The 57671-nt window shown below is 61.2% G+C and carries 45 protein-coding genes and 2 pseudogenes (2 of these 47 only partly in view); 28 read left to right on the top strand and 19 right to left on the bottom strand.

The window, feature by feature from the left end:
- Positions 1–520, bottom strand: partial view of a bifunctional pyr operon transcriptional regulator/uracil phosphoribosyltransferase PyrR gene (locus REH59_RS14810; RefSeq protein WP_014861982.1) — the 5' portion only. The gene continues 53 nt to the left of window position 1, outside the view; 520 of the gene's 573 nt are visible here — the first part of the coding sequence; it begins with the start codon at positions 518–520; its stop codon lies off the left edge, out of view.
- Between the two features lie 321 nt (positions 521–841).
- Here REH59_RS14810 and REH59_RS14805 point away from each other — a divergent pair, with 321 nt between their 5' ends.
- From REH59_RS14805 to REH59_RS14795, 3 genes are all read left to right on the top strand, one after another.
- Positions 842–2035, top strand: coding sequence for a cation:proton antiporter (locus tag REH59_RS14805; protein WP_014861981.1), 1194 nt, complete (start codon positions 842–844; stop codon positions 2033–2035).
- Between the two features lie 232 nt (positions 2036–2267).
- Complete coding sequence (locus REH59_RS14800) at positions 2268–2705, top strand: YeeE/YedE family protein (RefSeq protein ID WP_014861979.1); 438 nt, start codon at positions 2268–2270, stop codon at positions 2703–2705.
- Position 2706: 1 nt separating this feature from the next.
- Positions 2707–3135 (top strand): DUF6691 family protein, encoded by a 429-nt coding sequence (locus REH59_RS14795; RefSeq protein WP_004577360.1) that lies wholly within the window; start codon positions 2707–2709, stop codon positions 3133–3135.
- 1794 nt (positions 3136–4929) lie between these two features.
- Here the strand turns inward: REH59_RS14795 and REH59_RS14790 are convergent.
- The gene (locus tag REH59_RS14790; protein WP_014861978.1) at positions 4930–6126 is read right to left on the bottom strand and encodes an IS256 family transposase; all 1197 of its coding nucleotides are present in this window, start codon (positions 6124–6126) and stop codon (positions 4930–4932) included.
- A gap of 126 nt (positions 6127–6252) precedes the next feature.
- Between REH59_RS14790 and REH59_RS14785 the strand changes: the two are divergent.
- Positions 6253–6501: pseudogene (locus REH59_RS14785) on the top strand (IS3 family transposase); the annotation flags it as partial.
- Positions 6502–6550: 49 nt separating this feature from the next.
- Here REH59_RS14785 and REH59_RS14780 read toward each other — a convergent pair.
- Positions 6551–7441 carry a LysR family transcriptional regulator gene (locus tag REH59_RS14780; protein WP_014861977.1) on the bottom strand — a complete coding sequence of 297 codons (891 nt, stop codon included), beginning with the start codon at positions 7439–7441 and terminating at the stop codon, positions 6551–6553.
- 146 nt (positions 7442–7587) lie between these two features.
- Between REH59_RS14780 and REH59_RS14775 the strand changes: the two genes are divergently transcribed.
- The 6 genes from REH59_RS14775 (at position 7588) to REH59_RS14750 (ending at position 15725) form a co-directional block, all read left to right on the top strand.
- Positions 7588–8208 carry a TetR/AcrR family transcriptional regulator gene (locus REH59_RS14775; RefSeq protein WP_014861976.1) on the top strand — a complete coding sequence of 207 codons (621 nt, stop codon included), beginning with the start codon at positions 7588–7590 and terminating at the stop codon, positions 8206–8208.
- A 125-nt stretch (positions 8209–8333) separates the two neighbouring features.
- Entirely contained in the window at positions 8334–9842 is a 1509-nt protein-coding gene (locus tag REH59_RS14770; RefSeq protein WP_121783475.1) for an efflux transporter outer membrane subunit, read from the top strand.
- Positions 9839–11047 (top strand): efflux RND transporter periplasmic adaptor subunit, encoded by a 1209-nt coding sequence (locus REH59_RS14765; protein WP_320450316.1) that lies wholly within the window; start codon positions 9839–9841, stop codon positions 11045–11047. Before REH59_RS14770 ends, REH59_RS14765 begins: the two co-directional genes overlap by 4 nt.
- A 595-nt stretch (positions 11048–11642) precedes the next feature.
- Positions 11643–12587: a GTP cyclohydrolase FolE2 gene (folE2, locus tag REH59_RS14760; protein WP_128573883.1), complete on the top strand. Its 945-nt coding sequence runs from the start codon at positions 11643–11645 to the stop codon at positions 12585–12587.
- A 310-nt stretch (positions 12588–12897) separates the two neighbouring features.
- Positions 12898–14988, top strand: coding sequence for a TonB-dependent siderophore receptor (locus REH59_RS14755; RefSeq protein ID WP_320450315.1), 2091 nt, complete (start codon positions 12898–12900; stop codon positions 14986–14988).
- A gap of 14 nt (positions 14989–15002) precedes the next feature.
- On the top strand, positions 15003–15725 hold the full coding sequence (locus REH59_RS14750; RefSeq protein ID WP_014861866.1) for a DUF4198 domain-containing protein: 723 nt from the start codon (positions 15003–15005) through the stop codon (positions 15723–15725).
- A gap of 202 nt (positions 15726–15927) precedes the next feature.
- Here REH59_RS14750 and REH59_RS14745 read toward each other — a convergent pair whose 3' ends face one another.
- Complete coding sequence (locus tag REH59_RS14745) at positions 15928–17244, bottom strand: cation:dicarboxylate symporter family transporter (protein WP_128573882.1); 1317 nt, start codon at positions 17242–17244, stop codon at positions 15928–15930.
- Positions 17245–17402: 158 nt separating this feature from the next.
- Positions 17403–17816: a VOC family protein gene (locus REH59_RS14740; RefSeq protein ID WP_014756856.1), complete on the bottom strand. Its 414-nt coding sequence runs from the start codon at positions 17814–17816 to the stop codon at positions 17403–17405.
- Between the two features lie 101 nt (positions 17817–17917).
- Between REH59_RS14740 and REH59_RS14735 the strand changes: the two genes are divergently transcribed.
- From REH59_RS14735 to REH59_RS14700, 8 genes and pseudogenes are all read left to right on the top strand, one after another.
- Positions 17918–18811, top strand: coding sequence for a LysR family transcriptional regulator (locus tag REH59_RS14735; protein ID WP_004374880.1), 894 nt, complete (start codon positions 17918–17920; stop codon positions 18809–18811).
- Between the two features lie 402 nt (positions 18812–19213).
- Entirely contained in the window at positions 19214–19603 is a 390-nt protein-coding gene (locus REH59_RS14730; RefSeq protein WP_014861864.1) for a DUF2946 family protein, read from the top strand.
- Positions 19604–19674: 71 nt separating this feature from the next.
- Positions 19675–21828 (top strand): TonB-dependent receptor, encoded by a 2154-nt coding sequence (locus REH59_RS14725; RefSeq protein WP_320450314.1) that lies wholly within the window; start codon positions 19675–19677, stop codon positions 21826–21828.
- Positions 21829–21888: 60 nt separating this feature from the next.
- Positions 21889–22008: pseudogene (locus REH59_RS14720) on the top strand (hypothetical protein); the annotation flags it as partial.
- Positions 22009–22202: 194 nt separating this feature from the next.
- Positions 22203–22610: a DUF2946 family protein gene (locus REH59_RS14715; RefSeq protein WP_004374888.1), complete on the top strand. Its 408-nt coding sequence runs from the start codon at positions 22203–22205 to the stop codon at positions 22608–22610.
- 81 nt (positions 22611–22691) lie between these two features.
- On the top strand, positions 22692–24743 hold the full coding sequence (locus REH59_RS14710) for a TonB-dependent receptor (protein ID WP_014861861.1): 2052 nt from the start codon (positions 22692–22694) through the stop codon (positions 24741–24743).
- A 477-nt stretch (positions 24744–25220) separates the two neighbouring features.
- A complete protein-coding gene (locus REH59_RS14705; protein WP_014861859.1) occupies positions 25221–26279 on the top strand; it encodes a GGDEF domain-containing protein in 1059 nt (352 codons plus the stop codon).
- A gap of 303 nt (positions 26280–26582) precedes the next feature.
- The gene (locus tag REH59_RS14700) at positions 26583–27707 is read left to right on the top strand and encodes a mechanosensitive ion channel family protein (RefSeq protein WP_014756865.1); all 1125 of its coding nucleotides are present in this window, start codon (positions 26583–26585) and stop codon (positions 27705–27707) included.
- Positions 27708–27785: 78 nt separating this feature from the next.
- Here REH59_RS14700 and REH59_RS14695 read toward each other — a convergent pair whose 3' ends face one another.
- Positions 27786–30833, bottom strand: a complete 3048-nt coding sequence (locus tag REH59_RS14695; RefSeq protein WP_320450313.1) for an aminotransferase class III-fold pyridoxal phosphate-dependent enzyme — start codon at positions 30831–30833, stop codon at positions 27786–27788.
- Between the two features lie 143 nt (positions 30834–30976).
- Here REH59_RS14695 and REH59_RS14690 point away from each other — a divergent pair, with 143 nt between their 5' ends.
- Positions 30977–31417: an Lrp/AsnC family transcriptional regulator gene (locus REH59_RS14690; protein ID WP_004374903.1), complete on the top strand. Its 441-nt coding sequence runs from the start codon at positions 30977–30979 to the stop codon at positions 31415–31417.
- Positions 31418–31457: 40 nt separating this feature from the next.
- On the opposite strand, the gene REH59_RS14685 is transcribed toward REH59_RS14690, so the two are convergent.
- Entirely contained in the window at positions 31458–32075 is a 618-nt protein-coding gene (locus REH59_RS14685; RefSeq protein WP_010954238.1) for a dTMP kinase, read from the bottom strand.
- A gap of 226 nt (positions 32076–32301) precedes the next feature.
- On the opposite strand from REH59_RS14685, the gene REH59_RS14680 reads away from it, so the two are divergent.
- Positions 32302–34845 carry an HWE histidine kinase domain-containing protein gene (locus tag REH59_RS14680; protein ID WP_014861855.1) on the top strand — a complete coding sequence of 848 codons (2544 nt, stop codon included), beginning with the start codon at positions 32302–32304 and terminating at the stop codon, positions 34843–34845.
- Positions 34846–34971: 126 nt separating this feature from the next.
- Here the strand turns inward: REH59_RS14680 and REH59_RS14675 are convergent, their stop codons facing one another.
- Positions 34972–36615 carry an acetolactate synthase large subunit gene (locus REH59_RS14675; RefSeq protein WP_004576806.1) on the bottom strand — a complete coding sequence of 548 codons (1644 nt, stop codon included), beginning with the start codon at positions 36613–36615 and terminating at the stop codon, positions 34972–34974.
- 185 nt (positions 36616–36800) lie between these two features.
- Here REH59_RS14675 and REH59_RS14670 point away from each other — a divergent pair, with 185 nt between their 5' ends.
- On the top strand, positions 36801–37682 hold the full coding sequence (locus REH59_RS14670) for a LysR family transcriptional regulator (RefSeq protein WP_004374921.1): 882 nt from the start codon (positions 36801–36803) through the stop codon (positions 37680–37682).
- Here the strand turns inward: REH59_RS14670 and REH59_RS14665 are convergent.
- Positions 37667–38326: an alpha/beta hydrolase gene (locus REH59_RS14665; protein WP_014860139.1), complete on the bottom strand. Its 660-nt coding sequence runs from the start codon at positions 38324–38326 to the stop codon at positions 37667–37669. The two genes, REH59_RS14670 and REH59_RS14665, sit on opposite strands and share 16 nt — an antisense overlap.
- A gap of 269 nt (positions 38327–38595) precedes the next feature.
- Between REH59_RS14665 and REH59_RS14660 the strand changes: the two genes are divergently transcribed.
- The 3 genes from REH59_RS14660 to REH59_RS14650 all read left to right on the top strand — a co-directional run bounded on the left by REH59_RS14660 (position 38596) and on the right by REH59_RS14650 (position 41786).
- Positions 38596–39780 carry an MFS transporter gene (locus REH59_RS14660; RefSeq protein ID WP_128573648.1) on the top strand — a complete coding sequence of 395 codons (1185 nt, stop codon included), beginning with the start codon at positions 38596–38598 and terminating at the stop codon, positions 39778–39780.
- Positions 39781–39842: 62 nt separating this feature from the next.
- Complete coding sequence (locus tag REH59_RS14655) at positions 39843–40694, top strand: LysR family transcriptional regulator (RefSeq protein ID WP_004374928.1); 852 nt, start codon at positions 39843–39845, stop codon at positions 40692–40694.
- Between the two features lie 96 nt (positions 40695–40790).
- Positions 40791–41786 (top strand): aldo/keto reductase, encoded by a 996-nt coding sequence (locus REH59_RS14650; RefSeq protein ID WP_265536651.1) that lies wholly within the window; start codon positions 40791–40793, stop codon positions 41784–41786.
- On the opposite strand, the gene REH59_RS14645 is transcribed toward REH59_RS14650, so the two are convergent.
- Positions 41779–43041 (bottom strand): HAMP domain-containing sensor histidine kinase, encoded by a 1263-nt coding sequence (locus REH59_RS14645; RefSeq protein WP_012052222.1) that lies wholly within the window; start codon positions 43039–43041, stop codon positions 41779–41781. The two genes, REH59_RS14650 and REH59_RS14645, sit on opposite strands and share 8 nt — an antisense overlap.
- A complete protein-coding gene (locus tag REH59_RS14640) occupies positions 43038–43739 on the bottom strand; it encodes a response regulator transcription factor (RefSeq protein ID WP_014860135.1) in 702 nt (233 codons plus the stop codon). The genes REH59_RS14645 and REH59_RS14640 overlap by 4 nt, the downstream gene beginning before the upstream one ends.
- 197 nt (positions 43740–43936) lie before the next feature.
- Between REH59_RS14640 and bamA the strand changes: the two genes are divergently transcribed.
- The 3 genes from bamA (at position 43937) to REH59_RS14625 (ending at position 47794) form a co-directional block, all read left to right on the top strand.
- Positions 43937–46300, top strand: coding sequence for an outer membrane protein assembly factor BamA (bamA, locus tag REH59_RS14635; RefSeq protein WP_098090454.1), 2364 nt, complete (start codon positions 43937–43939; stop codon positions 46298–46300).
- A gap of 130 nt (positions 46301–46430) precedes the next feature.
- Complete coding sequence (locus REH59_RS14630) at positions 46431–46814, top strand: hypothetical protein (RefSeq protein ID WP_014861722.1); 384 nt, start codon at positions 46431–46433, stop codon at positions 46812–46814.
- Positions 46815–46828: 14 nt separating this feature from the next.
- The gene (locus REH59_RS14625) at positions 46829–47794 is read left to right on the top strand and encodes an endonuclease (protein WP_004374941.1); all 966 of its coding nucleotides are present in this window, start codon (positions 46829–46831) and stop codon (positions 47792–47794) included.
- Positions 47795–47836: 42 nt separating this feature from the next.
- Here the strand turns inward: REH59_RS14625 and REH59_RS14620 are convergent, their stop codons facing one another.
- The 8 genes from REH59_RS14620 to REH59_RS14585 all read right to left on the bottom strand — a co-directional run bounded on the left by REH59_RS14620 (position 47837) and on the right by REH59_RS14585 (position 57006).
- Complete coding sequence (locus tag REH59_RS14620) at positions 47837–48799, bottom strand: 2-hydroxyacid dehydrogenase (protein ID WP_014861723.1); 963 nt, start codon at positions 48797–48799, stop codon at positions 47837–47839.
- A gap of 10 nt (positions 48800–48809) precedes the next feature.
- On the bottom strand, positions 48810–50102 hold the full coding sequence (locus tag REH59_RS14615) for an MFS transporter (protein ID WP_014861724.1): 1293 nt from the start codon (positions 50100–50102) through the stop codon (positions 48810–48812).
- A gap of 58 nt (positions 50103–50160) precedes the next feature.
- Positions 50161–51111 carry a sugar kinase gene (locus tag REH59_RS14610; protein ID WP_004574124.1) on the bottom strand — a complete coding sequence of 317 codons (951 nt, stop codon included), beginning with the start codon at positions 51109–51111 and terminating at the stop codon, positions 50161–50163.
- The gene (locus tag REH59_RS14605) at positions 51104–51883 is read right to left on the bottom strand and encodes a sugar phosphate isomerase/epimerase family protein (RefSeq protein ID WP_014861725.1); all 780 of its coding nucleotides are present in this window, start codon (positions 51881–51883) and stop codon (positions 51104–51106) included. The genes REH59_RS14610 and REH59_RS14605 overlap by 8 nt, the downstream gene beginning before the upstream one ends.
- A 64-nt stretch (positions 51884–51947) precedes the next feature.
- Positions 51948–52967 carry a transcriptional regulator PtxS gene (gene ptxS, locus REH59_RS14600; RefSeq protein ID WP_014861726.1) on the bottom strand — a complete coding sequence of 340 codons (1020 nt, stop codon included), beginning with the start codon at positions 52965–52967 and terminating at the stop codon, positions 51948–51950.
- Between the two features lie 244 nt (positions 52968–53211).
- A complete protein-coding gene (locus REH59_RS14595) occupies positions 53212–54459 on the bottom strand; it encodes a cytochrome c (protein WP_014861727.1) in 1248 nt (415 codons plus the stop codon).
- Between the two features lie 12 nt (positions 54460–54471).
- Positions 54472–56256 carry a GMC family oxidoreductase gene (locus REH59_RS14590; protein ID WP_004374955.1) on the bottom strand — a complete coding sequence of 595 codons (1785 nt, stop codon included), beginning with the start codon at positions 56254–56256 and terminating at the stop codon, positions 54472–54474.
- Positions 56257–56259: 3 nt separating this feature from the next.
- Positions 56260–57006 carry a gluconate 2-dehydrogenase subunit 3 family protein gene (locus REH59_RS14585; protein ID WP_004374959.1) on the bottom strand — a complete coding sequence of 249 codons (747 nt, stop codon included), beginning with the start codon at positions 57004–57006 and terminating at the stop codon, positions 56260–56262.
- Between the two features lie 278 nt (positions 57007–57284).
- Here REH59_RS14585 and REH59_RS14580 point away from each other — a divergent pair, with 278 nt between their 5' ends.
- Positions 57285–57671, top strand: partial view of a histidine phosphatase family protein gene (locus REH59_RS14580; RefSeq protein WP_014861729.1) — the 5' portion only. Its footprint extends 303 nt past the window's final position; only the first 387 of its 690 coding nucleotides appear in the window; its start codon is at positions 57285–57287; its stop codon lies off the right edge, out of view.

Below are 57671 nucleotides of genomic sequence, written 5' to 3'. Positions count from 1 at the left end.
CTTCGTAGGGGGGCACATGGCATTCGACGATATCCTGCGCCGCGACCTGCAGATGAATGCCGACGATATCGGCATGCACCGGTTGGTGGCAGACGTGGCGGTCGACGAGCACCGCGCTGATGATGTGGCGCGCACCCAGTTCGGCGAGGTAGGCGCAGGTGCGTAGCAGAGAGTGCCCTTCGTAGAGCACGTCATCGACCACCAGCAAGGTGGTTGCGGCAAGGTCGAGCTTGGCGAGTTCAGGGTTTTCGGTGAGTTGAGTATGGGCATGCAGGAGGCTCAGGTCGTCTGCATAACGCTTGACCTTGATCGGGTAGAGCGGCAAGGGCGCAGCACCGGTGAGTGCCTGCAGGTGCAGTTGCAAGCGCTGCGCCAGCGGCTCACCACGCCGCTGAATGCCTACCAGTGCCACTTCGGACGCAGGCAGGCAGGCCATGGCCTGGCGGGCCATCGAGCGCAGCACGCTGTCCAGATCGTCTTCGTCATACAGGCGGACCCTCGATGGAGCGGGGCGATTCATGGTGTTTCTCCTTTATTGGATATCCCTGGGCGGGAGCCTACCCGGGCACCTTGAGGTGGGCTTGATAAAAGCCAAGTGATAGCCAGCCGAGTCCGGGCCAGGAACCTGAGTTTCAGTGCATCGCGGATTACTGCATCTACCAGACGGGCGCAGGCACCAATAGCCTGCTGATGACACTGATGGGCCATGGCCGTTACCGGCACGCGAGATCTTTATTACCTGCATAGTTGACCTAAGATAACTTCTGCCGCCTTTCAGATCGTCGCGTTGCGCGGGTAGTGATAGCGTTGCTACATACGCTTTTGATCCCGAGGCGTGGCCATGTATCAGAACCTGGCTGTTCTGGCCGCCTTGCTGGTGCTGTACGCCAGCCTGGCCGGCGCGCTTGAGTCCAAACCTGTCAATGGGCCGCTGTTGTTTCTGCTGGCAGGCCTGGTGGCAGGCCCCTCCGGGCTCGGGTTGTTGAACCTTTCGCTGGACCGCAACGATCTTCGCTTGCTGGCCGAGCTTACCCTCTCAATCGTCCTGTTCAATGATGCCGCCAAGGCCAACCTGACCCAATTGCGGCAATCCCGTAGCCTGCCCTTGCGCTTGCTGACCCTGGGGCTGCCACTGACACTGATTGCGGGCTGGCTTGCTGCCTGGCTGATGTTCCCACGGATGCCCTGGCTGGAGATGGCGCTGTTGTCGACGATACTGGCCCCGACCGACGCCGCCCTCGGCAAGGCCGTCGTAAGCAACCCCGACGTTCCGGCCGATGTGCGCGAGAGCCTGAATGTCGAAAGCGGCTTGAATGACGGCATTTGCGTGCCGGTACTACTCTTGCTGTTGGCATTGTTGACGGAGGCTCACTCGACGATGCCTTTTGCCTTGGCGGGCTACTTCTTCCTGGAGGAGTTGGGTATCGGAGTTCTCACGGGGGCGGCGCTTGCGCTGTTGGTAGGCGGGTTGTTACGTCTGTCGCAACGCCATTGCCTGCAGATCGAGGCCTGGCAGCAACTGGTGATGCCCGCGCTGGCATTACTGAGCTTCGCCAGCGCTCAGGCACTGGGGGGCAGCGGTTTTATCGCCGCGTTCTGCGCAGGGCTGCTGACAGGTTACCTGTTCAAACGGGAAACCCAGCCGTTGATCGTCACCGGCGAGTCGTGCGGTGAAGCGCTGTCACTGCTGACCTGGGTGGTGTTTGGCGCCTATGTGGCGCCCAAGGCTTCGCAGATCATGGCACCCTCCGTCTGGTTCTACGCACTTTCGAGCCTGTCGCTGGTGCGAATGCTGCCTGTCTGGTTCAGCCTGGCGGGGAGCACACTCAGCGCCGAGAGCCGCTTGTTCATCGGCTGGTTCGGCCCCCGTGGGCTCGCGTCCATCGTGTTCGCGATACTGATACTGGATGCGCCGTTGCAAGAGGCTGGCACGATCATCGCGTGCACTATCGCTTGCGTTCTGCTCAGCGTGGTATTGCACGGCATGAGTGCATTGCCGGGGGCGCGGCGGCTGGGGCGCAGCGCACGAGAATGAGGGTGTGACAGGGGGGCGACCGGTTTCATCAAGGCCTGTACGCGCAGGAGGGCACCATGAGTCATCCAGCAAAGAAAATGGGCTTGGTGGCTGGCTGGGGCGGTCATGCTGATCTGGACCCGTGGCTGGCCATGGGCCCGAAGGGCCGTCGCGAAGGGGTGGATTCCAGCGGTGCAGGCACAGCGTTAAGATGGAACCGGTTCATTTCTGCAGTTGGATAGGGAGCACTGAAATGTTGGTTGATATGGCTGCCTTCACACCGTGGTCGGCTCTGGCAGGCGGAGCACTAATAGGCCTGGCCGCCGGGCTGTTCGTGGTGGCGAACGGACGCATTGCCGGTATCAGCGGTTTGCTCGGCTCGCTGTTGCAGCGCACGGGAGAAGGGCAAGGCGAGAAACTGTCGTTTCTGCTGGGCATCATCGCGGCGCCACTTTTGTGGCGAGCGTTCTCGGCAATGCCCCAGGTACATTTCAGTACGGCCCCCTGGTTGCTCATGGTCGCGGGGCTTCTGGTGGGCGTGGGTACCCGCTATGGCAGCGGCTGCACCAGTGGCCATGGTGTGTGCGGCCTTTCTCGCCTGTCCCCTCGCTCGGCGGTGGCCACGTTGTGCTTCATGGCGGCCGGCTTTGCCACCGTCTTCGTGGTTCGCCACCTTTACCCAGGAGCATGAAATGACCCGGATCAGCGCATTCATCGCGGGGTTGCTGTTCGGCATGGGGTTGTTGCTGTCGGGCATGGCAAACCCCACCAAGGTACTGGGGTTTCTCGACCTCGCGGGGCAGTGGGACCCGTCACTGGCACTCGTCATGGTGGGCGCCATCGGTGTTGCACTGCTGCCGATGGCTTGGGCGCGTCAGCACGCTGTGTCCTTGCTCGGCGGCGCGATGCAGTTGCCTGCCCGGCGCGACATTGACCGACGGCTAGTGGGTGGCAGCCTGATCTTCGGCATTGGCTGGGGGCTAGCCGGGGTGTGCCCAGGGCCGGCCCTGGTGCTGCTGGCCGGCGGGTTTTGGCAAGGCTGGCTGTTTGTGGCAGCGATGCTGGCCGGCATGGCGCTGTTCAATGGGCTGGAAGTGCTTAGTAAAAGCCGCCAGGCGTAAAGCAAGCTGCGGCCGTGCCGCCTAGACAACAGCGGGTGGGTTTCATTGGGTGAGGGCAGAGGAGACAACCCCGTTGGCCTTACCGACGACATGGAACCACCCGTTATCATTGCCATCCCGACGAAAGTCGCCCATTGAAGGCGGGTGAGGGCGCGGCCAGTTGCATAGTCGTCTGTAGCCCTCGGCCACGTTTAGGGGGCGGGGAAGGAGGCCAGGTAGGCTCGCACCGTCGGCTGTTCTTCGGTCAGCTGCTGGAAATTCAGCATCAGAAAGCACCGGTAACTTTCGAAGACAGGGTGATAACGATGACATGGGACAACCTGAATAAAGAATGGCGCTGAGGAATACACAATATCCCGGCCTGAGAGTTATCGGATATTGAGGGAAGCGTGAAGGGCACTTTCCAGACAGGCTATGCGTATAACTCAACTAAATATTCATTTAGTCGAGTTGGGTCGCGCGCTTACATAAAAGAAGGGTAGTTTGGTATTTATTGCTCGACAATGCAACCGACTGGCTTTATCTCAGGTTCTCTGGGTTATCGGGCTGCGGGCGCACGCTGATATCGGACAGCTTCGTGGCAAACTGAAGCGCTCAGGTAGCCTGGAATTGGGCTTTGAGGATACAGAATGGCTGGCGTGCACCCGCGCGCCAGGCAGATTTAACGGGTGTACTGACTGAGACAGAGCTGTACAGGGCGATGATTTTGACCGATTTTATCGTTTATTGAGTGAGTAAACCGCTCTAGGTTGAGGGGTTGCCAAGGTTAGGCGAAAGCGTCTATTGGGATTGATCTGGGCATTTAGGCTATTGAAAGGTCGTGGCGTCTGTGCCAATCAGAGCCAAATACGATTGGAAAAACCAGGCTCTACAAATATCTCATGCTTTATTTTCACCTGGATAATGATGAGCTACCTGAAACAGATCTCACCGATATTGCGTGTTCGGAACCGTACAGGATTGACAGCGCAACCGCAGTCACTCGAGGCCATCGCGCTTAAAGTTTCTTCTGATTTCACAGGTTCGACCTCTGGTCAGAAAAAGGAGTTCGCGCCGATGCTTGTGTTTTCATCGATGAGTAAGCATACGCGGCCTTCGCAAGTCTTCAGAAATAGCAAAGGCGCTGGCGTCGCGCCAGGAAGCGCCTTGTATCCATGGCATCGGTGGACAGAAGCGTTGAATGGGTCTGCGGCTGTGAGAGCGATCCGAGCAGCAAGATGGATTGGAATGAGGCAAAAAAATCGGCCTAGGTCGATTTACTTTCGAGATTAGGGTAAGAGGCTTCCGTGTACTGTCACAGCTGGAAAGGCGCCTGAGCTGTCATGTACCTGGCTTTAAATCTGCCCACCCAGCGGTACCGGTGACTAATACGCAGTTATGCATAATGAGTATTATGTTAAATAATGTGCTATGTAAGGGAGCCAGGGTCAGTGTCCGTTTCCATTAACCCCCTCGCGACTTCGGAATTTCGGAACTTTTCCTATGAGACTCGCAAGCACTTGGAGTTTTTTAGCGAAAATTTAGAACAGCCTCGCCCGAAAGTGCTCAATTTCGAAATTCTTTCTCCACATGATCAACCTTCAGCACTCGATCCTTGCGCTTTCAATCCAACTACAATGGACCTACACCCATTCCACCACTAACGTGACCAGTGAACCCTATGGTTTCTCCTCGTGCCCAGATGCCCATTTCACCTCCCGGGTTTCGGAATCCAACGGATTGCCTGACTCAGATCAAGATCGTGTCCCGGGAAGTGGTGTAACTCATCATGGCTCTTGCCATTGAGTTCGCCGTTTAGTTGATCACAGCTGACAGCTTGGCTTGTGGATTATCGCTGACCGCTTCGAAGGCCTCCAACTGCATGTAACGTCTTTGCAGGCACCACTCGTCGTTCTGCTCCAGCAGCATCGCGCCTACCAGCCGTGTAATGGCCAGATCGTTGGGGAAAATCCCCACGACATCGGTGCGGCGTTTGATTTCAGCGTTGAGCCGTTCAAGCGGGTTGGTGCTGTGTAACTGCTGCCGGTGCGCCTTGGGAAACGCCATGTGAGCCAGCACTTCATCCTCGCAGCCGTCCATGAGCGTCGCGATCTTCGGGTACTTTTCGCGCAGTTGATCGGCGACCAACCGCCATTGCTGATGGCATTCGGCACGGCTGTCCTGGGCGAAGACCGTGCGCAGCAGCGCCGCTACCATGGTGCGCTGACCTTTGCCGACGTGGGCCATGGCATTGCGCATGAAATGCACACGGCAGCGCTGCCAGGTCGCGTTGAATACCTTGGAAACAGCCGCTTTGAGCCCTTCGTGGGCGTCGGAGATGACCAGCTTCACGCCCCGCAAGCCACGTCGCATGAGGCTGCGCAGGAAGTCTGTCCAGAACGGCTCAGCCTCTGACGGCCCAACCCGCATGCCCAGGACTTCGCGGCCACCGTCGGTGTTCACGGCCACGGCGATTATTACGGCGACCGAGACGATGCGCCCGGCCTCCCGCACCTTGACGTAGGTGGCATCGATCCAGAGATAGGGCCAGTCACCTTCAAGCGGGCGATCAAGGAAAGCGTGAACGCGCTCATCGATCTCACCAGCTAGTCGTGACACCTGGCTTTTAGAAATACCAGTCATGCCCATGGCCTTCACCAGCTCGTCCACCGAGCGTGTTGAAACGCCTTGGATATAAGCCTCCTGAATCACCGCCGCCATGGCCTTTTCGGCGGTGCGTCGAGGTTCGAGGAAGCCAGGAAAGTAGCTGCCCTGGCGCAGTTTGGGAATCTTCAGGTCGACGTCGCCGGCGCGGGTCTGCCACAAGCGATCACGGTAGCCATTGCAGCTGTTTGTCCGGTCAGGGCTTTTGACATCGAAGCCCGCACCGCACAGGCCTTCGACATCGAATTCCATCATGCGCTGGGCAACGAACTGGATCATTTGCTTGAGCAGATCAGCGTCTGCCCCTTTCTCAACCAACTCGGTCAATGCGATAGTGGGCTTGGTCATCGTGGTTTCTCTGGTGAGTGTTTGGTCTTCGCAAACTCAACGTTAGCCAAGAACCACGATGACCATCCTCTTTCGCCTGCAGGGCGCCTTCGGCTGGTTCAGTTACACCACTTCCCGGGACACGATCGAGTCTGGCGTTACCGCTTCAAGCGAAGCATAAGCCAGCGCGGTAACTGCCCAAACAATGCGCCAATGGATCGCTTGTTCTGCAGCTTGAAAACAGGATGGGTGCCGAGTGTGGGCTGCTTGAGCGCCCCGGAGGCACAGCGAGACATCGGCAGGCTCCTGATGCAGCGCTGCAACTGGGAGCGACCGCATCAGTTCAGGGTTGGGCTACCGCCAGTCGTTACCGAGGGAAAACTGAATCAGCCGTAGCCGTTCTAATCAATAAAGGCGGCGCTCCTGCGCCGCCCTTCTGCATTGCTCAAGGCATCAGCCGTCTGAGGGTGCGAATGAAGGCTTTGATCTTGGCATCAAGGTAATCTCTTCCCGCATAAATGGCATACAGGTTCAGTTCCTGTAGCTGGTGATCAGGCAGCACATGCACCAGCGTCCCCTCCTGTAACGCCGGCCTGGCAGCAAAGGCAGGCAATATCCCTACCCCCATTCCCGACTCCAGGGCCCTGACCATTGCCTCGGTAGAGTCGACTTCCAGAAACGCGGGACGGGGTTGAATCGTCTCTGTCTGGCCACCTGACATAAAGCACCACTCGAGTGCATCTGTCATAGGCACCGACAATTGCAGGCAATCGAATCGGATAAGGTCTGCAGGCGTCTGTGGTGCGGCATTGGCGGCCAGGTAGGATGGCGAGGCGCACAAAATGCTCTGAGTCTTACCCAGTTGCCGTGAGATGTATCCGGAGTCAGGCAGCCGATCGGAGGCAATGATCGCAATATCGATACCTTCGCCTAGCAAGTCTGGGAGACGGTTCGAAAGCGTCAGCTCGAAAGTAATCGCTGGATGAAGCTTGCGCAGTTCAGCGATAGCAGGGACTACGAAATGAGCCCCGACCCCCACCATCGCATGCAGGCGCAAACGCCCTTCTGGCAATGACATCGCACCCCGCGCCTCGACTTCAGCCTGATCCACGGTAGAGATAATCCGCCGGCACCATGTGAGGTAGCGTCCACCGGCCTCGGTCAAGATCAACTGCCGCGTATTGCGATTGATCAAGCGCGTTTTCAGATGCTCCTCAAGCTTGGCGATATTGCGGGAAATCGTCGGCACTGCCAGGTGCATCTGCTTGCCAGCAGCGGTAAAGCTCCCCGTCTGCGCTACGCACATGAACGTGCGCATGTTCTGCAAAGTATCCATGACACTGCCTCAAAAAACCCTTGAATGCCTGTTAATTCAGTGAGTCATGACGAACTGCCACGTTGACCCTCAAAAAATACTACGCTATAAATACTGCCAGTGTCTATTGTGACCCACGCCTACCTCGACCTCTGATGCGAGCCAACATGAGCGATACAGCCAAGCCGATCAAAACTGCCAAGCCTCGGAGCCGGTCATCCATCGGAGCTGTGCGCAGCCCCCAAAGCACCGAAGCGATCCTCGATGCGGCGGCTGCCATTCTCAAGGAAAAGGGGTACAAAGCCTTCACCATGGACGCTTTGGTGGAACGAGCAGGTTCCAGCAAACCCACCATCTATCGATGGTGGCGTAGCAAAGGCGCATTACTGCGCGATGTGTACGAGCGTGCCGCTGTGACGTTCGTAACCTCCCCAGATACCGGGGATCTCGAACAAGACCTGATCGAACACTTGCGGTCCTTGTGGGTGTGGTGGCGATCTTCCAGTGCTGGCGAGACGCTGCGCAGCGTGTTTATCGAAATCCAACTCGATATCGAAGCCATCGAAGAGTTTCGGACGGCCTTTCTTCCTCGCCGCGAGCGAACGCTGCGGAACATTTTTGCCAGAGCGGTCAGTAGAGGTGAAATCATCGACGGGCCAGCCATTGATGCTGCCGTAGCGATGCTCACCGGGACATCCTGGTTGCACTTGGTTACCGCAAACCTGGACAACCTTGAAGATATTGATCGGTCTGTTGCACTCGTTGTACGAGGCCTGCGCGTCGGCTGAACCTCTTACGGGAGGTGCCGATGCTTTTTTACGCCCATAACGACACTGCCAGTGTTTATAGGTTTTTTCATCCACCACTTACGCCGACAGGCGCAGGCCTCCTTTTAGCGTCAGAGAATCCCGTCATGAACACCAGAAAACACCAGGCTAGTGCAAGGGTTGCAGCCACCTTGCACCCCAGCAAGTACATCTCGGTTGCCCTACTATTAGGCGCGCTCTCCGGCTGTGCATTCAGTGACCTGACAACCAGCGCCCATATGAGTGAGCCACTAGGCATGGAGCAAACCCTCGCCGACAGTGACCTCACGTTGTCGGCTGCTGCGTGGCCAAGCGAAACCTGGTGGACGAGTTATAACGACGCGCAGCTGAATGAGTTGGTCGCGCAAGCGCTGTCCGGTAGCCCCACGCTGCGTGCCGCGGCCGCGCGCGTGCATCAGGCCAATGCGCTTGAAGACATACAGGGGGCATCGTTGCTGCCTAATGCCGAAGTGGGCGTGAGTGTTACTCGCGAACGCTTTAGCTCGAACGGCACAACGCCGGCGCCGGCAAAAGGAACTTGGCAGAACGTCCATCAGGGGACGTTCAATCTGAGCTATGAACTGGACTTCTGGGGTAAAAACCGCGAAGCAGTGCAAGCTGCAGTCGGGCGCCGTCATGCTTTGGAGGTCGACGAGCGCGCTGCAGCACTCATGCTCTCCACTTCAGTGGTGCAGACCTACATCGCCTTGCAGGACAACTATGAACAACTCGATCTGGCTCAAGCACTGCTGGATCAGCAGGAGCAGATCGAGAAATTGACCCAGCAGCGGTTCGAAGCGGAACTGGGTACGCAGATCGACATCAAGCAATCTCAAGCGGCGCTTCCTGCCAGCCGGGCGAACATCGCTGCGCTGAGGGAGGTGATCGAGCTCAACCAGAACAAACTGGCTTCGCTTTTGGGTAAAGGGCCGGACCGTGGTCGAACGATCACACGGCCACGCATGCGTGCAAGCAGCACCGTGACCCTTCCAACCATTCTTCCTGCGGAGCTTATCGGCCATCGACCCGATGTCGTAGCCCAGCGCTGGCGAGTAGAGGCGTCAGGGCATGAGATCGAAGTCGCCAAGGCGCGTTTTTATCCCAATGTGAACCTTACATCGTTCATTGGCATGCAGAGCCTTGCATTCGACACCTTCAACGACCACAGCAGTCGCATCCTCGGGGTGTCCCCTGCTATCAGTCTGCCAATTTTTGAAGGGGGCCGCCTGCGTGGCAACCTGGATGCACAGAATGCAGCCTACGACCTCGCTGTTGAGAACTACAACCAGACCGTCATCGATGCGCTGCGAGACATTGCTGATCAAATTGCTTCCCTGCGTTGGCTGAAGGAACGCCTGGCTCAACAAAATGAGGCTGTCGCTACGGCACAAGCGGCCTCGGACTTGGTGAATAGTCGCTACGCGGCAGGTTTGGCCACTTACCTGCAGGTCCTTGCCACACAAAACGCCACGCTGGCCGAAAAACGACAACTCGTCACTTTGCAGTCTCGCGCACTTTCGTTGCAGGCGAACCTCAGCCGAGCACTGGGGGGCGGATATAGCCCTCAAATTCAACCTGATGCCGACGTCACCTCCACAGCAGCCAAAAAATCATGACCAGTAAAACACCTGCATCCGCTTCCCCAGAGCAAGCTAAACCCTCCCGTTCCCCGCAGCTGCTGTTGGCGCTGGCCATCGTGCTGCTGTTAGTAGCGCTGGGTATCTGGTACGCGACCCGTATGGGCGCGGAGTCTACCGATGATGCCTACGTCGAGGGCAATATCGTCCAGGTCACCTCTCAAGTCAGTGGCACGGTGACGGTCATCAATGGCGACAACACGGATTATGTTGCCGCTCATAGCCCGCTGGTAACACTGAATCCTGTAGATGCCGAAATCCAGTTCGAGCGTGCCAAGTCGAACCTCGCGCGGGCGGTACGTCAGGCGCGCACTCAGTACTATCAGGTCCAACAACTGGAAGCCGAGGTCAGCCAACGCAAGAACGACGTCCGTAAGGCACAGGACGATGTGCGGCGACGCAATCAGCTAGCGTCCAGCGGTGCCGTATCCCGGGAAGAAATCAGCCATGCTGAGGAAGTTTTGAAAAACGCTGTGGCTGGCCTTGAGGGAACCCAGCACGCCCTGGCGGTGCGCCTGGCCATGGTCGATAACACCACGCTGCGCACACACCCTGAGGTGCTTGTGGCCGCGAGTAATTTGCGCGATGCCTACATCGCGCTGCACCGCACGCAGATCAGCTCGCCAGTCAGCGGGCTCATTACCAAACGGAGTGTACAGGTAGGCCAACGGATCAACCCCGGTGTGGCATTGATGTCCGTGGTACCGGTCGACCAGGTCTGGGTCAATGCCAACTTCAAAGAGTCTCAGATTGAAGACTTGCGCATTGGCCAACCCGTCGAGCTTCGCGCCGACGCTTACAGTCGTGACACCGTCTTTCACGGCACGATCGTAGGGTTGGACGCCGGCACAGGTAGCGCTTTTTCCCTGATGCCTGCGCAGAACGCAACGGGCAACTGGATCAAGGTGACCCAACGCGTCCCCGTGCGCATAGCCCTGGATGCCAAGGAAGTAGAGCGCCATCCGCTGCGTCTCGGCCTGTCCATGCGGGTATCGGTTGATACAAGCGACCAGACCGGCGCTGTGTTGAACACGACCAGCCCTACCCGTCCCGCCTACAGTACTTCCATTTTCGACAACGAACTCAAAGACGCCAATCAAGGACATAGTACAACAGTGTACGAGGCCAACCATCGCAATACCGAAAACCGGATTTACGTGAACTATTCGGTTCCAATTTTCTGAAAGCCCCACTGACAAAGCAATGCAGTGAAAGGACTATCAGGCTCTGTATGAAAAGCCTTGATACTCATAGCGGAAGCGCTTCAAAGGCCCGTAGGCGATGGACAGGGCCTTTTTTGTGCACTTTTGTCGTTGGCTCAAACGCGAGGAAATGCCCATGAATGCCGATGACCTTCCTTGAGCATCGGCCCCCTGTGACATTCCTGCACATGGGAATTGCCCGAGCGACTACGTTTCAGCTCGCCCCGGGCAACGCGTTCCAGGTCAGCGTCGATCTTGTCCAGCAGTTTTCTCCCACTCCAGCAGCCACACGCGAAGCGGCTTCCTGCCTTTGCCTGCTCAAGAGCACGGACATGATTTGCAATCTGATATTAATGTTATGTTATAACTAACTACATTAACCGTTATCGTTAGCTCGACTGCGAACCATCCATGGCCGGCAACCGGTCCCAGGCCGGGCCCGTCGCGCGCTTCTGACCGATGAGGAAAGGGCCCAGGGACCGGAAGGCTGGATGAAGCTGACCAACCCCTTCCCCGGCTGGAACTGATTCAAACGCCTTGCTGCCACGTGCAAGGCTCCCACCACTGGATATACATGATGAGCTCAGCATTACCCGACGTTTCCGTCACCGACCTGGCCCCCAGCCTCAGCCCGCTGCAATGGGTCGGCATGCAGGGTATCGACCTGCCGGTAAGGATCCAAGAACCGACCTACCAGCGTGAGCTACACGCCCGGGCGGATGTCCAGGTCGACCTGCCGGCACCGCACGTCAAAGGCATTCACATGTCCAGGCTGTATCGCCTGCTGGACGCCTGGGGGCAGGCTGCGGCGGTGTCGCCGGCAAGTCTCTTTGCGCTGTTGCAGGAGATGATCGACAGCCATCAGGATTGCGAAAGCCGCAATGCCAGGTTGCGCCTGGATTTCGACTTGTTGGTTCGCCGCCCTGCGCTGGTGACCGAGGGCCTCTCTGGCTGGAAGTCGTACCCGGTTCACGTGCTCGCCACGAAGGTCGGCGGGGCACTGACCCTGAGTATCGAGGTCAGGATCGGCTACTCCTCGACCTGCCCGTGCTCGGCCGCTCTCTCCCGACAATTGATTGAGGACGGCTTCCTGCGAACCTTCAAGGACCAACCGCTGCTCGAAGCCAGCGCTGTCGCGCAGTGGCTGCGCAGCAACGCGTCGCTGGCGACGCCACATAGCCAACGCAGCGAAGCTCGAGTGCGCGTCACGGTACCTTCCGATGCCCCGGATCTCGGGTTGCTGGCCCTGATCGACCAAGTCGAAGGCGCTTTGCGCACGCCGGTTCAGACGGCCGTAAAACGGGCTGACGAACAGGCTTTCGCAGCGCTCAACGGGCAGAACCTGATGTTCGTCGAAGACGCTGCGCGGCGTATTCAGGCAAGCCTGCGCGGTTACCGCGATAGCCAAGTGCACGTTCGCCACCTGGAAAGCCTGCACCCGCACGATGCCTCGGCCTGGTCCGCCCCGCAGGCATCTGGGCCTGACCAACAAGAATCATTTGCAACCGGTAATGAGCGCTAACCACTGGTGTTACGTTATTACATCTAATAACATGCGCATCCCAACACATGAACATTCTCTCATCAGGATTCATTTGTCAGGCCTGACGCAAGACGGGCCGCTCTACTCGCAAGGGTTTCTTGTCATCTGTGATGCAGCACCGCCCGAAGCAGCGCGCGGCATCGATGTTGGCATCGAGTGCAGCCTGCACAGCCCACACCGTCGAGCCTGATGGTGTATCCGTTGTGATCCCCTTCGAGCTCGTGGACAGTGCCCAAGTCAGGACGTACCCAAAATTGCAACGTTATAGCGTGAAAAACGGAGACTTTACGTGAACCCTCGTGCACCCCTTCTGGCCGGCCTGACGCTGGGCTTGTTCGGCCAGCCGATTTCAGCGGCACAACCCTTGCTGCTGAACGAAACCTCCATCACCGACGCCTACCTCGAAGAACGCGCCGACGGGCCGGTGCAAGGCTATCGTGCCAACCGCTCTGCCACCGCCACCCGCACCGATACCGACCTGCGCGACACACCGCAGAGTATCGACGTCGTGCCCGCGCAGGTGATCAAGGACCTCAACACCACCCGCATCGACCGCGCCCTGGACTTTGCTGGCGGCGTGTCGCGGCAGAACAACTTCGGCGGCCTGACTTTCCTCAACTACAGTGTGCGCGGCTTCACCACGGGCGAGCTGTACAAGAACGGTTTCGCCATCAACCGCGGCAGCTACAGCGCGCCGGACACGTCGAACATCGAACGCATCGAAGTGCTCAAAGGCCCGGCTGCCAGCCTGTACGGCCGTGGCGACCCTGGCGGGCTGGTCAACATCGTCACCAAGCGCCCCCAGGCCGAAGCCTTCAGTACGCTCACGCTCAGCGCAGGCAGCTGGGACCGCTACCGCACCGCCCTGGACGCCAACTCGCCGCTGGACAGCGAGGGGAATCTGCTGGGCCGGATCAACCTCGCCGTCGAAGACAACGACAGCTTCCGCGATCATGTCGGCAGCGAGCGCCGTATCGTCAGCCCCTCCCTGAGCTGGCAACTGTCACCCGACACCCGACTGATGATCGACACCGAGTTCTCCCGAACCGAGTCGGTGTTCGACCGCGGCATTCCGGCGGTCAACGGTGAAATGGGGTCGGTCAAGCGCTCGACCTTCCTTGGCGAGCCGAATGACGGCGAGATCCGCAACGACAACCAGACCCTCGACGTGGCGCTGGAACACGTGCTCAACGATAACTGGAAGCTTCGCCTGGCCAACCACTACACCCAGGGCACGCTCAAGGGCAACAGCTCCGAGCCCCAGGCCCTGGTGGGCACCACCATCACGCGCTTCTATCGCGAACGCGACTTCGAATGGAACGACAACATCACCCAGGCCGAGCTGCACGGGCAGTTCGAGCTGGGTGGCTGGCAGCATCAGACCCTGGTCGGGCTGGAGTACGAAAACTACCGCAACAGCCAGAAGTACCCGCAAAGCGCCACCTCCGCAGCGTATGGGCTGGATATCTACAACCCGGTATACGGCAAGCCGAAGCCGGCCATCACCCGTGCCAACGACTTCTTCGAGCACACTGAAAGCTATGCGATCAACCTGCAAGACCAGATCGCCTTCACCGAGCGCTTGCGCGGGTTGCTGGGCGTACGCCTGGAGCGCTTCGAGCAGACCTCGCAGAACCGCACCACGGGTCTCAGCAACAGCCAGGAAAAGGACGTTGCCACACCGCGCATCGGGGTGTTGTACCAACTGACCCCGCAAGTCGGCGTGTTCGCCAACGCATCCACTTCGTTCAAACCCAACACCATCGGCACCCAGGGCCAGGTGTACAAGCCTGAAAAGGGCTTGGGTTACGAGACCGGGGTCAAGCTCGACCTTCTCGACAGCCGCCTGGGCGCGACCATCGCCCTGTTCCATATCGACAAGGAGAACGTCATCACCACCGACGCCCTTGGCGAGAGCGTGGCGGCGGGCGAAGCGCGCAGCCAAGGCCTGGACCTGCAGTTCAGCGGCCAGCTGACCGACGCGTTGCGAGTGATCGGCGCCTACGCCTACATCGACGCCGAGGTCACCAAAGGCGACGCAGCCCTGCCCAAAGGCAGCGACTTGCTCGGCATCGCCCGTAACAGCGGCAGCCTGATGGGCGTTTACGAATTCCAGGACGGTGCCCTGCGCGGCTCGGATGTGGGCGCGGCGGTGAACTACGTCGGCGAACGCTCCGGCCAGGCCGGCAGCGACTTCACCCTGGACGCCTACAGCACGGTCGACCTGTTGGCGCACTACAAAGCCAGCGAACAGGTCACCGTCGGCCTTAACCTCAACAACCTGTTCGACCGCAAGTACTACGAACGCTCGTACAACAGCGCTTGGGTGCTGCCCGGGGAGCCACGCAACTTCAGTGTAAGCCTGACCCTGAGCCTTTGAACCGAGGAACCATCATGCATCCATCGTTGAAAGTCGCTTCCCTGTTGACCCTGATGGTCAGCGTCAACGCAGGCGCCCACGGTCTGTGGACCGAGGAGCGACGTGGCAATATCGAGGCCGTGTACGGCCACGGCGCCGAGGATAACGCCTACAAGGCGGAAAAGATCAAGCGCGCCTGGGCGTTCGACGCGGCCGGGAACATGGTCCCGGTCACGGTCGAGCGCCTGGCGGATCATGCCGTGCTGCAACCACTTACCCCGCCTGCGGCACTTGCCGTGCTGCTGGACAACGGGCCTTGGTCGCAGCGCCCGGACAGGCAATGGGTCAATCAGGATCGCACCCACGTCAAGGATGCGATCGCCTCCACCCACAGCTTGAAGTACAGCCTGGCAATCTACCAGCGCGGTGCTCGCCTGCCGAAACTGGACATGCTGCGTTTGGCGATTATCCCCCTGAGCGACCCTGTGCAAGTCGGGCTAGGCAAGACGCTGGAAGTGCAGGTACTGCTCGATGGCAATCCGGCTGCGGATATCCCGCTGCAGGGCGATTACCGGGGCGCCCCTCATCAGGTCAGCGCCACCACCGACAAGCAAGGGCGGGCACGTATCACCGTACGCAATGAAGGACTCAACATCATCGCGGCCCAGGCTACCCTGCCAATGGCAGACGGCAGCCCCGTGGCCCAGCAGAGCCTGTTCAGTTCACTGACGTTCCTGGGTGAGCCGCACCACGAGTAAACTAAGCGACCTACCTCGGCCGTGACGGCCGAGGTATGGCAGTTGGAGGCGTTCGGAATGAGTGCCTGCAACCAGCATCCGCACCATGACCATTGGCACAAGCCCAGCTGCGGCCACACGGCAATCGAACACGATGGGCATGTCGATTACCTGCATGATGGGCACTTGCATCACATGCAGGGCGATCATGTCGATGAACACACTAGGTCGCGTTTGCCGAGCTCCCAGCGCTAATTGAAGAGGTCAACACTTGCGGGCGCTCCTCGGGCGCTACCACCGGGGCAGCAGGCATCCGGTATTGGTTCTCCCACTTCGCCACAACCAGAGGCGCCAGTGCGTTGCCCAAGACATTCAGCGCCGTGATCGGCATGTCCATCAAGCGATAGACTCCGGCGATGAATGCAATACCTTCCACCGGCAGACCGGCACTGGTCAGCGTAGCGGTCAAGATCACGAACATGGCACCCGGGACGCCGGCTGCGCCCTTGGAGGTCAGCACCATGATGATGATCAGCATCACCTGGTCAGCCAAGCTCAGGGGAATTTCATACAGCTGCGCGATGAACAGCGTGCCGATGCCCACGAACAGCGATGCGCCATCCAGATTGAAGGAATAACCCGTAGGAATAACCAACGTAGCAATCGAACGCGGCGCACCGTAGGCCTCGACCTTTTCAATCAGCTGGGGCATGACAGTCGCCGAGGCGGCAGTACTGAACGCCAGGATCAACTCATCCTTGATCGCCTTGATCAGGTCGAAGATGTTGATCCCTGCAACCTTCGCGATGCCGCCCAGCACGACCACGCCGAACAGAATGACCGCGACGTAGGTGACGGCAATCAGTTTTGCCAGAGGCAGCAACGCGGAAAGCCCGAAGTTGGCTACCGTCACGCCGATCAGGCCAAAGATCCCGATGGGTGAGTAGTGCATCACGATATGCGTCACCTTGAACATCGTCGCGGAAATGGCATTGACTACCGCGATCAACGGCATTTTCTTCTCTTTGTCCAGAGCACTTAGCCCAAAGCCGAACATGACCGAGAAGAACAGGACAGGCAACAGCTTTCCTTGCGCCATTGCACCGACGATATTGTCCGGGATGATATTGAGGATGACTTGAGCAAACCCTGTGCTCTCCGAGGTAGAGGGAAGCGAGAGCGATTGGGTGTTTGTCAGCGTCGTCAAGTTGGCACCTACGCCTGGCTGCGCAAGATTGCCAACCAGCAGGCCACACACAATTGCGATGCTGGTCACGACAAAGAAGTAGAACAAGGCTTTCACCCCTACCCGCCCTATCGCCTTGCTATCACCATTGCCTGCAATCGCGCCGACCATGCACGCGAATACAAGGGGTATGACAATCATCTTCATCATCTTGATGAAAATATCGCCGACGGGTTGCAAAAAACTGCTGATTATCCAGGCTTTATACTCGGGAAAGAAATTGAGAAGTGCCCCCACTACAACCCCGAACACAAGACCTACAATAATTCTAGTCACCAGACTAGTCTTCGCCATACGTCCTCCAGTTATTATAATTTGGACTGTACATTGGCCGGCAAAAATGCCAAACACATCGTTGGAGCCTATTATTTTTATTGAGTGGCCACTCATCGATACACGCCTCTTATCTCACGCAGACAAAGCGGGAGGCGCGTCCCGAAGGTTTATGCCAATCAGCTGGCAAATACACCTTCAAAGTCCTTGAACCCTTTAATCTCGATCGGGTTGCCACTGGGGTCCAGGAAAAACATCGTTCGCTGCTCCCCAGGTTGGCCCGGGAATCGTACAACCGGCGGTATGTCGAACTGCACGCCATGAAGCGCCAGGCGGTCTGCCATCGCGAACCAGTCATCCAGATGCAGCACCAAGCCGATATGCGGCATCAGCACTTCATGGTCGCCGACTTTACCGGTACGGGTAGTTGGAAAAGGAACACCTTTGTGAAGCGAAATCTGATGACCGAAGAAATCGTAATCCACATAAGTTTCACTCGCACGGCCTTCTTTGCAGCCGAGAATGTTACCGTAGAAGTTACGAGACGTTTCGAGATCTGTGACGTGGTACGAAACATGAAATAACGATTTCATAACTAACCTCTTTGCTTCGTGATAGAACTTTTGGGGAGGTTAGCGTAGCCTCGCGCACGTGCTAAAGCGCATTTTTCCATCTCTCAGCGAAAGGAAATGTTTTGGACACTCGATTTCTCGAAAGCCTGATGGCGGTGATAGAAACTGGCTCGATTGCAGCGGCTGCTCGACGGGAAAACCTGACCGCACCTGCAGTCAGCCAACGTATACAAGCACTCGAGAAATCGCTGGCGTGCGAACTCCTGAACCGAAGCGCACACGCTGTCGAACCTACCGAGAAATGCCTGTCGTTGCTGCCGAAAATTCGAGATCTGATCCAGGGGGCAGCAGAGCTGAAAGAGGATCTGGACACCAGTAGCCTGTCCGGGTACCTCAAGATCGGCGCGATTTCTACAGCGTTGACAGGCCTATTGCCGGAGGCCATGAATCAGCTATCAAGTATTGCCCCGCAACTGAGGCTACGCATCACGCCAGGGGACTCGCGCAGTCTTTACGAACAAGTAGCCTGCGGAGAGCTCGATGCGGGAATCATGGTATGTCCGCCCTTCACCGTCCCCAAAACCATTCGTGTACAGGTGCTTCGAGAAGAACCCCTGATGCTTTTGACCAAAGACCCGATTGACAAGCGCGACATCCGCTCGACGATTCTTGGTCGAAACCTGATTCGATATGACTCAAATGCCTGGGGTGGGCAGATTGCACAGCAATACTTGAATGACAATAACCTGCAACCCGATGTCCTCTGCAACCTGGATGCGCTAGATGCAATCTACATCATGGTCGCAAAAGGTATGGGGGCCTCCGTCGTCCCGCTATGGGCGGGATTGAAAACTGACGACGTACAGGCAACGCCCGTGTCGGACGCTGACCGCTACATGCGCCAGGTAGTCCTGCTTTACAAGTCCAACCCCAGAAGGCCTAAAGCGGTGGAGGTTTTGAAGGAACAGCTTATGAATAACTGCAGCTTCCCATCGATCACACACGCGCTGCGTTGACTGCCTCAGCCATCATGCTTGAACTGACTCGGGGCCGGATCTCACCACGCCCATACTGGCAACAACAGGAGTGGCGGCCTACCTCTCCGAGGGTGTCGCCCATCTCGTTACCCCTGCGCATTTTAACCCGGCTGCAGCCGGCATGCCGCGCGCTTGTTTGCACACGCGGGCAGTGGACTTGTGCTTTACGAACGCCGCGCTCTTGCTGCCGAACTCATCGGTGAGCACTGAGTCTCGGTGGGCCTGTACATGAAGCCGACATTGCTGCGATAGCCCTCCCCCGACAGTACCCGATTGACTATTCGTGCTTGAAAAATCCCCCCTGTTCAGATGCACCAGAACATGTAGAATCCCTCGCCAACCTCTAAACCTGATCATTCAGTTGTCACGCCGAGTCCTGCAATGAAGCTGGCCCACCACACACGATCACAGGTCGCCTGGGTGCTGTATTTCAGCATCCTGTTCGGCTCGTTGCTGTGCGCCATGGGCCATGGGCAAATGGCCGGGTTGCGCCTGGCTGGCATGGATGATGCCGCCTGGTGCGCGGCCGACAGCAGCGGCATGGTCCAAGGTGAGCAAGACTTCAGCGATCCGAGCCTGCCTGCCGGCGGTGACTGCGTGATCGCCAGCCTGTTCAGCGCCACACTGCTGGCCGTCTTTTTCGGCCTGCTGACCCTGCTCGCCGGCGAGCCGGGCAGCCCTTTACCCAACCAACCGCCGCCACGCCTGCCCAGGCAGCGCTGGCCACTGGTCAATCCCCGCGCCTCTCCCGCTTCGCTTCTCGCGTTCTGACATCGCCACGTCCCCGTGCCGCCTGATCGGCAGCGGGCGTGTGCTCACCGATTTCAGCCAGGAAGCCTTGCATGTTCCGCATGACCACTTTGGCGCTGCTCGTTGGCAGCGCAACCTGTGCCTGGGCGCAGGATGACACCCTGACCCTGCCGGCCAGCAATGTCACGGCCACAGCCAATCAACCCACGGAGGCAACCCGCCTTGACCTTGATCGCCCCATCGAAAGCGGCTCGCGGCTGAACCTGAGCGCCAGGGAGAACCCCGCCTCCGTCAGCGTTGCCGACCGCAAGACCATGGAGCGCATTGGCGCACGTAACTTCCAGGACGCCGCCAATGCACTGCCCGGGGTTAACGCCTCGGCTCCGCCCGGCTGGGGGGGATATGTGGCGTACCGAGGGTTCAACGGTGCCCAGATCAGCCAGTTGTTCAATGGCATCAATTTGCAGTATGGCGGCGCGGCGCGCCCGGTGGGCGCCTGGATCTACGACCGCGTCGAATTGCTCGGCGGGCCCTCCTCCTTCCTCAACGGCAGCGGCGCTGTCGGTGGCAGCCTCAATTTCATCACCCGGCTGGCAAGCCGTGACGAAGACACCTTCGAAGGGCGCGTCAGTTATGCACGCTACGACACCATGGAAACGTCGGTTGCCTTCAACAAGGCGCTGAACACGGGCGACGGCCCACGCCACTATGCACGCCTCGACTACAGCCGCACCAGCACCAACGGCTATATCGATCGCCAGGAGAATGGGGCCGGCAACCTGGCCTTCTCGCTGCTTAGCGACATCAACGACCAGCTCTCGCACACGCTGGCCATCGAGTACCTGGAAGAGCAAGAGGACAGCCCCTACTGGGGCTCACCCGTATTGCAGCCACTGGTCGGTACCTTGCACATCGACAAGCACAACCGTTTCAACAACTACAACGTCGAAGACGGTCGCTACGAGCAGCGCACCCGGTGGCTGCGCTCGATCACCGACTACCGCTTCGACGACAACACCCTACTGCGTAATACCTTCTACCACTACAACGGCCAGCGCGATTACCGCAATCTCGAGGTGTATCGCTACAACGCCGACAACAGCGCCATCGCTCGCTCCGGCGGCTATCGCCAGCGGCACGACCAGGAGGTCAACGGCAACAAGCTGGAGCTGACCCACCAGGGCCAGTTGTTCGGCCTGGCCAGCGACTGGGCGTTCGGCATGGACTACAGCACCAACCAGCAAACCAACTACCCGCTGTCCAAGGGGGCGTTCGACACGGTTGACCCGAATAGCTTCGAACCCGGGCACTTCCTCGATATCCCGGGCATGGACGCGCCCATGACCAAGGGCAGAACCACCACCACCGACACCACCTCGGCCTTCGTCGAGAACCGTACCCGTCTGACCGATCAACTGTCATTGATCACCGCGCTGCGCTACGACCATATCGACTTCGACGTGGTCGACCATGTGGCGCGAGCCAGGCTCGACCGACGCTGGGACGCCATCACCGGGCGCCTGGGCCTGGTCTATGACCTGACTTCCAACGTCAGCCTGTACACCCAATACAGCACCTCGGCCGAACCACCAGGCGGTACCCTGACCAGCGCCTCGATCAGCCAGGTCGGCGACTTCGACCTGAGCACCGGCCGTCAGGTCGAGGTAGGCAGCAAGTTCGACTTCCTCGACGGCCGCGGCTCGGCGACGGCAGCGGCGTATCGCATCGTGCGCAAGGATATCTCCGTGCCCTCCTCGACCGTGCCCAACACCACCGAGCAGGCGGGCCAGCAGACCTCCACCGGCATCGAGCTGGCAGCCTCGTTCAAGGTCACGTCCAAGCTGCTGGCGGCGGGCAACTTCAGTTGGGTGAATGCCGAATACGATGAATTCAACGAAACCATCGGCGGCGTGGTGTACTCGCGCAAGGGTAAGCACCCGGTCAACATCCCCGACCGCGTGGCCAACCTCTGGTTGACCTACGACCTGGCGCCCGGCTGGCAGGTAGGGGCCGATGCCCGCTATGTCTCATCGGTGTACGCCAACACCGCCAACACCGCATGGGTACCGTCGTACACCGTCTACGGGCTGTCCATGACCCACGACCTGGACAAGCACGTGCAAGTCAGCGCGCGGCTGCGCAACCTCACCGACGAGGTGTATGCCCGCTTCATCCACCAGACCAACACCCAGTACTACCTGGGTGAACCGCGCGGCCTGGAAGTCGCTGTGCAGTGGCGCTACTGATGAGCGTGGAGCCAGCTGTACCTGTGGCACCGCTGGCTGGGCATCGTCGCCTGCCTGTTCATGGCGCGGTGGTTCGTCTCTGGGGTTGCCATGCTGTAGGGCGGCTACCCCAAGCTGACACCGACCGAGCGCCTTGCCCACCTGCCGGCTTTGCCGGCGGGGTGCTGCGCCGAGTTGCCCGGCCATTGGGCGCAACAGCCGCTAAAGGCGCTGCGCCTGTTCGCCTGGCTGATGCGGGTGTTCAGGGTGGCCGCCAGCATGCGCAGTCATTTAGCCCTCAGCGTGGTGCACCTGCGACAAAATGGCCTGCCACGCAATGTATACAGCCCGCAACGGATGCGGCTCAATTCGCGCCACGTTCGGTCGGGTGACTCATGCTTTCACGTGCACGTGCACAACTTTGTCTGTTCGCCTGCTTCGCCCTGCTGTTCAACCTGCTGGCGATGCCGCTTGACCGTGCCTTGCAGGCCCCCCGCATCGACAGCCAGTCGTTGATATTTGGCAGCTTCTGCAGCCTGCACGGTGCCCAGAGCCTGCCCAAGTCACTGTTGACCCAGCTCAAGGCAGACCTGCCGCAACTCGACCATTCCCCTGAACCCAAGCATCAGCGTGGTGACTGCTGTTGTGGCCATGCCAGCCATGCCTTGGCAGGCGGTGATTACTACCGCCATCTGTTCCCCCGCTACTGGCCGGCCGACCTTCTACTGGGAGACCGTCATGCCTTGCCGCTGCCACGAGAACAGTGGCCTCGGCTGAATCCCCGCGCCTCACCCCTGGCCTAAACCGTCGCTGCTGTCTTGTGGTCATGGCGTGCGCTGAACGACGCCTGACCTTGCCCGACCGTTTTTGCCAGGAAACCACACATGCCTGCGTCCCGTTGCACCGCACGCGCCGTATTGCCCGTGCTCGCCTTGTTCGGCCTCAACCCACTGTCACTTGCCATCGCTGAAACACTGCCTGCCGAAAACTCGGTACTCACCCTCGGCGCGGTCAATGTGACCGGCACCGACAGCGGCCCCCTGGCCACAACCAGCGTGCTCAGTTCGGTGGATATTCTGGGCGGTGACATCCTCGAGAAGATGCCTGTTGCCTACAGCTGGGAGCTGTTCCGCCGGGCACCGGGGGTGATGCTCACCGAGTTCAACCAAGGCACCACCTCCGGCAAGCTTTCGTTCCGCGGTTTCAATGGCGAAGGCGAAATCAACGCCGTGAAACTGTTGATCGACGGCATTCCCAGCAACACCAATGACGGCAACATGCCCTTCATCGACTCGGTGTTCCCCATGGACATCGACAGCATCGAGGTGGTGCGCGGCACCAGCGACCCGCGCTATGGCCTCAACAACATTGCGGGCAACGTCAACATCAATACCCGTACCGGCGGCAACTACAACAAAGCGCGCATGCGTTATGGCAGCTTCAACACCCGCGAGGTGCAACTGGCCAAGGGCATCGAGACCAGTAACTGGACGCAGAACTACTTCTTCGCCCGCCAGCAGGTCGACGGCTACCGCGACCATGCCGACACCGAACGCTACAGCTTCGGCGGTAAATGGTTCTACACCCCGGACGATGGCAACTACCGCGTGGGCCTGATCGCCCGCCATTACGAGTCCGAAGCGCAGGAGGCCGGCTACCTCACCGAGGAAAACGCCCGCCATCACCCGCGCATGAGCAACGACTACAACGCCACGGACAAGGGCACGCGGCGGATGAACCAGGTCAGCCTGCATTTCGATACCGAACTGGCGCAGACCCTGTCCTGGTCCGCCAGGACCTACGTCAACACCTTTGACGACCGGCGCTGGACCCAGTACTGGAGCAGCAGTTCGCAGCAGGAACGCGACACGTACGAAACCCAGTACGGCGCCATTACCTCGCTCACCTGGCGCCCGCAGGTCGACTGGCTGCATGCCTTCGCCCTGGAAGGCGGCAGCGATATCCAGAAGCAGGAAAACCGCAGCGAACGTTACCGCACGCTCAACCGCGTGCGGCAGGCGCAAACCCGCGACCAGCGTTACGACTTCAACACCGTGGGGGCCTATGTGCAGGCGGAGATCGAACCGGTCGAATCGCTGAAGATTGTCCCGGCGTACCGTGTGGACAGGATCAGCGGTGACTTCACCAACGAGATGACCGGCCTGGATTACGACATCAACGACTACGGCCTGATCAAACAGCCCAAGCTCAGCGTGGTCTATTCACCCTGGAAGGTCGCCAGCGTCTATGCCAATTGGGGCAGAACGTTCCAGGTGGGTACGGGCGCGGCCGCCTACAAAGTACCACCGCGCAACGAAGACCTTTCTCCGTCGATCAACGAAGGCTGGGAAACCGGTGTCAAGTTCACGCCAGCCGGTTGGGTCGATGGCCGCTTCGCCTATTGGCGCCAGGACGCCACGGGCGAGGTCAGCCGCCGTCTGAACGACCCCAGCGGCGAGTCGGACAACGTCGGCGAGACACGCCGCTGGGGCTATGACCTGCAGGTTAACCTGCACCCGGACGCACGCACCGAGATGTGGATGTCCTATTCCTGGCAGTACTCGAAAATCCTTGAGCCCAGCAGTGCCTTGCCAGCCAGCAAAGGCAAGGAAATCGACCACGTGCCGCATCACCTGTGGAACACCGGCATCAGCTACCAGGCCACCCCTGCCCTGCAATTGACGGCCTGGATGAATGGCCAGACCCACTACTACCTGGAACGCGAGAATACCCAGGGCCGGTATGGCGGTTACGTACTCACGAACCTTGGCGCGACGTACAAGGTCACCGAAGCGATGAGTGTCGACCTGCAGTTGAAGAACCTCACCAACCGCTACTATGAGTACGTGTGGTACGACCCGGATGGTGCGGAGGCTTCCCTGCACGCCCCGGGTGACGGTCGTGCGCTGTATGCCGGCGTGACGTTCGACTTCTGAAAGTCTGCACGTTGGTCGGCGCCAGTGGCTCGGGCAACGCCCTCAGTGGCCTTGGCTTGCTCGACCGCTTGTTGGCCGTCGCGATCAATTGGCTTTCGAAGTGCCGGAAAACACGCTATGTTCGTGATTGAACTTGCGAGGGGAAACTGTGCAGCCAAGGCAGCCTTCGATCAAGAAAAGGATCCGCGCAACGACGTGAAATACGGGAAACGTCGCAGGTGCCGTAACCGTGGCGATAAGCTGTGCTGCACTGCCACTACTTACCGCAACGCTTTCTGAATCCAGCAATCGAACAGGGCGAAGGGCATCACATGTGAACGCCAGGAGGCTTTTCCAGGACGCCGTCAAAGTGCCAGAATCCGCTACCGGTCACATGCGGCGGCGCCAGCCATGACAAACCTTGATCCCGGCGATGAAGTAGCCTACTCCGTACGGAGGGATCGGCTTGAACAGCTGTTTGTCCAGTCGGCGCCCGCTGTGCTTGGCAGCTTCCTGGCCGCCGTCATGCTGTGCTGGTTGGGCTGGGAGCGTTTCGACCCGCAAAGGGTCATCGTGTGGATGACGTTATTGGGCCTGTCGACCGGCGTGCGTACCGCCATGTTCTTCGCCTATCTGCGAGCACCGGCCAACCAGCGCACGGCCGAACGCTGGGAGTGGCGTTACTGGGTCACGCTGATGCTGTCGGCGGCTATCTGGGGCTGGGGCGCCTTTGCCGTAATGCCCACCGACGACGCGCTGGGGCAGACGCTGATCATGTTGTTTGCCGTCGGCATGTCTGTCAGCGCGGTGTCGTGTTACTCCTCCTACCGCAACATGACCCTGGTGTCGATGGGCCTGGTCTTGCTGCCTTCTACAGGCTGGCTACTGTTGCAACCTTCTACGCTGCAACAAGGGATAGCCTTGGCGGTGCTGGTGTTCGCCTGGTTCGTGGTCAGCGCGACGCAAAGCCTGTCCTCGGCATTGACGACGGCCTGGCGCCTGAAACACGAAATGCAACGCGCGCATCGGCTTGCCATGGTGGCCTCGTGCACGGACGAACTGACCGGCCTGAACAACCGACGTGCTTTTTTCGACAACGCGTCGGCGCAGCACGCCCAGTGCAGGGATGCGGGTACATTCATGGCCGTGTTGATGCTGGACGTCGACCATTTCAAACAGATCAACGACACGTTCGGGCATGCCGCAGGCGACCAGGTGCTGCAGCGCATCGGTGCAGCGATCAGTGCCAGCCTGCGTGACAACGACATTGCCGGCAGGCTGGGCGGCGAGGAGTTCGCCATCCTGCTGCCCAATACGCCGCCAGACACGGCGATTGAGGTTGCCGAGCGCCTGCGGGCCCTGATAGCCAAACTGCGTGTGAATGATGAACACCCGGTCACCGCAAGCATAGGTTTAGCGTTCGCGAAGGCCCCTGCCACTGAGCTCGGCGCCTTGCTCAGCAGCGCAGACAGCGCCATGTACCTTTCCAAGGTATCGGGCCGTAACCGGGTCACGGTAGCCGAACCGGAGCAGGAGGCATTGCACAAGCAGCACTAGCCCCTCCAAGGAAGTGCTATGCAGGGTCCTGGGCCACGGCGTCACCCGGCGCTCGGCGCAGCGTGCGCACGGAATCGTCGAACAGGTGTAGGTTGGCATGGGCCTGCAGCCGTTGCGGCAAGCGTGCGTTGGCAATCGAACCCCGCAAGTCGTGCCAATGCTGAACAAGTTGTTGCGGTTATTGAAGAAAATCTACCGAGACTGACTCCGTCTGCCCAGCGTGGTGAAATCCGATCGACCTGTTGCGCCTCTTTGACGTCCCAAGAAAGCACCTTGGCAAATCACCCCAGAGGCGAGGTACTCATGAACGACCGCATCATCGCGTTTTTCACCGAAACCACCCTATTCGGCATCTCCATTCTCAATCTGCTGGTGGCGCTGACAGTCGCCACCGTAGTTTTCCTGGTCGCCCGTGCCGCCATCAGTTTCCTGATGCGCCGGGTACGGCGCTGGTCCGAACACGAAGGCCCATTGAGCCAGATAATGGCCAAGGTGCTTTCCGGCACCAGCAACGTTCTGTTGTTGCTGGCCTCATTGCTGGTAGGCCTGAGCATGCTCGACCTGCCCGAGCGCTGGCTGAGCAGGGTCAGCAGCCTGTGGTTCGTGGTCGCTGCCTTGCAGATTGGCCTGTGGGCCAACCGCGCCATCGGCCTGGGCCTGAGCCGCTACTTCGCCCGCCACCGTACCGACGGCCTGAACCAGGGCAGCGCACTGGCAACCCTTTCGGCCTGGGGCGCGCGGGTCCTGCTGTGGTCAGTCGTAGTGCTGGCGATGCTGTCGAACCTGGGGGTGAACATCACCGCCTTCGTCGCCAGCCTTGGCGTGGGTGGCATCGCGGTGGCGCTGGCTGTGCAGAATATCCTTGGCGACCTGTTCGCTTCGTTGTCGATCGCCGTGGACAAGCCGTTCGAGATCGGTGACTTCATCGTCATCGGGCCCCTGGCGGGCACCGTTGAGCACGTTGGCCTCAAAACCACACGCATCCGCAGCCTCGGCGGCGAACAGATCGTCATGGCCAACGCCAGCATGATCAGCAGCACCATCCAGAATTACAAGCGCCTGCAAGAGCGTCGCATCGTGTTCGAGTTCGGGCTTTCCTACGACACGCCCACCGAGGCCGTGAAGAAAGCGCCAGGCATCGTAGAAGACGCCATCAAGGCCCAGGAGCAGGCGCGTTTCGATCGCGCTCACCTGCGCGGCTTCGGCAAAGAGGCGCTGGAGTTCGAGTGTGTCTACATTGTCCGGGACCCAGGCTACAACCTTTACATGGACATTCAGCAGGCGATCAACTTCAGGCTGCTGGAGCGATTCTCGCAAATCGGCGCCAAGTTCGCCGTGCCGGTGCGCGCGATCAAGGTCACGGCATTGCCAGAGGCCGCCGGCCTGCATGGCCAGGCTCGCGAAGGCCTGAGCATCAGGGGCGCTTGATGCTGGCAACCTGCCCGGCTCGCCAGATAGGTCCGCCGCAGGGCGTGCACATGCGCACGCCCTGCCCGCGCTGAAACGCTATTTCAGCGCCGCGATGAAGCTGTCTTTCAGCACCTCGAGAAGGAAGTCCGCATTGGTCCGGCTGAAAATCATCGAAGGGCGCATTTTCAGCACGTTGTCATGCGGGCCTTCGGTGCCGATCAACACGCCGCGCTCCCGGGCACCATCAGCCACTTTTCTGGCCAGGGCCGTGGCTGGCGCCTTCGACTGGCGGTCGGTAACCAGCACGACGCCGAGGAACAGGCCCAACCCGCGCACATCACCAATCACGTCGAATTGCTGCTGAAGCTTGCGCAAACCCTCGAGCAGGTAATGGCCGACATTCAAGGCGTTTTCTTTCAACTGGTCGCGCTCGATTGCATCGAGCACCGCCAGGCCTACCGCGCATGACACTGGGTTACCGGCGAAGGTATTGAAATACTCCATGCCGTTGTTGAAAGCATCGGCAACCTCGCGCGTGGTCACTACCGCCGACATCGGGTGGCCGTTACCTATGGGTTTGCCCATGCTGACGGCATCCGGGACCACGCCCTGGGTCTCGAATGCCCACCAGTGGCTGCCGACCCGGCCAAACCCGACCTGAACCTCATCGGCCAGGCACAGCCCACCTTCGGCACGCACCATGGCGTACACCTCCTCAAGGTAGTGTTCGGGCAAAAACACCTGCCCCGCCACGCTGGGGATCGATTCGGCAATGAAAAACCCGGGGCGCTTGCCTGCCTTGCGCATGGCATCCAGCTGCTCTGCCACCGACTCGGCAAAGCGCTTGCCGTGCGCTTCCACGGGCCAGTGCTCGGGGGCGTAGTAGCTGTCCGGGACCACGGCCTCGTAAACATGCGCCGCCCTGCCCTTGCCCGCCTTGCGCTTGTACTTGTAAGGGCTCAGATCGATCAGTTCCTGAGTGGTGCCGTGGTAGGCCCAGTCCAGCACGATCGCCTGATCACTGCCTGTGTAGTTGCGCGCCATACGCAGCATCAGGCTGTTGGCCTCACTCCCCGAGCAGCCAAAGGACGCTACGCAAAGGCCCTTGGGCAAAGTGCCGGTCAGGCGCTCGGCGTATTCGACGATGTTGTCGTGCAGGTAGCGTGTATTGGTGTTGAGCAGCGCAGCCTGGCGGGTCAGGGCCTCGACCACGTCGGGATGACTATGGCCCAGGTGGCAGACGTTGTTGAAGCAGTCCAGGTAGGCCCGCCCGAAGTTGTCGATCAGCCATACGCCATCACCGCGCACGAACTTGATCGGATCGGTGTACGAAATGGACAGGTTAGGGAGCAGCAGTTCCTTGCGCCTGGTAATGATCTGGGCCTTGGTCATCCCCTGCTGGCTGTAGGTCTCTGGCGGGATACCGGCCAGGGCCGAGGCATCGGGGAACAGGTCGGCCCACGCTTCGCGGTACGCTGGCTCACCCACGCCAATGACCTCGCACGCGCGCAACTGGGTATCGGTGACCAACTGCAGATGCAGGTGGGGAATCCAGCCGCCGTTCTCGTGATCGCTGCCCATGTAACCGACCAGGTCGCCGGCTTCGAGCTTGTCACCGGCCTTCAAACGGCTGAGCGCCTCGTGGGCCATGTGCCCCCACAGTGTCAGAAATGGCGGGCAACCGGGCGGGGTGTGCTCGAGCATCACCAGGCCGCCATAACCCAGCGGGTCTGGCTCAACCTCGACGCTTCTGACGGTGCCGGCAATCGGTGCGTACAACGGCGTACCCGCTGGCATCAGCAAATCTACCCCCACATGCAGGGTCCGGTGCTGCCCCTTGATGAAGCGAGACTCAAAGGCGCTGTCGGTATAGACGGCACGTACCTCGCCCCATGGCCCGATGCCCAGCGGGGCCTTGTGCGCGGCAGAGCATTCATTCCACCACCGCGTCGCATCTGCAGGGCGCTGCTGGGCCGAGGCAATGGTCATCTCATGGCTGGCATCGCCAAACGGCCCGATGACCTTGTCGAGAATGGCGGCTGACGGGCGCACCAGGTCGGCAAACGACTTGTGGTTGTCGGCAATCCAGCGGCGGACTTCCCCCGCACCTTCGATGGCATCGAAACCACAGGCCTTGCGCAAAATGCCGGTGGCCAACCGTGGGTTCATCGAATCGAGCTGTTCCAGTAGACGCCAGGCAGGTGCTTCACTGATCGCCAGGTAGGGGTTGTCGTCGGTCTGGTCCTGCCGGGAAGCGGAGAACGTGACGCTGATGACCAAGCGCATGGCTATCAGGTTGAACAACACATCAAGCTCTTGCGCTTGCAACGGGTACTTCTCATGGAAGCCGGCCACCAGCGCAGCCGCAGCGCCGATCGGGTCGTCCATGTCGAGAATGGCGTAGGCGCTGGCGATTGCGACCTCGGCAATCAGAACGGTGTGCACGGCATCGCCAAAATCGATGAAGCCAGTCACGTTACCGGCCGTTTCGGCATCGACCAGGATGTTCCAGTCGTTGGCATCGTTGTGGATCACCTGGGCCCGAAGGGACGCCAGTTCAGGCTGTACCGTCTGCTCGAACCGGGCGATGAAGCGCTCGGCAACGGCCCGGCGATCAGGGTCCTTGATGCAGTGCAGCCGCGAACGGGAGCGCGCAGCATGGCGTAAGTCCCAGTCCAGGTCGCGGACTGCGCCCGGGTGCATGAAGCCCTGCAGCGCACGGTCAAGTTCACCGAGTGCCTGGCCGAAGTTTCTCATCAGCGCCAGGGAGCGTCTGGCCTTGGCAAGTGGCGTGCCGGCCAGCCAGCTGACCAGGCGCACAGCGTGCTGTTCACCGGTGCTGCTGGCCACAGACGGCAGGTAGTCGCCCGTCACGCTGGCCCGCAGGTGTGGTACGCCCAAATGCGCGCCATGCACGGCCAGGTGATCGAGTAGCGCGGTTTGAAACTCGCTTTCTACCCTGGGCTCGCTGGCATTGACGATTTTCAGTATCCAGCCTGCGTCTACGCCCGTATCCAGCCGGTAATTGCGATCACGTTCCCCATCCAGGGGCGTTGCAGTGCCGGTGACATTGAAGAAATCTTTTGCAAGGCCCTCTGCATCGCTTGCCGAAAACCGAGGTGCCGGGTGGGAAAGGTCTGTCATATCATCAGGTTCCGAGCGCGCTGATTGGTTTTCAATAGCTTGTCATGCGCCGCCGAAACGGACACCCTGCATACGGTCGGGCGCAACAGGCATTATGCCGGTTCCGACCGGCATAATGACGGCAAGCTTATCAAGGGGCTGCAATGCGTGACCTGGACGCTAAAGATCGTGAGATTCTTGAGGTACTTTCGAAGGACGCGCGCATTGCGCTCAAGGCGTTAGCCGGCCGCATAGGCCTTTCCCGAAGTGCCACCACCGAGCGTGTCGCCAACCTTGAACGCAGCGGAGTCATTCGCGGTTATCGCGCTGACATCGGCGAAATAGACGCCAACGTGATACGCGCGATCTTGCTGGTGACGTTGCAGCGTACGCCTGCCATGGGGCTGCTCGACCAGTTGGCAACGGACGCGCGCGTACGGCGGGTTTCGTCGGTGAGCGGTCAGCTTGACCTGGTGGTTGAAGTGGAGACCCGAACGATCGACGACCTCAACCAGGTACGTGACAACGTGGCACGTCACGAATCAGTGGATGACATTACCACGTCGGTAGTCCTGCGCCGTGATATCGACCGCCAGGGCGCCTGATACCTGCAGAGGCAGTAGACAGGCCGTACTTACCCAAGCCTCACAGGTGTCGAAGCACGCCCTGAATCTCGCCTACGACCTGCCGCGTTGCCTCGTCGACGGTCCCTTCATTGCGGCACAGCACCCAGCCTTGCTCCGCAACCGCACGCTCGAACGCCTCGGTACAGGCAACCTGTTCATCCAGGTTATGGATCACCGTACTGCCCAGCCCACGCGTGCGCGCCGCGGCCCTCGCCCATGAGGTTTCAGGCGTTGTGACAACCCCGACATGCAAATCGGGCACTTGCACGTTTCGTTCGAGGTTCAGGCGCAGGATCTTGTCAAACGGCACTGTGCGGCGAAACGCAGCGTCAGAGGGGTACCAGCGGTCAATCAGGATGATGCTGTCAGCGGGCTGCCTGGGCAGTACATGCCGGGAAATCCAGGCTCGGCTTTCAGCGAAGCGTTCGCAAACCTTGAACTCAAGGTCCTGGCAAGGGCTTCTGGAAAGCTGGTTGACCAGGGCCATGGTCTCGCCCCGGTGAGGATCATTCTTTCTTTCGCAAAGGCGGATCACCTTGTTCCCGTCCAGCCGTAACGCTTGAGTGACGGCCTCCAGCAGCGTGGTCTTGCCGGTCCCCTTGGGCCCATCGAAGGAAATAAACAGCGGGCGGTTCATCTTGCAATACCAGTTGGCTCAAGCCCGGGATAAGACCATTGATCGTAGCTGCCTTCAAGCGATTCTCGACGGGAGTACATCCGTACTCCACGCTGTGATCAAAGCATTGCCTTGGGAATGGACCGGCATTGCCCGACCCGCCATCCCCAAGGCGTGCAATGCCTGCTAGGCTGACGGACGATGGCGGACCTGCAGCCCGCCTCCCCTTACCCACAGGCACGGGCCAATGACCTACAACCCCCACGTTAACCTGACCAACTGCGACCGGGAGCCCATCCAGATTCCCGGGAGCATCCAGCCCCATGGCTGCCTGCTGGCCTGTGATGCCTCGGCGACCGTAGTGCTGCGCCATTCGGTCAACGCCCCACAGATGCTGGGTGTAGCAAACGATATCAATGGTCAGAAACTGCACGCGGTGCTGGGTGACGAGGTCACGCATACGCTTCGCAACGCACTTGCCCGTACCCGGGATGCCTCGCGGCCCGCGCTCAGTTTCGGCGTGACGTTGCCCAACGGCGCGGCCGTCGACATCGCCGCCCACTTGTACAAAGGCACGGCAATCCTCGAATTCGAGCCCGCCGGGGCGAGCATCGCCGAACCGATCGAGCTGGCCCGCACGCTGATTGCCCAACTGCGCGAAATCGACCAGACCCACAAGCTGTTCCGCGACGCCGCCCGCTTTGTCAGGGCGGTGCTCGGTTACGACCGGGTGATGATCTACCAGCTGGGAGCCGACGGTGCCGGCAAGGTGGTTGCCGAGTCCAAGCGTAGCGACCTCGAAAGCTTCATGGGCCAGTACTTCCCCGCCTCCGATATCCCCCAGCAGGCCCGCGCGCTCTACCTGCGCAACCCGATCCGGGTAATCTCCGACGCCCAGTTCAATACGGTCGCCATCAACCCGGTGCTCGACCCCTCGGGCGAACCGCTCGACCTGTCCTACGCGCACCTGCGCAGCGTCTCGCCGATCCATTGCGAATACCTGTGCAACATGGGCGTGGGCGCCTCGATGTCGATTTCCGTCATCGTCAATGGCGAGCTGTGGGGAATGATTGCCTGCCATCACTACGCACCGCGCACGCTGGCCATGGGGCAACGTGTGGCCGCCGAGATGTTCGGTGAGTTCTTCTCCCTGCATATCGAGACCCTGCGTAGCCGGCAAAAACTCGAAGCCGCCGTGCGCATCCACAAAGCCCTGGACAGCCTGCTGCGCGACGCCAACCAGGCGGCGGACATTGATGGGTTCTTCCACGCACGCCTGCACCGGTTGATGTCGCTGATTCCCTGCGACGGCATCGGCATGTCGCTGCTAGGCCGCTGGTCGTGCGCAGGGCTGGCGCCGCCCCAAACGGCCGTGCCTGATCTGCTGCGCCTGGCAGACATGGTCAGCGAAGGCCGAATCTGGGCGTCCAATAGCCTGTCGACGGTGCTTCCGTCGGCCCAGGCGTATTTTAATGATGTGTCGGGTGTGCTGATCGTCCCGATGTCGCAACACCCCCGGGATTACTTGATCTTCTTCCGCAAGGAGGTGGTCGAGACACTCGACTGGGCCGGGGACCCGAACAAGACCTATGACAGCGGCGCGTTGGGCGACCGCCTGACGCCCCGCAAGAGCTTCGCCATCTGGAAAGAAACCGTTCACCAGCAGTCGCTACCCTGGACCGAGCAGGACCGCCAGTTTGGCGATGCCATCCGTACCGCTATCGTCGAAGTGGTGCTGCACAACAGCGAACTGCTCGCCAGTGAACGCGCCAAAGCCGACGTGCGCCAGCGCATGCTCAACGAAGAGCTCAACCACAGGGTCAAGAACATCCTGTCGCTGATTGGTGCACTGGTTGCCCATCCGACCCCGGAAAGCCAGACCCTGCAGGACTATGTGGCAACGCTCAAAGGGCGTATCCAGGCCTTGTCGTTGGCCCATGACCAGGTGGTGCGCGGTGACGGTGGCGGGCGCCTGGCGAAGCTGCTGGAGGCCGAGCTTTCTCCCTATCGCACGGCTGCCGACGTGATCGAGTTGCAGGGCCCGAACGTCATCCTCGATGCGCGCGCGTACTCGGTCATGGCCCTGGTGCTGCACGAACTGGCCACCAACGCGGCCAAGTACGGTGCGCTATCGCGGGCTGGCGGCAAGCTTTCGGTGAGCTGGGCAATCGACGCCACCAACGCTTGTGCCATCAGTTGGCGGGAAAGTGGTGGGCCAACGGTACGCCCGCCCAGCCGCAGCGGCTTCGGTACGGTGCTGATCGACCGCAGCATCCCGTTCGACCTGGGTGGCACCAGCGCGGTGGAATATCACCCCGAAGGCCTGCAAGGCTTTTTCAGAATCCCGGCCAAGCACCTTTCCGTAGCCGAAGCGGCAGTAACCGCTCTCCCGGCCACGCCTATGGCCCGTGCAAACGGTGCGTTTGCAGCGCGCTCGGGTTTGTGTGTGCTGATACTCGAGGATCAACTGGTAATTGCAGTAGGCCTGGAGCAAATTCTCAACGATGCGCAAATCGAGGACGTGATCACCGCCAGCTCCGAGGACCAAGCCATGCAACTGCTTGGTAGCCACAAACCGGACGCGGCAATACTGGATGTCAACCTGGGCACCGGAACCTCCATTTCCGTAGCAGATGAACTGGTTCGCCGGCAGGTCCCGTTCCTCTTTGCCACCGGCTATGGCGACGGCATCAGCATTCCCGAGCACTTGCAGCATGTGCCCATCACCCGCAAGCCTTATGACGCCAATGCCATTCTGGCCAGCCTGCAAGGCCTGCTTGAGCTGGGGTGAATGGGGTTCAGAAGCAGCCTTGTATTGCGAAAAGGCCCGTAAAGCCGACACATCACCGTCAGCTATACGGGCCTCTTTGCAGCACCAGGCCGCGCCGGCAAAAAGACGGCGCCGGCCTGTCAGGGCTTACACCGCCAGCGCGCGCTCACGCAGCTCGCTGTTGAGGATGCGGTCGTTCTCGCTGTAATCGACCGGGCAGTCGATCACGTGCACACCTGGGGTCTTGATGCAGTGCTCCAGCAGCGGCAGCAGGCCTTCGGCGCTTTCCACGCGGTGGCCGTTGGCGCCGTAGGCTTCGGCATACTTGACGAAGTCCGGGTTGCCGTAGTCCAGGCCGAAATCGGTGAAGCCCATGTTGGCCTGCTTCCAGCGGATCATGCCGTAGCCGTCGTCACGCAGGATCACCACGGTGATGTGCATGCCCAGACGTACTGCAGTTTCCAGTTCCTGGCTGTTCATCATGAAGCCGCCGTCGCCGCACACCGAGATTACCGGGCGGTCCGGGTGCACCAGGTGCGCAGCCATTGCCGATGGCAGGCCGGCGCCCATGGTCGCCAGGGCGTTGTCCAGCAGCACGGTGTTTGGCTTGTGCGCTTTGTAGTTGCGGGCGAACCAGATCTTGTAGATGCCGTTGTCCAGGGCGACGATGCCTTCGGACGGCAGTACACGACGGATGTCAGCCACCATGCGCTGTGGGTAGACCGGGAAGCGGTCGTCGTCGGCGCCTTCGGCGATCTGTGCTTCGTTGGCTTCACGGATGGCCATCAGGCGGGTGAAGTCCCAGTGCGACGTGTCGTTCAGTGCTTCACTGATCTGCCACACGGCGTTGGCGATGTCGCCGATCACTTCTACTTGCGGGAAGTACACGGCATCGACTTCGGCAGAGCGGAAGTTGATGTGGATGACTTCGGTGCCGCCACGGACCATGAAGAACGGCGGCTTCTCGATCACATCGTGGCCGATGTTGATGATCAGGTCGGCGGCTTCGACGGCGCGGTGAACGAAGTCGCCCGACGACAGCGCAGCGTTGCCAAGGAAGCGCGGGTGGCGCTCGTCGACCACGCCTTTACCCATTTGGGTGGTGATGAACGGGATGCCGGTCTTGTCGATCAGTTGCTTGAGGACCTTGGCGGTCATCTTGCGGTTGGCACCGGCACCGATCACCAGGATCGGGTTACGCGCGTTCTGCAGTTTCTCGACGGCAGCTTCAATGGCCACGTGCTCGGCCAGCGGGCGGCGGTGCAGGCTGCGCGGGATCGGCAGCGCGTCGGTCTGCTCGGCGGCGATGTCTTCCGGCAGCTCCAGGTGCACCGCACCCGGCTTTTCTTCTTCGGCCAGGCGGAAGGCTTCGCGCATGCGGGCCGGGATGTTGTCGGCCGAGGCGAACTGGTGGGTGTACTTGGTGATGGGGTCCATCATGCCGCACACGTCAATGATCTGGAAGCGACCCTGCTTGGACTTCTTGATCGGCTTCTGCCCGGTGATCATCATCATCGGCATGCCGCCCAGGTAGGCGTAGGCGCTGGCGGTCACCAGGTTGGTGGCACCAGGGCCGAGGGTCGACAGGCTGACGCCGGTCTTGCCGGTCAGACGACCGTAGGTGGCAGCCATGAAACCTGCAGACTGCTCGTGACGGGTCAGTACCAGCTTGATCTTCGACTTGCGCAGGGATTCGAGCAGGTCGAGGTTTTCCTCACCGGGAATGCCGAATACATACTCGACACCTTCGTTTTCCAGGCATTGCACAACGACATCGGCGGCCTTGGCCATTTGGGGTACTACCTCAAAATCTTTGTGGGATTGCAGATTTATTAAGCTGCGTGACTGAGATGTTGCAGGATGTCTCAGTGGCGCGCATCGTAGGCCCTCTGGTTAATAATAATAAATATATTGTTATGATGCTTAGCATCACAGTTCGTTATGAATGCATCTCGCATGAAAGGTAGCACCCCTCAATGAACCTCAAGGCATTGCGCTGCTGTGTCGAAATCGTCCGGCAAGGCAGCTTCACCAAGGCCGCGCAGCACCTGCACATCGCCCAGCCAGCGCTGAGCATGGCCGTCACCCGGCTGGAAGAAGAACTGGGGGTAACCCTGTTCAACCGCACCACGCGCAAAGTGATCCTCACGGCAGAAGGCGAGCAGTTCTTGCCGCGCATTGCCTCTGCCCTGCGCGAAATGGACGTTGCCCGGCAAGAACTGCGCGACATGGCCGACCTCAAGCGCGGTGAGGTGCGCCTGGGTATCCCGCCGATGTTCGGCCTGCACTACGTCCCCGGGTTGATGAACGCCTTCCGCAAGTCGTACCCGGGCATTGCCATGACCGTGTTCGAAGGCAGTGCCGAAGACATTGGCCATCGCCTGGAGCAACGGGAAATCGACTTGGCGCTGCTGGAGTCCCGGCGTGTACCGCCCGACAAGGAGTCGATCCTGCTGGGCAGCGACGAGATGCTGGCGTGCATGCACCCGGATCACCCCTATGCCGGCAAGGCCTACCTCACCGCCGAAGACCTGCGCAATACCGACATGGTGGTGTTCGATCGCACCTTCGTTCAACGCCATCTTCTGGATGCGTTCTTCGCCGAACATGGCATCACTTACCAGGTGGCGCTACAGAGCAACTTCGTCTCGTTGGTGGTGCAGGCCGCGCTGGACAACATGGGGGTGGCGACCCTGCTGCGCTCGGTGCAGCAACGCACGCCAGGCATCGTCGGCGTGCCGTTCCGGCCAGCACAGCAGATGAGTTTCCGCTTGTGCTGGCGCTCGGGGGAATACCTGTCGCTGGCCAGCAAGCGGTTCATCGACTTTGCTGCACAGACGCATTACCTGGAGCGGTGAGGGCCAGTCTTCTGGGCGAGATGAGCAATCACCTGCTCCGCGGCACGCCCCAGGCAGCCTTTGAAAAAGTGATTGGCACCGGCGTATACCGACACTGCCCGTTGTTCAGGGCCAGCCCATTGCAGCAGGTTGGCCAGCGGTGCCATTTCATCCTGTTCACCCTGCAGTAACAGGCAATCCCCAGGCAGCGGCAATGGCTCGTAATAGCGCCCTCCCGGTACATCCCCCACCGGCAGCCCCAACAATGCGACTGCCTGCAACTGCCCTTCCAGCGCACAGGCAACCCGGGCGAACACGTAGGCCCCAAAGGAAAACCCGACCAGGGCTACCGGCAGCTCGGGCTGTTGCTGGTTGACGTGACGGATGACCGTGATGCAATCCTCGGCTTCACCGATGCCCTGGTCGTGCGTGCCTTGCGTCTGCCCCACCCCACGAAAGCTCGGCCGTACCACTTGCCAGCCGGCTGCACGCAGCTGCCGTGCAAGGGTCAGTGGCACGATATGCCGTGGGCTACCGCCCAGCAGCGGTTGCGGATGGCTGACCAGCACCAGCCCTTTGGGTGGTCCGTCGGGGTAGTCGATCAACAGCTCGATCTGGCCGACGGCCCCATCGATAAGCAGCGGGTTGCGCGGGGTATCTGACATTGCAGTTGTCCTTGTGAACCGAGTGCGTGGCGCGTGTACACACCGTTTGCCGAGGGTTGGCGCGTCACCGCCCGCAGTCTAAAAGAGCAGGCGTACCCGCTGCCACAGGATCCCGTCACTTCAGCCAGGGGCATAGCAAGCGCGCCCGCACACTGAGCAGGAAACGGGCTGCAACGTCGCGGAAGCCGGGGCAGCATCCTCGACGTTGCAGCCATCGATTGACTATTATCCCGCCTTGAAAGTTTCAGCATGTTTCAATAGGGATACAAATGTCAGTCCAGGAACGCCCCCCGCTCCCCAGTAAACACACCGTCGCCAAGATGGAAGCCGCCATGGCACTGGGCAGCTTTGCCATCGGCACCGGCGAATTCGCCATCATGGGCCTGATGCCCGACATTGCCAGCAATTTGCAGTTGAGCGAACCGCAGGTGGGCCATGCCATCAGCGCGTATGCGCTGGGGGTAATGGTTGGCGCCCCGACACTGGCCATTCTCGGTGCCAAACTGCTGCGCAAGCACATGCTGCTGCTGTTGATGCTGCTGTATGCCGTGGGCAACCTGGCCACTGCCTTTGCCCCCTCGTTCGGTGGCCTGGTCGCATTTCGTTTCATCAGCGGCCTGCCCCACGGCGCCTACTTCGGCATTGCCGCAGTGGTGGCCTCGAGCATGGTCGCCAAGGATCAGCGCGCGGGGGCCGTTGCCCGGGTGATGATGGGCCTGACCTTGGCCATGTTGCTCGGCAACCCGGTTGCCACCTTCCTGGGCCAGTACTTCGGCTGGCGTTCGGCATTCGTGCTGGTCGGCGCGATCGCCCTGTGCACCATCGCCCTGGTCTGGCGTTTCGTGCCCCAGCGCCACGACGAAACACGCAGCGACCCGCGCAAGGAGCTACAGGCCTTTGCCCTCCCACAGGTATGGATGGCGCTGGCCATCGCTTCGATCGGTTTTGCCGGCATGTTCTGCGTGTTCAGCTACCTGGCACCGACCATGCTGCACGTGACCCAGGTGTCGCCACAGTGGATTCCGTTTGGTCTGGCGGCGTTCGGCGTGGGCGGTATCGTCGGCAACATCGCTGGCGGCAAGCTGTTCGACCGCCTGCAGTTCCGCGCCGTGGGCTTGGTACTGATGTGGTCGGTCGCCGTGCTGCTGTTCTTTACCTTCGCCGCCCAGGCGCTGTGGAGCCTGCTGCTGGGCATCGGCCTGGTGGGCACCATGATCGCCCTGGCGGCACCGCTACAGATCCGCCTCATGGACATTGCCCATGAGGCACCTAGCCTGGCAGCGGCGTCGAACCATGCGGCGTTCAACCTGGCCAATGCCCTGGGGCCATGGCTGGGAGGCATGGCGATCACTGCCGGCATGGGCTGGACCAGCACCGGGTACATCGGCGCCGCGACTGCGCTGGTTGGCCTGGGCATCTACCTGGTGGCGCGGCGGATGAAAGGCGGGCATTGAAGCCGGCAGGGTCATAAAGGGTTACCCTACCCCTTTATGCACCCGCCACTGCCGAGTCATTCATGTTCGATTGGGAAGACCTGCGCCATTTCTCCGCCTTCAGCTCGGCCGGCTCGCTGTCGGCCGCTGCCAAGACCCTGGGTGTCGACCACGCCACCGTGGCCCGGCGCATCGCCTCGCTCGAAGCTTCGCTCAAGCTCAAGCTGGTCGACCGACGTCCCCGCGCCTATGCCCTCACCCACGAAGGCCAACGTGTTGCGGAACTCGCCGAGCAGATGGCCATGTCCTCGTTTGCCCTGGCACATTTCGCCAGCGCCGGCCAACAGACAGTGGAAGGCGAAGTGGTGCTCTCGGCACCACCGGCGCTGCTGGGCAGCATCGTTGCCCGGCGCCTGGGCGAGCTGTACCAGCGCTACCCACAGCTGCGCCTGAAGCTGGTAGGCAGCAAATCCAAGGCATCCTTGGTCCGCCGCGAAGCTGACATCAGCATCGCCCTGGCCAGGCCGACAGAGCCAACTCTGGTGGTCAGCCTGCTGGGGCACCTGGATTACCGGCTGTATGCCTCGCCCGGTTACCTGGCCAGCGCAACGGTCAGACGCTACATCGGCTACGACGAGTCTCAGGCCCGTTCCCCACAACAGCAATGGCTCAACCTCCAGGCCGGCCAGCAGCCGTTCGCATTGCACAGCAATGACCTGCGCATCCAGGCCCAAGCCTGTGCCGGCGGCATCGGCATCGCCTGCCTGCCCGCGTTCATGGCACAGGAACACGGTCTGAAAGAAGCAGGCAGCGCCCAACAGACAATGAGCATCGAAATCTGGCTGGCCGTGCATGAAGACGTGCGTGCCACGCCGCGGATCAAGGCGGTTACCGACTTCCTTCAGCAACAGGTGCGGCCGCTGCTACGCTTGTGAATTCTTGCAGATGGCGCATGCATCAATACGGAATTTTCGCACAACCCTGCCAGCGTTAGGCTAACTCCATCACTCACGCCCTTGAAGGAGACGACGATGCAGTACGTAAAGCTGGGTAGCACTGGGCTGGACATTTCAAGGCTGTGCCTGGGCTGCATGACTTTCGGTGACCCCGACGCCGGCACTCATCCCTGGACCTTGGGCGAAGACGCCAGCCGGCCGATCATTCGCCATGCCGTCGAGCAAGGCATCAACTTCTTCGACACTGCCAACAGCTATTCCGCCGGCACCTCGGAAATCATCCTCGGCAAACTCCTGAAGGAGTTTACCCGCCGCGAAGAAACCGTGATCGCCACCAAGGTGTTCTTCCCTGCCAACATGTGGGAAGGCGCCAGCCGGCCCAATGAGCAAGGCTTGTCACGCAAGGCGATCATGGCCAACATCGACGCCAGCCTCAGCCGCCTGGGCACAGACTACGTCGACCTTTACCAGATCCACCGCTGGGATTACCACACCCCCATCGAGGAAACCATGGAAGCTCTGCATGATGTGGTCAAGGCCGGCAAGGCGCGCTACATCGGTGCATCGTCGATGTATGCCTGGCAGTTTGCCAAGGCGCAGCAGGTAGCCGCCAGCCATGGCTGGCGCCGCTTCGTGTCGATGCAGAACTACCTCAACCTGATCTACCGCGAAGAAGAGCGAGAGATGATCCCGCTATGCCTGGATCAAGGCGTCGGCCTGATGCCCTGGAGCCCGATGGCGCGCGGCCGCCTGACACGACCGCATGGGCAGCAAACCCAGCGCACGCGCACCGATGTGTCCGGGCAGTCGTTCTATGAAAAGACCGAGGTGGAGGACGGCCGGGTAATCGATGTGGTCGAGCAGATCGCCAGCGAACGGGGGGTGCCGATGGCACAGGTTGCGCTGGCCTGGGTGCTGGGTAGGGCCGGCGTTAGCGCCCCTATCGTCGGCGCCTCGAAGCCCGCCCACCTGGACGATGCCCTGGGCGCACTGTCACTGCAGCTGAGCGAGGACGAGGTGGCGCGCTTGCAGGCCCCTTACGTTCCCCACGCGGTCACCGGCTTCAAGTAGCAATGGCTTGCGGCAGTTCGATGCGCACCCGCAAGCCCCCTGTGGCGGCGGCCAGCGCGGTGATGCTGCCACCGTGCAAGGCGATGGCACGCTGGGCGATCGCCAGCCCCAGGCCGAAGCCGTCGCTGCTGTCGGTGCCACGGTCGAACGGTTCGAAGATGCGCTGCAGGCGCGCCGGGTCGACGCCCGGGCCATGGTCGCTGACGCACACCTGCAACCATTGCCCACCTGGTGCCGGTGCGGCCTCCACCAATACCGCCGTGCCGGGCTTGGTGTAGCGCACGGCATTGCGGATGACGTTCTCGAAAGCCCGGTACAGGAGCTCTTCATGGCCATGCATGAGAAACGCGCCCTGAGCCAGCAAGGACACCTGGCACTGCTTCATGCCTGCCTCGAAACGGGCATCCTCGACGATCTGCGCCAGCAGTTCGACCACATCCACGCTGGCGAAGTCATTGTTGCCTTGACGGGACTGGGCACGGGCCAGGGTCAGCAGTTGCTCGATCAGGTCGTCCATGCGCCGCGACTCGCGCTCGACCCGCTCCAGCATGTCGGGCCGGTCGGGTTGCTGGCGCATCAGGCCGATGGCGGCATGCATGCGGGTAAGCGGTGAGCGCAGCTCATGGGAAATATCATGCAGCAGGTTCTGCTGGGCCTGCACCAGGGCCTTGAGCTGGCCGGCCATGCGGTCACAGTCCTCGGCCAGGTCGACGATTTCGTCACGGCGCTTGCCCAGCCGCGGCCTGACCCGCACATCGAAACGGCCTTGGGCAACCTGGCCCATGGCCTCGCGCAGCCAGGTCAGCGGCCGGGTCAGGTAAAAGCTGCACAACAGCGCGAACAGCGCGCTCATCACCGCCCCTGTCACAAACGGGCCAAGGTTGCGTGGGCGCGGTGCCATACCGACACGGGTGGCCACCGAAGCGCGCAGCACCAGCGGGCGGCCGTCACGGTCGAGCAGTGCCTGCTCGAAACGCGCCACGTGCACCGTTTGGCCAGCCAGCAAGCGGCCTTGATCGTCGTAAAGGCCTACTTGCACATCCTGCGGCTGTGGCGACACGTCCAGCAACTGGCGGCCGGCCCGCTCGCCATGCCGTTCGAGCAATTGCAGCTCGGTGGCCAGCAGCGAACGCAGCCCGGGTGTATCGCCGCGCAGCTCATTGAGCATGAAGGCCCCCGCCCCCACCAGGAAGGTCAGGGTGTTGGCCAGCCAGAACGCCAGGAACAGCTTCCAGAACAGACGCCGGCGCATCATTCGACGATCAGCATGTAGCCCATGCCGCGCACGCTCTGTATCCAGCTGCTGCCATCGGCACGCGGGCCAAGTTTTTGCCGGATGCTGCTGACGTGCACGTCGATGCGTCGGTCATAACGGGTCAGCGGCCGGCCCAGGGCATTGAGCGACAGGTCCTGCTTGCTGACCAGCTGACCGGCCTGGCGCGCCAGGGCTTCGAGCAGGCTGAACTCGGAGCCGGTCAGTTCCAGCGTGGCTGCGCCCCAGCGTGCCTCGCGCCGCCCCGGCCACATTTTCAATGCGCCGCTGCGTACCTGTTCAGGTACCTCGGGCGCGCTGGTTTCACCCATCAGGTGTGGCTGCACGCGGCGCAGTATCGCCCGCAGGCGCGCCACCAGCTCGCCAGGAGAGCTGGGCTTGGGTACATAGTCGTCGGCACCCAGCTCAAGGCCGGCGATGCGGTCGATGTTGTCGCCACGGGCCGTCAGCAGCAGTACCGGCACCTGGCTGCGCGCGCGCACGCGGCGTAACACTTCGATGCCCGAAATGCCGGGCAGCATGACGTCCAGCACCACCACCTGGAAGTCACCGGACAACGCCTGGGTCTCGCCTTCTTCGCCGGTGTCCACGGCCGTTGCCTGGAAGCCTTCGCGCGCCAGGTACAAAGAGAGCATTTCGGTCAGTTCGCGGTCGTCGTCGACCAGCAGCACAGGGATCATCAGGGCCAGATATCGCAATTGCAGGGGGGGTAATGATCGCCCTACGCGCCGGCACTGTCACCGCCGGCCGGTCGGACTTTACACATCTTTACCCTCGGCTAACCGCGCCGTACACAGCCCGCCCGTATCCTCATCGCCCGCTGCTTGCGGGTTGCCCGCGCTCGCCTCCCTCCAAATCCGCTTGTCTGGAACCCCCGATGAACTACCCGCGCCTGTTGCTCTCCATCCTGCTGCTGAAAGCCACGCTGGCCCAGGCCTCACCGTTCAGGATCGCCGACATTCGCGTCAACGGCCTGCAGCGGGTTTCCGCTGGCAGTGTGTTCGGTGCCTTGCCGCTGAACGTTGGCGACCAGGCCGACGACCGCCGCCTGGTGGACTCGACGCGTTCCTTGTTCAAGACCGGGTTCTTCCAGGACATCCAGTTGAGCCGCGATGGCAATGTGCTCATCATCAACGTGGTCGAGCGCCCGTCGGTGTCGAGCATCGAGATTGAAGGCAACAAGGCGATCAGCACCGAAGACCTGATGAAGGGCCTGAAACAATCGGGCCTGGCCGAAGGCGAGATCTTCCAGCGTGCCACCCTCGAAGGTGTGCGTAATGAGCTGCAGCGCCAGTACGTGGCCCAAGGCCGCTACTCGGCCGAGGTCGACGCCGAGGTGGTGCCGCAGCCGCGCAACCGTGTGGCGCTGAAGATCAAGATCAACGAAGGCACCGTCGCCGCCATCCAGCACATCAACATCGTGGGCAACAACGTATTCGATGATGAGACCCTGGGGCAGCTGTTCGAGCTGAAGACCACCAACTGGCTGTCGTTCTTCAAGAACGACGACAAGTACGCCCGTGAAAAACTCTCCGGTGACCTGGAGCGCCTGCGTTCCTACTACCTGGACCGCGGCTACATCAACATGGACATCGCCTCCACCCAGGTGTCCATCACGCCGGACAAGAAGCACGTCTACATCACCGTCAACATCAACGAAGGCGAGAAATACACCGTTCGCGACGTGAAGCTGTCCGGTGACCTCAAGGTGCCGGAAGACCAGGTCAAGTCGTTGCTGCTGGTGCAGCCGGGCCAGGTGTTCTCGCGCAAGGTGATGACCACCACGTCCGAGCTGATCACCCGCCGCCTGGGTAACGAAGGCTACACCTTCGCCAACGTCAACGGCGTGCCACAGCCGAACGACCAGGACCACACGGTCGACATCATGTTCGTGGTCGACCCGGGCAAGCGTGCCTACGTCAACCGCATCAACTACCGCGGCAACACCAAGACCGAAGACGAAGTGCTGCGTCGCGAAATGCGCCAGATGGAAGGTGGCTGGGCGTCGACCTACCTGATCGACCAGTCCAAGACCCGCCTGGAGCGCCTGGGCTTCTTCAAGGAAGTCAACGTCGAGACCCCGCAGGTGCCTGGCACCGACGACCAGGTCGACGTCAACTACAGCGTCGAAGAGCAGGCCTCCGGCTCGATCACCGCCAGCGTCGGTTTCGCCCAGAGCGCCGGCCTGATCCTGGGGGGGTCGATCAGCCAGAGCAACTTCCTCGGTACCGGTAACAAGGTGTCCATCGGCCTGACCCGTTCGGAATACCAGACCAAGTACAACTTCGGCTTCGTCGACCCCTACTTCACCGCCGACGGCGTGAGCCTGGGCTACAACCTGTTCTACAACACCACCGACTACAGCGATTACTACGACGATGGGGTTTCGTACTATGCAATCAACAGCTACGGCGCCGGGGTCAGCTTCGGCTACCCGATCAACGAAACCTCGCGCCTGACCTACGGCCTGACCCTGCAGCACGACGACATTTCGCCCGGCACCTACAGCGCTGACGAGATCTACGATTTCATCTCCCGCGAAGGCAAAAGCTTCAACAACCTCAAGGCGTCGATCGGTTGGTCGGAATCTACCCTCAACAAAGGCGTGCTAGCCACCCGGGGCCACTCGCAGAGCCTGACGCTGATGGCTACCACCCCTGGCAGCGACCTGTCGTTCTACAAGCTCGACTACGACGGCCAGGCTTTCCTGCCGGTCACCAGCAACACCACGCTGCGCCTGCACACCAACCTGGGCTACGGCAACGGCTATGGCTCCACCGACGGCTTGCCATTCTATGAAAGCTACACCGCCGGTGGGCAGGGCTCGGTACGCGGGTTCAAGGACGGCACCCTCGGCCCGCGCAGCACACCGGCTACCGGGGCCTATTCCAGCGCTGGGCAGGCTTACTATTCCGACCGCGACACCGATGTGCTGGGGGGTAATATCCTGATTACCGGCGGTGCCGAGTACCTGTTCCCACTGCCCTTCGTGAAGGACCAGAGCCAGCTGCGCAGCTCGGTGTTTGTCGATGCCGGCAACGTATATGCCGACACCTGCTACCTGTCCACCACCCAAGGCTGCGGCAGCGTCGACCTGGCGCAGATGGCTGTGTCGCTGGGGGTTGGCGTGACCTGGTACAGCCCGATGGGGCCGCTGAGTTTCAGCCTGGCGGCGCCATTGAAAAAGCCGGATAACGCCGAAACCCAGGTGTTCCAGTTCTCGTTGGGGCAGACCTTCTGAGGCTGCTCATGAAATGAACCGCGCAGCACGGGGGTTGAGCATTACCCGCTTTTACCCCCGCTTTACCCAAGTTGACAGTCACCTTGCCTAAGCTGGCCAGCACTCGAACCCCGCCCAGCAGGACACCCTCATGCCTCCGTTCACACCCTGTTTCCCTACATCACTGCGCGAAAATGAAATACCCGTCGCCCTGCTCGATCTGGTGCAGCAACGCCTGGCCACCCTGCTTGGCCCACGCTTCACGGTGGTACTGGGCGGTAGCGGCAACGGCGATGGTGTCAGTCATTACCACCTGGCAATCCAGCACAACCAGAGCGGGGTTTCCCTGGAGGATTACGGTGACGTCGGTGCCGGTTTCGTCGAGCACCTGCTGCGCATGGGCACCCAGGTGCGGGACATGCTCGACTCAGCCACCTTCAGCCGTATGGGCAGCGATGACCCTGGCCGACCATTGGTATGGCTCCGCGAGCTGGTCAGCCCCGGGGAAACCATTACAATGCGCGGCCCAACCTGAAATATGTTTTCCCCATGAAATCACTGCTTTACGCCGTAACCTTATTATTTTCCTTTACCCTCCCTGCCTTGGCCAACCCGCCGGCCACCTTCACCGAAGCCAAGGTGGTGGCCAAGCAGAAGGTCTACCTGGACCAGGCCAGCAGTGCCATGGGCGACCTGTACTGCGGTTGCAAATGGACCTGGGTGGGCAAGTCTGGCGGGCGCATCGATGCCGCCTCGTGTGGTTACCAGACGCGCAAGCAGCAGAACCGTGCCGAACGCACCGAGTGGGAACACATCGTGCCCGCCCACACCTTCGGCAACCAGCGCCAGTGCTGGAAGAACGGCGGCCGTGAGCACTGCGTGGACAACGACCCGGTGTTCCGCGCCATGGAGGCCGACCTGTTCAACCTTTACCCGGCCGTGGGTGAGGTCAACGGTGACCGCAGCAACTTCAACTACGGCATGGTCACTGGCAATGCCGGCGAATACGGCCAATGCACCACCAAGGTCGATTTCGTCCAGCGCACCGCCGAACCGCGTGACGAAGTCAAAGGCCTGGTGGCCCGCACCACGTTCTACATGTTCGACCGCTACAAGCTGAACATGTCGCGCCAACAGCAACAGCTGCTGATGGCCTGGGACAAGCAACACCCGGTGTCGGCCTGGGAGAAAGAACGCGACCGGCGCATTGCCGCGATCATGGGCCATGCCAACCCGTTCGTAAGCGGCGAACGCAAGTGGACCGCCGGCTACAAGCCGGTTGGCAGCGGCGTGGTAGAGGCGGTGCCGGTAAAAGCGGCCAAGCCAGAGGCCAAACCAAGCCTGGCCAGCGCCGGTTCGGTCGGCGCCGTGCTTGGCAACCGCAACAGCCACGTCTATCACCTGTCAGTCGGCTGCCCGGGCTACAACCAGGTTGCAGCGAAGAACCAGGTTACCTTCGCAAACGAAGGTGAAGCGCAGGCAGCGGGGTATCGCAAGGCAGGCAACTGCCGCTGACCGTTTCAAAGGCTGCGCGGCCCCTGTGGGAACCGGGGCGCGTCAGCCGTTGACCAAGTTTACCGGCCGTTCACCGGCCAGCGCGCTGAGCAGGTTGTCCACCGCGCAACGCGCCATGGCCTGGCGGGTGTCCTCGGTCGCCGAGCCGATGTGCGGGGTCGCTACCACGTTATCAAGCTGCAACAGCGGCGAGTCGCTCGGCAGCGGCTCGTGCACGAACACGTCCAGCCCCGCACCGCGGATGCGCCTGGCCCGCAGCGCTTCGATCAGCGCCTGCTCATCCACCACACGCCCGCGTGAGATGTTCACCAGGATTGCCTCAGGCTTCATCAACGCGAGTTCCCGTGCGCCTATCAGGCCTTCGGTGCTAGCGCTCAACGGCACCGTCAGGCAAACGAAATCTGCCTGCTGCAACAGCTCATCCAGGCTGCACTGGCATGCGGCATAGCGTGCTTCCACCTCGGGCTTGGCACGCTGGCTGTGATACAGCACGCGCATGCCAAAGCCAGCGGCCGCGCGCCGGGCCAGGGCCTCGCCAATGCGGCCCATGCCGACGATGCCTAGCGTCTTGCCGTGCACATCACTGCCAAAATGCGCCGGCCCCAGGTTGGCCTGCCAACGGCCGTCACGCACCCAGTTCGCCAGCTCCACCACCCGCCTGGCGGTAGCCAGGATCAAGGCAAAGCCTGTGTCGGCCGTGGTTTCTGTCAACACGTCGGGCGTGTTGGTAAGCATCACACCACGCCTGCTGAGTTCAGCAATGTCGTAGTTGTCCACGCCCACCGAAACGCTCGACACCACTTCCAGTTGCGGGGCAAGGTCGAGCAGGCTGGCATCCAGGCGCAGGCTGGCCCCCAGCAACCCGTGCGCCCCCGGCAACGCATCGCGCAGTCGGGCCAGGCCATCGGGCTGGGTGGTGTCCACCCAGGTCACCTCGACGCGATCTTGCAGGCGTGCCATCAAGTCGTCTGACAGCCGTTTATACAGGACGATTCGCTTCTTCATTGCAGATTTCCTAATGGTTCATGGCCAGACGCGAGCTATCGCGCTTTGCTCGGCCAGAGGTCTGGGAAGTATTGAGCGCAGCGGTAAGCGCCACTGCAGTCAGCAGCGCACCGCACATGAACAGATAAGAGGCGCCGGGCCCGCCCGTAGCCCCATTGAGGTAGCCCACCAGCCACGAACCGCCAAACGAGCCCAGCGCCCCCATGCTGTTGATCAGGGCCATGGCGCCGCCTGCGACGTTGGCCGGCAGGATCTCGGGCACGATCGCGAAGAACGGGCCATAAGGGGCGTACATGCAGGCGCCAGCAACCACCAGCAATGCATACGACAGCCAGAAATGCTCGCTGCCCAAGGCGTAGGAACCATAGAACGCCAACGCGGCAATCAGCAGCGGCGGCCAGACGAAGCGCTTGCGCTTTTGCAGGCGGTCGGACGCCCAGGACACGCCCACCATTGCCAGCACTGCCGCCAGGTAAGGCACCGAGGCCAGCCAGCCGGCCTGCACGATATCGACGTTCGCCGCCTGCTTGAGAATCGACGGCAGCCACAGCACGAAGCCATACACGCCGATGCTCCAGCAGAAGTACTGCAGCGCCAGGATGATCACTTGCGGCGAGCGGAACGCTTCGCGGTAGTTCTTTACAGGCTTGATACCCTGCTGCTCGGCAGCCAGCGCCTGCGCCAGAGCGGCCTTTTCCTGCTCGCTCAGCCAAGCCACCTGGGCCGGGCGGTCATCCACCAGGCGCCACCAGAAGAACGCCCAGATCACGGCGGGCAGGCCTTCGATGATGAACATCCAGCGCCAGTCGTAATGCTTGATCAGGTAACCGGACACCACCGACATCCACAGAATGGTCACCGGGTTGCCCAGCATCAGGAAGGTGTTGGCGCGCGAACGCTCGGCCCGGGTGAACCAATGGCACAGGTACACCAGCATGGCCGGCATGACCGCAGCTTCCACCACCCCGAGCAGGAAGCGGATACCGATCAGCATGTAGACGTTGCTGACCATGCCGGTAAGCGTGGCAAGGCCGCCCCAAAGGATCAGGCAGACGAAGATCAGCTTCTTCACACTACGCTTTTCGGCGTAAATCGCCCCAGGTACCTGGAAGAAGAAGTAGCCGAGGAAGAACAACGCCCCCAGCAATGACGAAAGCACGGGGGTGATGTGCAGGTCTTCGGCCATACCGGAGGCGGCGGCGAAGCCGTAATTGGCGCGGTCCAGGTAGGCCAAGCTGTAGGTAAAGAACACGATCGGGATGATGTACCACCAGCGGCGCGGTGCCAGGCTTTGGCTTTGCATGGTTTGTTGCTCCTGAGCTTGTTTTTTTTGTTGCAACAGGTGATTCGGGTTGGGGCCTTCACGCGCTTCTGCGCAAGTCGTAGGCCTCCAGTTCATGGCGCAGCGGCAGCCCTTCCATGTCGCCCCGCGACTGCACGGCACGGCTGCCGCACCAGTTGCCGCGCGCTACCGCCTCGGCTACCGGACGGCCCTCCAGTAGCGCGCTGAGCACACCGACGGCAAAGGCATCACCTGCACCGACGGTGTCCACCACGCGGCTGACTGGCACGGGGGCTACCTGCCCTTCGCCCTTGGCGCTGCGGAAGTAGGCGCCAGCGTCGCCCAGCTTGATCACCACCAGTTCCACCCCTTGGTCCAGGTAGAACGCGGCGATATCGGCCGGGGTGTGCTGACCGGTCAGCAACCGCCCCTCCTCCAACCCCGGTAAAACCCAGTCGGCCTTGGCCGCCAGGGCATTGATTTCACGCACCATGCTGCTTTGATCGGGCCACAGCGAGGGGCGCAGGTTGGGGTCGAACGATATACTGCGACCGGCTGCGCGCATCCCGTCCAACAGCGCGTGGGACAGCGCCCGACAGCTGTCCGACAGCGCCAGCGGAATACCGGTAGCGTGCACGTGGCGAGCCTGCAGCCAAACGGGGCTCACCATCGCAGGTGACAGCCTGCTGGCCGCCGAACCGCGGCGAAAGTACTCCACTGCCGGGTCGCTGCCATCATCGCAGCGGGCCTTGAGCTGAAAGCCCGTCGGGTAATTGGCATCCACCTCGACACCGGAACAGTCCAGGCCTTCGCAGCGCAAGCTGTCGAGCACGAAACGGCCCAACGAATCGTCACCTACCCGGCTCAGCCAGCGCACCTTGAAACCCAGCCGCGCCAGGCCGATCGCCACGTTGCTGTCGGCGCCGGCGATGCGTTTGCCGAACTGGCCGACACCGGCCAGATCGCCGGCTTGCTCGGCGACGAACATGGCCATGGTTTCGCCGAAACACAGCACGTCATGTTCATGCATGGTCCAGCTCCTGCGCCGCGCCGAGTGCAGAAAGGTGACGCACCTGGGCCCGGGTCAGCGCCAGCAGGTCTTCGCCCACCAGGGGGTACTCGACGGCGCGCACCACGCCCGGCGCGAACTCGGCCATCAGCACTGCCCACGCTTGCAGGTCCGCTGCTTGCGGCGGTATGGCAACCAGACGGCCATCGGCCCGGCGCTGCACAGCCTTGCAATGCACATAGCGCACCCAACGGCCTAGCTGCCTTGCAGCTAGCCGCGCAGGCTCGCCCTGCCACTGCCAGTTACCGATATCGAACGTCATGCCCACGCGCAGCCCAAGCAGGTCGACACGCTGGAAAAACTGCAGCATCGGTTCGATCCTGCCACCTTGTGCGGTCTGATCGTTTTCCACCAGTAACAGAGGCCCCTGCGCAGGCAGCAGCGACGCCAGGGCCGCCACATCGCAGTGCTCATCGAAGTGCCCCAAGGAAACCTTCAGCGCCACCGCGCCAAGCGCCCGGGCAATTTCCAGTTTCTGCACCAGCAGCGGGTCGGGCACGCCTTGCGCGGTCCACAGTTCAAGGGGGGTGGAGTACAGGCATTCCAGGCGCAGCGCGGCAATGATCCTGCCCAGCGCAGCTGCGTCCGGTGCGCTGGCGAACAATTCTTCGCGCAATTCGACGCGGCTGACGCCAGCGGCTGCCAGCAGGTCCAGAAACTGCTCCTGGCCACGTTGGCGCACAAAGTCGGCACCGTAGCTGGAGAGACTGATGGAAACGGGGTTCGCTTGCATTGTTCTTGTCCTTATGAAACCGGTTTCATTTTTGATCAACAGCAGGCACAAGCCTGCCGTTTTCTTACTGGGGTTGGGTTGAACCGCGGATGATCAGGTTGGCCTTGAAGTCGATGCGCCGGGCTGCGCCGCTGTCGCCGCGCAAGCGACCGAGCAGGCTTTCGAAGGCCGCCACGCCGATACGCTCGGTGGGCTGGGCCAGTGCGGTGATGCCTTTGCCGACCAAGGGGTACCAGTCGAGGTCGTCGAGGGCGATCAGCCCGACATCGGCAACCAGGTCGCGCCCGGCCTCGAGCAGCGCCCGGGTCACCGCCAAGGTGGCAACGCCGTTGAAGGTGAAGATGGCTTGCGGACCATGACCACTGTGGGCAAGAAACGAAGCCAGTTGGCCCTGCAGCCCGGTGCCGATTTCCAGTACCTGCTGACGCATGCCTGGCCGACGGCTGATCGACGCGCCGAATGCCTGCACCCGCTCCAGGCGTGAACTGGTGCCATCGAGGGGTTCGCTGACCGCCAGGATGTCGCGGTAGCCCTGGGCCTGCAGGTGGTCCAGGGCCTGCTCGACTGCGTCAGCATTGTCCAGGCCGACAAGGTCCACATTCAGCTCGGGCAATTGGCGGTCGACCAGCACCATGGGGATGTCACGCTGCAGGTTGAGCAGTTCGCCGGGGTGGTGACCGAGCGTGTTCACGATCAACCCTTCGACGTTGTAGCTCTGCAGGGCCACCAGGTGGTGACGCTCCTGCTCGTCGTCGCGATTGGTGTTGCACACCACCAGGCTGTAACCATGCTGACGGCAGGCGGTTTCCACGCCGTGCATCACGGCCACTGAATAGGGGTTGAGGATATCGGCCACCAGCATGCCGATCAGTCGCGTCTGGCCGCGCTTGAGGCCGCGAGCCATCTGGTTGGGGCGATAGCCGAGGCGTTCGATGACCTCTTCCAGCCGCTTGGCCGTGGCTTCGGCCAGCAATTGGCGGTCGCCACCGATGTAACGGGAGACGGTGGCTTTGGAAACGCCAGCAACACGCGCCACTTCGCTGATGGTGACCCGTTCGCGGGTATGGGCAGGCGCGTCGGTCATGGGTTTTCCTTATGATTGTTTTAATAGTGATGAAACCGGTTTCAATACAGCAAAAATGCGCGGATTCGTCAACAGGCCGTTGGTCGGGCACGAAGACAGGGAATGTTAAATCGCATTAAGAATATTGCATAGATCATTGATATTAATAGATTTAGATCTACGGGATCGGGGTTAGGGATGGCACAGGCTTCGCCCGTGTTCGCGGGTAAATCCGCTCCTACGGGCGAGGGCGCAGAAAAACACGTCAGCGAAGCGACTTCACATCACCGGCGGTGACGGCACTGCCCTGGTTCCCCCAGCTGCTGCGAATGAAATTCACCACCTCGGCAACCTCCTGGTCACTCAGACGCCAGCCGAAAGCCGGCATGGTGAAGTTCGACGGCGCAGTGTGCGTTGCCGGTACCGTGCCACCGGCGAGCACCACATGGATCAGCGACGTGGCATCCGCCGTCTGCACCACCGGGTTGCCGGCCAAGGCCGGGAATACGCGGGTGTAGCCTTGCCCGTCGGTGCGGTGGCAGGCCGCGCAGTTGTCGATGTACACCGCCGCCCCAGGCTTGCTGTCGTCACCCTTCCATAGCGCATCCGCGACCTGCTTGTCGTACACATGCGGCTGGTCATTCGGATTACTCGGCGGCAGGGTTTTCAGGTAGCGGGCGATAGCGGTCAGGTCGGCATCACTCATGTGCTGCATGCTGTGCTCGACCACATCGCTCATGCCGCCGAACACGGCGCTGCGATCACTGCGCCCAGTCTTGAGAAACTGCACCAACTGCGCTTCGCTCCAGCTGCCCAGGCCGTCTTTGTGATCACCACGCAGGTTCTTGGCAATCCAGCCTTCCAGCGGTGCGCTGCCGGCCAGAAACTGCTCGCCATCGGCCGCGCTCAGGGCCTTCTCCTGCATGGTCAGCGCCCGCGGCGTATGACAAGCGCCACAATGCCCAAGGCCCTCGACCAGGTACGCACCGCGGTTCACCACAGGGTCAGCTGTCGCCGATGCCTGCCAGGGCTTGGCCTCTGGTGCGAACAGGCCGCGCCAGATTGCCAGTGGCCAGCGCATGCTCAGCGGCCAGGGAATGTCAGAGGCCTTGTTCGCCTGCTCGACAGGCGCCACGCCCTTCATGAAATAGGCGTACAGCGCCTGCATGTCCTGCTCGCTGACCCGCGCATACGACGGGTATGGCATGGCCGGATAGAGCGTACTGCCGTCTTTGCCGATACCCCTGCGCACGGCCTGGTCGAAGTCTTCGAAGCTGTACTGGCCAATGCCACTGGCCGTCGGGGTGATGTTGGTGGAGTACACCGTGCCAATCGGCGTTTCCATCGGCAACCCACCGGCAAAGGGCTTGCCGTCTTTGGCGGTATGGCAGGCCACGCAGTCACCGGCGCGGGCCAGGTACTCGCCCAGGCGTACCTGCGCATCGTCATTCGCTACGGCCTGTGCAGCCGCGCCGGCACCCAGCACCAGGGTGGCGATCAACAGTGTCTTCATGCTCATCGCTCCTCAAGCCTGGACCAACGGACCGGGGTTTTTCAGGTACTGCTCACGGATGGCGCGGGCCGACCAGTAGGTGAGCGCAGCCACCAGCCCGGTCGGGTTGTAACCCAGCCCCTGCGGGAACGCCGAAGCGCCCGGAACGAACACGTTGTGTACGTCCCAGCTTTGCAGGTAGCGGTTCAGTGCACTGGTCTTGGGGTCGGTGCCCATGATCGCCCCGCCGTTCAGGTGGGTGGTCTGGTAACTGGCGGTATTGAAGTGGTCCTTGACCTGCTTGCCCAGCACGGCAATGGCCTTGGGGTTCATCGCTTGGGCGATCTTGCTCAGCTTATCGACCATGAACTGGTTCATCTTGATGTCGTTTTCCTGCCAGTCGAACGTCATGCGCAGCAGCGGCTGACCGTAGGCATCGCGGTAGGTGGGGTCCAGGTCCAGGTAATTGCCACGGTAGGACTGATGGGCGCCGTGCGCGTCCATCGACACCTGGTGGGTGTAGTAGTCGGCCGTGGCTTTCTTCCAGGCACTGCCCCAGGCCGGCGTCCCCGGCGGGTTGGAGGTACCGGCAATCGGCCGGCTACCGGCCTGGTTCACCCACATTGGCGAACCGCCGACGAAGCCGTGCGGGCCATGGTCGAAGTTGTCGGCGTTGAAATCGTCGATGGCAATGCCATTGCCACCCGCGCCGATGAAGTTGTTGGTGTAGGTGTCCTTGTCGAAGAACGCCTTGACTGTCCCCATGTTCTGATAGGCGAAGTTACGCCCGACCACACCTTCGTTCTTTACCGGATCGTAAGGTTTGCCAATGCCGGAAAGCAGCATCAGACGCACGTTGTTGAACTGGAAAGCCGCCAGAATCACCAGCTCTGCCGGCTGCTCCACCTCGCGCCCCTGGGCATCGATGTAGGTCACGCCGGTGGCCTTGCGCTTGCGGTCGTCCAGGTTCACCCGCAGCACATGGGCATTGGGCCGCAACTCGAAGTTGGGCACCTGGCGCAGCGCCGGCAGGATATTCACGTTGGGCGAGGCCTTGGAGTACATGTAACACACGTAGCCGCTGCAGAAACCGCAGAAGTTGCACGGCCCCATCTGCGCCCCGTAGGGGTTGGTGTATGGCCCGGAGGTGTTGGCCGACGGCAGGTTGTAGGGTTTGTAGCCCAGGCGGGTGGCCGCCTTTTCGAACAGCCTTGCCGATACAACGTTCTTCTGCGCGGGCAGCGGGAACGGGTTGGAACGGTCCGGCGCATAGGGGTTGCCACCCTTCCCTTCACCGACCACCTGGCCTTTGACGGTCCAGGCCTGGCCCGAAGTGCCAAAGACCTTTTCGGCAAAGTCAAAATAGGGCTCCAGCTCTTCGTAACTGACACCGAAGTCCTGGATAGTCATGCCTTCGGGAATGAACGTGCGCCCGTAGCGCTCTTCATAGTGGCTGCGCAGGCGTAACTCGACGGGGTCGACCCGGAAGTGCACACCCGACCAGTGCAGGCCCGCGCCCCCCACGCCCTTGCCCGGCAGGAATGCGCCCAGCTGGCGATTGGGCAATGCCACATCATTCACGCTATGGCGGACAGTGACGGTTTCTTTCGATACATCGACGAACAGCTTCTTGCGCACGCTGTAGGTCAGCTCATCGATCACCTGCGGGTAGCTGCCTTCGGGGTAGGTATCCTGCATCGGCCCCCGCTCCAGGGCTACCACGTGCAGCCCGGCCTCGGTCAGCTCTTTGGCCATGATCGCACCGGCCCAGCCGAAGCCGACGATCACCGCATCCACTTTGTTCAACACAGTCGCCATGCCTCAGGCCCTCTCACCACGGATCGATACAGCCGGGAACGGGTAAGGCTCATTGCGCTCGACCCAGTCCATGAAGTCGGCGCGGGCGCCGGGGAAGCCGATCTGGGTCCAGCCGACCATGCCTTTGTTGCCGCCATGAATCGGGTCGCAGAAGAACCCTTCGCGCGTGTTTTGCACCAGCAGGCTGAAGAACACCTTGGCCGGAACGGTTTCGAAAACCAGCTCTCCTGCCTCCAACTTGCTGAGAATGCGGTCCCGGGTAGCGCTATCTTGCGCAGCAAAAACCTGCCCGCCATTGGCCTTGCACCAGCCGTCCACGGCAGCGATGCCCAGGCGGTAGATTTGTTGCGGGCTGAGCTGCAGCTGGTAGCCCAGCTCGGGCGGGGCGTCGGCGTTGAAGGGCCCTTGCATGTACCACTGTGCGCCAGTCGCGTAGGGGGTGTTCATTTGCCGGTCGATAAATTCGGCGGCGCCAGCTTCCAGTGCCCCTGGGCCAAGCTCATCGGCCGGGATGATGCGCGACACGGCGGCTTGTACAAAAGCCCATTCTTCGGCGCTGAAGAATGTCGGTTGATAATTGCCCGCAGGCGGCGTGGCCGGCACTTTCGGTTGCTGATGCGGTTGCGGGGCCGCAAGCAGCTGGCTGGCGCCCACGCCAAGCCCTGTACTGGCCACTGTAACGACAGGGATCAGGGTCAAGGTCTTGCGCAGAAAATCCCTGCGCGGGTTGTCTGGGGCATGCTCAGGCATTGCGAATCCTCATCGGCTGTGGGGGTGGCCTTGATAAGCGCCATCTGATTTTCAATAAAGAGGTGATCTTGATAGGCCATCAAGAAGACAGCCGAATAATCTAGCGCGTTCAGACAGGTTTTGAAACCGGTTTCATTTTTACCCTCTCACCCGGCTTGACCTCCACCGCACGCCCATCAGCGCAAGGCTTTTTTCACACCCACCTCACCCTCTGCCGACATTCCACTGCCTACAGTGCCGACGCTCTTGCATGGAGCAGACTGACTGGAGTGGCAAACATGCTGCACGACGTGATCGACGACTCCCCCGCTTCACGGCTTGGGCCAATATACCGATGGCCTTGGGGCACAGCGCAATGGGTGGTGTTGTGCCTGCTGCTCTTGCTCGACGTAGCGGCAGCCTGGGCTCAGCAGCGCGCGGCCATCCCCAACCTGGGCAATCCCCATCACCTGCAGCACAGTGGGCTGTATACCGATTGGGCGAAAGGCTCGGTGATTGTCGTATTGCGCCATGCCGAACGCTGCGACCGCTCCAGTGAGGCGTGCCTGAATGACCCCAGCGGCATCACCGTCGCGGGCAGGCAGGCGGCCACCGATGTAGGCCTCGGGTTGCAACACCTTGGCCTGGGCGCAGTTGATGTCTGGACCAGCCCAGAGGTGCGAACC

The organism is Pseudomonas sp. BO3-4 (assembly GCF_034044115.1).
Lineage (GTDB): Bacteria > Pseudomonadota > Gammaproteobacteria > Pseudomonadales > Pseudomonadaceae > Aquipseudomonas > Aquipseudomonas alloputida.
The sequence above is the reverse complement of the archived record's forward strand: the minus strand, read 5'-3'. Positions and strand labels throughout refer to the sequence as shown.

Bases quoted from the DNA above. Each gene is read 5' to 3' on its own strand.
- REH59_RS14805 (WP_014861981.1), top strand. From the start codon at position 842: ATGTATCAGAACCTGGCTGTTCTGGCCGCCTTGCTGGTGCTGTACGCC.
- REH59_RS14800 (WP_014861979.1), top strand. From the start codon at position 2,268: ATGTTGGTTGATATGGCTGCCTTCACACCGTGGTCGGCTCTGGCAGGC.
- REH59_RS14795 (WP_004577360.1), top strand. From the start codon at position 2,707: ATGACCCGGATCAGCGCATTCATCGCGGGGTTGCTGTTCGGCATGGGG.
- REH59_RS14790 (WP_014861978.1), bottom strand. From the start codon at position 6,126: ATGACCAAGCCCACTATCGCATTGACCGAGTTGGTTGAGAAAGGGGCA.
- REH59_RS14780 (WP_014861977.1), bottom strand. From the start codon at position 7,441: ATGGATACTTTGCAGAACATGCGCACGTTCATGTGCGTAGCGCAGACG.
- REH59_RS14775 (WP_014861976.1), top strand. From the start codon at position 7,588: ATGAGCGATACAGCCAAGCCGATCAAAACTGCCAAGCCTCGGAGCCGG.
- REH59_RS14770 (WP_121783475.1), top strand. From the start codon at position 8,334: ATGAACACCAGAAAACACCAGGCTAGTGCAAGGGTTGCAGCCACCTTG.
- REH59_RS14765 (WP_320450316.1), top strand. From the start codon at position 9,839: ATGACCAGTAAAACACCTGCATCCGCTTCCCCAGAGCAAGCTAAACCC.
- folE2 (WP_128573883.1), top strand. From the start codon at position 11,643: ATGAGCTCAGCATTACCCGACGTTTCCGTCACCGACCTGGCCCCCAGC.
- REH59_RS14750 (WP_014861866.1), top strand. From the start codon at position 15,003: ATGCATCCATCGTTGAAAGTCGCTTCCCTGTTGACCCTGATGGTCAGC.
- REH59_RS14745 (WP_128573882.1), bottom strand. From the start codon at position 17,244: ATGGCGAAGACTAGTCTGGTGACTAGAATTATTGTAGGTCTTGTGTTC.
- REH59_RS14740 (WP_014756856.1), bottom strand. From the start codon at position 17,816: ATGAAATCGTTATTTCATGTTTCGTACCACGTCACAGATCTCGAAACG.
- REH59_RS14730 (WP_014861864.1), top strand. From the start codon at position 19,214: ATGAAGCTGGCCCACCACACACGATCACAGGTCGCCTGGGTGCTGTAT.
- REH59_RS14725 (WP_320450314.1), top strand. From the start codon at position 19,675: ATGTTCCGCATGACCACTTTGGCGCTGCTCGTTGGCAGCGCAACCTGT.
- REH59_RS14715 (WP_004374888.1), top strand. From the start codon at position 22,203: ATGCTTTCACGTGCACGTGCACAACTTTGTCTGTTCGCCTGCTTCGCC.
- REH59_RS14710 (WP_014861861.1), top strand. From the start codon at position 22,692: ATGCCTGCGTCCCGTTGCACCGCACGCGCCGTATTGCCCGTGCTCGCC.
- REH59_RS14700 (WP_014756865.1), top strand. From the start codon at position 26,583: ATGAACGACCGCATCATCGCGTTTTTCACCGAAACCACCCTATTCGGC.
- REH59_RS14695 (WP_320450313.1), bottom strand. From the start codon at position 30,833: ATGACAGACCTTTCCCACCCGGCACCTCGGTTTTCGGCAAGCGATGCA.
- REH59_RS14690 (WP_004374903.1), top strand. From the start codon at position 30,977: ATGCGTGACCTGGACGCTAAAGATCGTGAGATTCTTGAGGTACTTTCG.
- REH59_RS14685 (WP_010954238.1), bottom strand. From the start codon at position 32,075: ATGAACCGCCCGCTGTTTATTTCCTTCGATGGGCCCAAGGGGACCGGC.
- REH59_RS14680 (WP_014861855.1), top strand. From the start codon at position 32,302: ATGACCTACAACCCCCACGTTAACCTGACCAACTGCGACCGGGAGCCC.
- REH59_RS14675 (WP_004576806.1), bottom strand. From the start codon at position 36,615: ATGGCCAAGGCCGCCGATGTCGTTGTGCAATGCCTGGAAAACGAAGGT.
- REH59_RS14670 (WP_004374921.1), top strand. From the start codon at position 36,801: ATGAACCTCAAGGCATTGCGCTGCTGTGTCGAAATCGTCCGGCAAGGC.
- REH59_RS14665 (WP_014860139.1), bottom strand. From the start codon at position 38,326: ATGTCAGATACCCCGCGCAACCCGCTGCTTATCGATGGGGCCGTCGGC.
- REH59_RS14660 (WP_128573648.1), top strand. From the start codon at position 38,596: ATGTCAGTCCAGGAACGCCCCCCGCTCCCCAGTAAACACACCGTCGCC.
- REH59_RS14655 (WP_004374928.1), top strand. From the start codon at position 39,843: ATGTTCGATTGGGAAGACCTGCGCCATTTCTCCGCCTTCAGCTCGGCC.
- REH59_RS14650 (WP_265536651.1), top strand. From the start codon at position 40,791: ATGCAGTACGTAAAGCTGGGTAGCACTGGGCTGGACATTTCAAGGCTG.
- REH59_RS14645 (WP_012052222.1), bottom strand. From the start codon at position 43,041: ATGATGCGCCGGCGTCTGTTCTGGAAGCTGTTCCTGGCGTTCTGGCTG.
- REH59_RS14640 (WP_014860135.1), bottom strand. From the start codon at position 43,739: ATGATCCCTGTGCTGCTGGTCGACGACGACCGCGAACTGACCGAAATG.
- bamA (WP_098090454.1), top strand. From the start codon at position 43,937: ATGAACTACCCGCGCCTGTTGCTCTCCATCCTGCTGCTGAAAGCCACG.
- REH59_RS14630 (WP_014861722.1), top strand. From the start codon at position 46,431: ATGCCTCCGTTCACACCCTGTTTCCCTACATCACTGCGCGAAAATGAA.
- REH59_RS14625 (WP_004374941.1), top strand. From the start codon at position 46,829: ATGAAATCACTGCTTTACGCCGTAACCTTATTATTTTCCTTTACCCTC.
- REH59_RS14620 (WP_014861723.1), bottom strand. From the start codon at position 48,799: ATGAAGAAGCGAATCGTCCTGTATAAACGGCTGTCAGACGACTTGATG.
- REH59_RS14615 (WP_014861724.1), bottom strand. From the start codon at position 50,102: ATGCAAAGCCAAAGCCTGGCACCGCGCCGCTGGTGGTACATCATCCCG.
- REH59_RS14610 (WP_004574124.1), bottom strand. From the start codon at position 51,111: ATGCATGAACATGACGTGCTGTGTTTCGGCGAAACCATGGCCATGTTC.
- REH59_RS14605 (WP_014861725.1), bottom strand. From the start codon at position 51,883: ATGCAAGCGAACCCCGTTTCCATCAGTCTCTCCAGCTACGGTGCCGAC.
- ptxS (WP_014861726.1), bottom strand. From the start codon at position 52,967: ATGACCGACGCGCCTGCCCATACCCGCGAACGGGTCACCATCAGCGAA.
- REH59_RS14595 (WP_014861727.1), bottom strand. From the start codon at position 54,459: ATGAAGACACTGTTGATCGCCACCCTGGTGCTGGGTGCCGGCGCGGCT.
- REH59_RS14590 (WP_004374955.1), bottom strand. From the start codon at position 56,256: ATGGCGACTGTGTTGAACAAAGTGGATGCGGTGATCGTCGGCTTCGGC.
- REH59_RS14585 (WP_004374959.1), bottom strand. From the start codon at position 57,006: ATGCCTGAGCATGCCCCAGACAACCCGCGCAGGGATTTTCTGCGCAAG.